This is a genomic window from Phenylobacterium sp. Root700 (assembly GCF_001429025.1).
Lineage (GTDB): Bacteria > Pseudomonadota > Alphaproteobacteria > Caulobacterales > Caulobacteraceae > Phenylobacterium.
In genome coordinates this window covers 120,305-175,422 of sequence record NZ_LMHT01000004.1, presented here as the reverse complement: position 1 = coordinate 175,422, position 55,118 = coordinate 120,305, and the positions used below count along the sequence as shown (strand labels likewise).

Annotated in this window: 56 protein-coding genes (2 of these 56 running past the window's edge); 23 read left to right on the top strand and 33 right to left on the bottom strand. The window is 66.3% G+C overall.

What is annotated here, in order from left to right; all coding sequences use genetic code 11:
- Positions 1-234, top strand: the final stretch of a protein-coding gene (locus ASE02_RS01475; RefSeq protein ID WP_082601806.1) for an alpha/beta hydrolase. It extends 807 nt beyond the left edge of the window; only the last 234 of its 1,041 coding nucleotides appear in the window; the start codon falls outside the window, past its left edge; its stop codon occupies positions 232-234.
- Positions 235-396: 162 nt separating this feature from the next.
- On the opposite strand, the gene ASE02_RS01470 is transcribed toward ASE02_RS01475, so the two are convergent.
- Complete coding sequence (locus ASE02_RS01470) at positions 397-732, bottom strand: heme-binding protein (RefSeq protein ID WP_082601816.1); 336 nt, start codon at positions 730-732, stop codon at positions 397-399.
- Between the two features lie 263 nt (positions 733-995).
- Here ASE02_RS01470 and ASE02_RS01465 point away from each other — a divergent pair, with 263 nt between their 5' ends.
- Positions 996-1,907 (top strand): alpha/beta hydrolase, encoded by a 912-nt coding sequence (locus ASE02_RS01465; protein ID WP_162257123.1) that lies wholly within the window; start codon positions 996-998, stop codon positions 1,905-1,907.
- Positions 1,907-3,040, top strand: a complete 1,134-nt coding sequence (locus tag ASE02_RS01460) for a M20 family metallopeptidase (protein WP_056730437.1) — start codon at positions 1,907-1,909, stop codon at positions 3,038-3,040. Before ASE02_RS01465 ends, ASE02_RS01460 begins: the two co-directional genes overlap by 1 nt.
- A gap of 44 nt (positions 3,041-3,084) precedes the next feature.
- Here the strand turns inward: ASE02_RS01460 and ASE02_RS23260 are convergent, their stop codons facing one another.
- The gene (locus ASE02_RS23260; RefSeq protein WP_082601805.1) at positions 3,085-3,672 is read right to left on the bottom strand and encodes an NADPH-dependent FMN reductase; all 588 of its coding nucleotides are present in this window, start codon (positions 3,670-3,672) and stop codon (positions 3,085-3,087) included.
- Between the two features lie 502 nt (positions 3,673-4,174).
- Between ASE02_RS23260 and ASE02_RS01455 the strand changes: the two genes are divergently transcribed.
- Both ASE02_RS01455 and ASE02_RS01450 read left to right on the top strand, forming a co-directional pair.
- Positions 4,175-4,534, top strand: coding sequence for an EthD family reductase (locus ASE02_RS01455; RefSeq protein ID WP_056730436.1), 360 nt, complete (start codon positions 4,175-4,177; stop codon positions 4,532-4,534).
- Positions 4,527-5,954, top strand: a complete 1,428-nt coding sequence (locus tag ASE02_RS01450; RefSeq protein ID WP_056730434.1) for an aldehyde dehydrogenase family protein — start codon at positions 4,527-4,529, stop codon at positions 5,952-5,954. The genes ASE02_RS01455 and ASE02_RS01450 overlap by 8 nt, the downstream gene beginning before the upstream one ends.
- A gap of 16 nt (positions 5,955-5,970) precedes the next feature.
- Here ASE02_RS01450 and ASE02_RS23255 read toward each other — a convergent pair whose 3' ends face one another.
- The 3 genes from ASE02_RS23255 to ASE02_RS01435 all read right to left on the bottom strand — a co-directional run bounded on the left by ASE02_RS23255 (position 5,971) and on the right by ASE02_RS01435 (position 9,416).
- Positions 5,971-6,222 (bottom strand): SDR family NAD(P)-dependent oxidoreductase, encoded by a 252-nt coding sequence (locus ASE02_RS23255; RefSeq protein WP_369818502.1) that lies wholly within the window; start codon positions 6,220-6,222, stop codon positions 5,971-5,973.
- 79 nt (positions 6,223-6,301) lie between these two features.
- The gene (locus ASE02_RS01440) at positions 6,302-8,047 is read right to left on the bottom strand and encodes an NAD(P)/FAD-dependent oxidoreductase (protein ID WP_235536558.1); all 1,746 of its coding nucleotides are present in this window, start codon (positions 8,045-8,047) and stop codon (positions 6,302-6,304) included.
- A gap of 175 nt (positions 8,048-8,222) precedes the next feature.
- A complete protein-coding gene (locus ASE02_RS01435; protein WP_056730428.1) occupies positions 8,223-9,416 on the bottom strand; it encodes a TetR/AcrR family transcriptional regulator in 1,194 nt (397 codons plus the stop codon).
- Between the two features lie 227 nt (positions 9,417-9,643).
- Between ASE02_RS01435 and ASE02_RS01430 the strand changes: the two genes are divergently transcribed.
- The 3 genes from ASE02_RS01430 to ASE02_RS01420 all read left to right on the top strand — a co-directional run bounded on the left by ASE02_RS01430 (position 9,644) and on the right by ASE02_RS01420 (position 13,655).
- Complete coding sequence (locus ASE02_RS01430) at positions 9,644-11,818, top strand: TonB-dependent receptor (protein WP_056730426.1); 2,175 nt, start codon at positions 9,644-9,646, stop codon at positions 11,816-11,818.
- Positions 11,819-11,837: 19 nt separating this feature from the next.
- Positions 11,838-12,989, top strand: coding sequence for a serine hydrolase (locus tag ASE02_RS01425; RefSeq protein ID WP_056730417.1), 1,152 nt, complete (start codon positions 11,838-11,840; stop codon positions 12,987-12,989).
- Positions 12,990-13,085: 96 nt separating this feature from the next.
- Positions 13,086-13,655 carry a hypothetical protein gene (locus ASE02_RS01420; RefSeq protein ID WP_056730415.1) on the top strand — a complete coding sequence of 190 codons (570 nt, stop codon included), beginning with the start codon at positions 13,086-13,088 and terminating at the stop codon, positions 13,653-13,655.
- A 109-nt stretch (positions 13,656-13,764) separates the two neighbouring features.
- On the opposite strand, the gene ASE02_RS01415 is transcribed toward ASE02_RS01420, so the two are convergent.
- From ASE02_RS01415 to ASE02_RS01345, 17 genes are all read right to left on the bottom strand, one after another.
- Positions 13,765-14,271 (bottom strand): prepilin peptidase, encoded by a 507-nt coding sequence (locus ASE02_RS01415; RefSeq protein ID WP_056730414.1) that lies wholly within the window; start codon positions 14,269-14,271, stop codon positions 13,765-13,767.
- Positions 14,268-15,200 (bottom strand): tetratricopeptide repeat protein, encoded by a 933-nt coding sequence (locus ASE02_RS01410; protein WP_056730413.1) that lies wholly within the window; start codon positions 15,198-15,200, stop codon positions 14,268-14,270. The genes ASE02_RS01415 and ASE02_RS01410 overlap by 4 nt, the downstream gene beginning before the upstream one ends.
- Positions 15,200-16,078: a LytR C-terminal domain-containing protein gene (locus ASE02_RS01405; RefSeq protein WP_056730411.1), complete on the bottom strand. Its 879-nt coding sequence runs from the start codon at positions 16,076-16,078 to the stop codon at positions 15,200-15,202. Before ASE02_RS01405 ends, ASE02_RS01410 begins: the two co-directional genes overlap by 1 nt.
- A gap of 1 nt (position 16,079) precedes the next feature.
- The gene (locus tag ASE02_RS01400; RefSeq protein ID WP_056730410.1) at positions 16,080-17,024 is read right to left on the bottom strand and encodes a type II secretion system F family protein; all 945 of its coding nucleotides are present in this window, start codon (positions 17,022-17,024) and stop codon (positions 16,080-16,082) included.
- Between the two features lie 9 nt (positions 17,025-17,033).
- Positions 17,034-18,029 (bottom strand): type II secretion system F family protein, encoded by a 996-nt coding sequence (locus ASE02_RS01395; RefSeq protein WP_056730408.1) that lies wholly within the window; start codon positions 18,027-18,029, stop codon positions 17,034-17,036.
- Positions 18,030-18,032: 3 nt separating this feature from the next.
- Positions 18,033-19,367 carry a CpaF family protein gene (locus tag ASE02_RS01390; RefSeq protein WP_056730407.1) on the bottom strand — a complete coding sequence of 445 codons (1,335 nt, stop codon included), beginning with the start codon at positions 19,365-19,367 and terminating at the stop codon, positions 18,033-18,035.
- 2 nt (positions 19,368-19,369) lie between these two features.
- Positions 19,370-20,590, bottom strand: coding sequence for an AAA family ATPase (locus tag ASE02_RS01385; protein ID WP_056730406.1), 1,221 nt, complete (start codon positions 20,588-20,590; stop codon positions 19,370-19,372).
- Entirely contained in the window at positions 20,587-21,165 is a 579-nt protein-coding gene (locus tag ASE02_RS01380; protein ID WP_056730404.1) for a TadE/TadG family type IV pilus assembly protein, read from the bottom strand. Before ASE02_RS01380 ends, ASE02_RS01385 begins: the two co-directional genes overlap by 4 nt.
- Positions 21,162-21,635 carry a TadE/TadG family type IV pilus assembly protein gene (locus ASE02_RS01375; protein ID WP_056730402.1) on the bottom strand — a complete coding sequence of 158 codons (474 nt, stop codon included), beginning with the start codon at positions 21,633-21,635 and terminating at the stop codon, positions 21,162-21,164. The genes ASE02_RS01380 and ASE02_RS01375 overlap by 4 nt, the downstream gene beginning before the upstream one ends.
- 13 nt (positions 21,636-21,648) lie before the next feature.
- Positions 21,649-23,124, bottom strand: a complete 1,476-nt coding sequence (locus tag ASE02_RS01370; protein ID WP_056730400.1) for a pilus assembly protein TadG-related protein — start codon at positions 23,122-23,124, stop codon at positions 21,649-21,651.
- Positions 23,125-23,134: 10 nt separating this feature from the next.
- Positions 23,135-23,449 (bottom strand): hypothetical protein, encoded by a 315-nt coding sequence (locus ASE02_RS01365; RefSeq protein ID WP_056730398.1) that lies wholly within the window; start codon positions 23,447-23,449, stop codon positions 23,135-23,137.
- A gap of 10 nt (positions 23,450-23,459) precedes the next feature.
- Entirely contained in the window at positions 23,460-24,926 is a 1,467-nt protein-coding gene (locus ASE02_RS01360) for a type II and III secretion system protein family protein (RefSeq protein WP_082601801.1), read from the bottom strand.
- On the bottom strand, positions 24,923-25,801 hold the full coding sequence (gene cpaB / locus ASE02_RS01355; RefSeq protein ID WP_082601800.1) for a Flp pilus assembly protein CpaB: 879 nt from the start codon (positions 25,799-25,801) through the stop codon (positions 24,923-24,925). The genes ASE02_RS01360 and cpaB overlap by 4 nt, the downstream gene beginning before the upstream one ends.
- 139 nt (positions 25,802-25,940) lie before the next feature.
- Complete coding sequence (locus tag ASE02_RS21900; protein WP_082601799.1) at positions 25,941-26,114, bottom strand: Flp family type IVb pilin; 174 nt, start codon at positions 26,112-26,114, stop codon at positions 25,941-25,943.
- A 52-nt stretch (positions 26,115-26,166) separates the two neighbouring features.
- Positions 26,167-26,340, bottom strand: a complete 174-nt coding sequence (locus ASE02_RS21895; protein WP_082601798.1) for a Flp family type IVb pilin — start codon at positions 26,338-26,340, stop codon at positions 26,167-26,169.
- Positions 26,341-26,886: 546 nt separating this feature from the next.
- Positions 26,887-28,218, bottom strand: a complete 1,332-nt coding sequence (locus ASE02_RS01350; protein ID WP_056730391.1) for a hypothetical protein — start codon at positions 28,216-28,218, stop codon at positions 26,887-26,889.
- Positions 28,215-29,723 carry a hypothetical protein gene (locus tag ASE02_RS01345; protein ID WP_056730389.1) on the bottom strand — a complete coding sequence of 503 codons (1,509 nt, stop codon included), beginning with the start codon at positions 29,721-29,723 and terminating at the stop codon, positions 28,215-28,217. Before ASE02_RS01345 ends, ASE02_RS01350 begins: the two co-directional genes overlap by 4 nt.
- Before the next feature lie 95 nt (positions 29,724-29,818).
- Between ASE02_RS01345 and ASE02_RS01340 the strand changes: the two genes are divergently transcribed.
- Complete coding sequence (locus ASE02_RS01340; RefSeq protein ID WP_056730387.1) at positions 29,819-30,946, top strand: glycosyltransferase family 87 protein; 1,128 nt, start codon at positions 29,819-29,821, stop codon at positions 30,944-30,946.
- On the opposite strand, the gene ASE02_RS01335 is transcribed toward ASE02_RS01340, so the two are convergent.
- The 5 genes from ASE02_RS01335 to ASE02_RS01315 form a co-directional block, all read right to left on the bottom strand.
- Positions 30,930-31,322, bottom strand: a complete 393-nt coding sequence (locus tag ASE02_RS01335; protein ID WP_056730385.1) for a GtrA family protein — start codon at positions 31,320-31,322, stop codon at positions 30,930-30,932. The genes ASE02_RS01340 and ASE02_RS01335 overlap by 17 nt on opposite strands.
- Positions 31,319-32,047, bottom strand: a complete 729-nt coding sequence (locus ASE02_RS01330; RefSeq protein ID WP_056730383.1) for a bifunctional 2-polyprenyl-6-hydroxyphenol methylase/3-demethylubiquinol 3-O-methyltransferase UbiG — start codon at positions 32,045-32,047, stop codon at positions 31,319-31,321. The genes ASE02_RS01335 and ASE02_RS01330 overlap by 4 nt, the downstream gene beginning before the upstream one ends.
- Before the next feature lies 1 nt (position 32,048).
- Positions 32,049-33,044, bottom strand: coding sequence for a glycosyltransferase family 2 protein (locus ASE02_RS01325; protein WP_255354002.1), 996 nt, complete (start codon positions 33,042-33,044; stop codon positions 32,049-32,051).
- A 90-nt stretch (positions 33,045-33,134) separates the two neighbouring features.
- Positions 33,135-34,352, bottom strand: a complete 1,218-nt coding sequence (locus ASE02_RS01320) for an ABC transporter permease (RefSeq protein ID WP_056730379.1) — start codon at positions 34,350-34,352, stop codon at positions 33,135-33,137.
- Positions 34,352-35,305 (bottom strand): ABC transporter ATP-binding protein, encoded by a 954-nt coding sequence (locus ASE02_RS01315; RefSeq protein ID WP_056730377.1) that lies wholly within the window; start codon positions 35,303-35,305, stop codon positions 34,352-34,354. Before ASE02_RS01315 ends, ASE02_RS01320 begins: the two co-directional genes overlap by 1 nt.
- Positions 35,306-35,545: 240 nt before the next feature.
- Here ASE02_RS01315 and ASE02_RS22545 point away from each other — a divergent pair, with 240 nt between their 5' ends.
- The gene (locus ASE02_RS22545; protein ID WP_162257121.1) at positions 35,546-35,737 is read left to right on the top strand and encodes a hypothetical protein; all 192 of its coding nucleotides are present in this window, start codon (positions 35,546-35,548) and stop codon (positions 35,735-35,737) included.
- Here ASE02_RS22545 and ASE02_RS01310 read toward each other — a convergent pair.
- A complete protein-coding gene (locus ASE02_RS01310; RefSeq protein WP_056730375.1) occupies positions 35,722-36,705 on the bottom strand; it encodes a CPBP family intramembrane glutamic endopeptidase in 984 nt (327 codons plus the stop codon). The two genes, ASE02_RS22545 and ASE02_RS01310, sit on opposite strands and share 16 nt — an antisense overlap.
- A 202-nt stretch (positions 36,706-36,907) precedes the next feature.
- Between ASE02_RS01310 and ASE02_RS01305 the strand changes: the two genes are divergently transcribed.
- The 6 genes from ASE02_RS01305 (at position 36,908) to ASE02_RS01275 (ending at position 45,923) form a co-directional block, all read left to right on the top strand.
- Positions 36,908-37,498, top strand: a complete 591-nt coding sequence (locus ASE02_RS01305) for an isoprenylcysteine carboxylmethyltransferase family protein (RefSeq protein ID WP_082601797.1) — start codon at positions 36,908-36,910, stop codon at positions 37,496-37,498.
- A 67-nt stretch (positions 37,499-37,565) separates the two neighbouring features.
- On the top strand, positions 37,566-38,294 hold the full coding sequence (locus ASE02_RS01300; protein ID WP_056730372.1) for a sterol desaturase family protein: 729 nt from the start codon (positions 37,566-37,568) through the stop codon (positions 38,292-38,294).
- Positions 38,295-38,529: 235 nt separating this feature from the next.
- On the top strand, positions 38,530-39,585 hold the full coding sequence (locus tag ASE02_RS01295) for an efflux RND transporter periplasmic adaptor subunit (protein ID WP_056730370.1): 1,056 nt from the start codon (positions 38,530-38,532) through the stop codon (positions 39,583-39,585).
- 18 nt (positions 39,586-39,603) lie between these two features.
- Positions 39,604-42,771 carry an efflux RND transporter permease subunit gene (locus ASE02_RS01290; RefSeq protein WP_056730368.1) on the top strand — a complete coding sequence of 1,056 codons (3,168 nt, stop codon included), beginning with the start codon at positions 39,604-39,606 and terminating at the stop codon, positions 42,769-42,771.
- The gene (locus ASE02_RS01285; protein ID WP_056730366.1) at positions 42,764-44,158 is read left to right on the top strand and encodes an efflux transporter outer membrane subunit; all 1,395 of its coding nucleotides are present in this window, start codon (positions 42,764-42,766) and stop codon (positions 44,156-44,158) included. The genes ASE02_RS01290 and ASE02_RS01285 overlap by 8 nt, the downstream gene beginning before the upstream one ends.
- A gap of 583 nt (positions 44,159-44,741) precedes the next feature.
- Positions 44,742-45,923, top strand: coding sequence for an amidohydrolase family protein (locus ASE02_RS01275; RefSeq protein ID WP_056730363.1), 1,182 nt, complete (start codon positions 44,742-44,744; stop codon positions 45,921-45,923).
- 437 nt (positions 45,924-46,360) lie between these two features.
- Here the strand turns inward: ASE02_RS01275 and ASE02_RS01270 are convergent, their stop codons facing one another.
- From ASE02_RS01270 to ASE02_RS01260, 3 genes are all read right to left on the bottom strand, one after another.
- Entirely contained in the window at positions 46,361-47,602 is a 1,242-nt protein-coding gene (locus tag ASE02_RS01270; protein WP_056730361.1) for a type II toxin-antitoxin system HipA family toxin, read from the bottom strand.
- Between the two features lies 1 nt (position 47,603).
- Positions 47,604-47,933 (bottom strand): helix-turn-helix transcriptional regulator, encoded by a 330-nt coding sequence (locus ASE02_RS01265; RefSeq protein ID WP_056730359.1) that lies wholly within the window; start codon positions 47,931-47,933, stop codon positions 47,604-47,606.
- 204 nt (positions 47,934-48,137) lie between these two features.
- Positions 48,138-48,518, bottom strand: a complete 381-nt coding sequence (locus ASE02_RS01260; protein ID WP_056730357.1) for a hypothetical protein — start codon at positions 48,516-48,518, stop codon at positions 48,138-48,140.
- A gap of 278 nt (positions 48,519-48,796) precedes the next feature.
- Here ASE02_RS01260 and ASE02_RS01255 point away from each other — a divergent pair, with 278 nt between their 5' ends.
- The 4 genes from ASE02_RS01255 (at position 48,797) to ASE02_RS01240 (ending at position 50,713) form a co-directional block, all read left to right on the top strand.
- Positions 48,797-49,228 (top strand): nuclease, encoded by a 432-nt coding sequence (locus tag ASE02_RS01255; protein WP_235536556.1) that lies wholly within the window; start codon positions 48,797-48,799, stop codon positions 49,226-49,228.
- Between the two features lie 42 nt (positions 49,229-49,270).
- Entirely contained in the window at positions 49,271-49,495 is a 225-nt protein-coding gene (locus tag ASE02_RS01250; RefSeq protein ID WP_056730356.1) for a helix-turn-helix domain-containing protein, read from the top strand.
- Between the two features lie 82 nt (positions 49,496-49,577).
- Entirely contained in the window at positions 49,578-49,991 is a 414-nt protein-coding gene (locus tag ASE02_RS01245; RefSeq protein ID WP_056730354.1) for an MbcA/ParS/Xre antitoxin family protein, read from the top strand.
- Positions 49,988-50,713, top strand: coding sequence for an RES family NAD+ phosphorylase (locus ASE02_RS01240; protein WP_056730465.1), 726 nt, complete (start codon positions 49,988-49,990; stop codon positions 50,711-50,713). Before ASE02_RS01245 ends, ASE02_RS01240 begins: the two co-directional genes overlap by 4 nt.
- A 54-nt stretch (positions 50,714-50,767) precedes the next feature.
- Here the strand turns inward: ASE02_RS01240 and ASE02_RS01235 are convergent, their stop codons facing one another.
- Positions 50,768-50,941: a hypothetical protein gene (locus tag ASE02_RS01235; protein ID WP_156405872.1), complete on the bottom strand. Its 174-nt coding sequence runs from the start codon at positions 50,939-50,941 to the stop codon at positions 50,768-50,770.
- A gap of 63 nt (positions 50,942-51,004) precedes the next feature.
- On the opposite strand from ASE02_RS01235, the gene ASE02_RS01230 reads away from it, so the two are divergent.
- Positions 51,005-51,676, top strand: a complete 672-nt coding sequence (locus ASE02_RS01230) for a S24 family peptidase (protein ID WP_056730350.1) — start codon at positions 51,005-51,007, stop codon at positions 51,674-51,676.
- Positions 51,677-51,744: 68 nt separating this feature from the next.
- On the opposite strand, the gene ASE02_RS01225 is transcribed toward ASE02_RS01230, so the two are convergent.
- Positions 51,745-53,058 (bottom strand): DUF1254 domain-containing protein, encoded by a 1,314-nt coding sequence (locus tag ASE02_RS01225; protein ID WP_056730348.1) that lies wholly within the window; start codon positions 53,056-53,058, stop codon positions 51,745-51,747.
- A 139-nt stretch (positions 53,059-53,197) separates the two neighbouring features.
- Here ASE02_RS01225 and ASE02_RS01220 point away from each other — a divergent pair, with 139 nt between their 5' ends.
- Positions 53,198-53,914: a GntR family transcriptional regulator gene (locus tag ASE02_RS01220; protein ID WP_056730347.1), complete on the top strand. Its 717-nt coding sequence runs from the start codon at positions 53,198-53,200 to the stop codon at positions 53,912-53,914.
- 101 nt (positions 53,915-54,015) lie between these two features.
- Positions 54,016-55,118: the 5' portion of a TonB-dependent receptor gene (locus ASE02_RS01215; RefSeq protein WP_056730345.1), read on the top strand. The gene runs 1,318 nt beyond the window's last position; 1,103 of the gene's 2,421 nt are visible here — the first part of the coding sequence; the start codon lies at positions 54,016-54,018; its stop codon lies beyond the right edge, outside the window.

The window sequence follows — 55,118 nt, the reverse complement described above, 5'->3', positions numbered from 1 at the left end:
CAGACGGACTATCACGGACTTCCGCCCGCCTTCATCGTGTCGGCGGAGTATGAGATCATGCGCGATGACATCGAAGAGTACGGAGCTCGGCTGCGTGCGGCGGGGGTGACGACCGAAATTCACCGCTATGCGGGGACGGTGCACCCGTTCCTCAGCATGGCCGGCGTCATCGACGCCGGGCGTGAGGCAATCGACGAGTGTGCGACCAAGCTCCGGGAAGCGCTCGGCGCCTAAGCGGTGTTCTACGGCGCCAGCGTGGCATATTCCCCGCTGGCGCGAGCTTGACCGTCCCACCTATCGCAGGCGCCTGCATTCGTTCAGTGCAGCGTGGGCGCAGGCCTCGTCTTCGTCTGGCGAGCGCCGGTAACACCGAGCGCGCCCGCGACACCGCCGCCGTCAGCCAACAACACCAGCACCCCCCCCTGCCGAGGGGGTGAAATTCTCCGTCATGGCCGCCAGGGCTGACACAAAAACGGGGCGCTCCAGCGCCATCTCCGCGACGACGCGCGACGACGTCCCAAGCGCCAGCGCGGCATAGGCTTTGCCGATCGCCATGCGGGGCCGCAGGATGGACGCGCCGTCTTCCCGATCCAAGGTGATCGGATGCCCCCCGGCATCCAACACGGCCACAGTCATCGGGGGCAGCTGCGTGGCGCGAGCGTGTTCAAGTACGCTCGCCGCCAGGCGCCTGGCCAGCCCGAACGAGAGACCCAAAGCGGTTGCTTCGATCATGCTCACGACATCCTCCTGTTTGATCCGGCTAGATGGGCGACGCTGGTTCGACGCCGCCCCACCCTTTTGGAGGGGCCCGTGGGTTGCTCGGGGAGGCGCGTAGCGGGCTTTTTGCAGGCCATACTTTTGGGCGGTGCAGATAGCGACGCCTTCGCTACCGTTGTCTCAATCGCCAGCAGGCCATGAGGAAGATCGTCGTGAATTCTGACCTAGCACTCGATGCGAGCACACGAGCGTCCGAGCTCGAGGCACAGACCCGAAGCATGCTCGAAAAGCTGTACGCGGATCCGTTTCTGGATCCTGTCAACATGACACCTCTCCAGATGCGCGAGGCCTTTGACGTCTTCTACGCCGACCTGGGCGTTCCATGGGCTCAAGCCGACGTCCAAGAGGCGCAATTCGACGTCGATGGAGGGGTGGTGCGGCTACGCATCTACCGACCGCCCGAGGCGCCGGGGGAACTCCCCATAATCCTGTTCTATCTCGGCGGCGGGCTCGTGATGGGCAGCCACAATTCCTACGACACGATGTGTCGGCGTCTCTGCTTGGCCTCCCAAGCTGTGGTGGTGAGCGTTGCCTATCGGCGGCCTCCCGAGCACCCGTTCCCCGCCGCCGTCGACGACAGCTACGCTGCATTGCTGTGGGCCCGCGACAACGCCAAACGCTTCGGCGGCGACGCCGGACGGATGGCCGTCGCCGGCGAATCGGGCGGAGGCATGCTGGCAGCCGTGGTCGCCCATTTGGCGAAGGATCAAGGCGGTCCGAAGCTCGCGCTGCAGTTACTGATGTATCCGGCTGTCGGCACCCGAGGACAAAGTCAGTCGATGCAGACGTTCGCCGAGGGTTACTGGTTTGAACCCGGGCAGCTTGACTGGCTCTACAGCATTTACGCTCCCGACGCCGACGTGACCAATCCCTTGATCTCGCCCACCTTCCGGCGGGATTTCTCAGACCTGCCGCCCGCCTATGTGATCGTGGCGGAACAGGACATTTTGCGGGACGACGTGATGGCCTACGCGGAGGATCTGCGACGGGCCGGCGTTGCGGTCCAACTCACATCCTACGACACCATCCACGGCTTCATCTGCATGGGAGCGGTGATAGACGCCGCGAGCGAGGCTCTCGACCGCGCCGGTGAAGCCTTGGTCGCGGCCTTCTCTGAGGCTTCGGAGTGATGGACGCCGTTGAGCTCACCCGAGCCCTGATTGGCTACAACACCACAAACCCGCCGGGGCGTGAAGCAAGCTGCGTGCTCTTCGTCGCAGGTCTTTTGGAGGCGGGCGGATTTGCTGTGGAGGTTCAGCACTTCGAAAGCGACCGGGCCAATCTTATCGCGCGCTGGCCAGGCGCAGACGCGGATGCAGCTCCCCTGGTGCTAACGGGGCATGTGGATACGGTGCCGCTTGGCGTGGCCCCATGGTCTGTCGACCCGTTCGAGGGGCCGATCCAGAACGGAAAACTCTACGGACGCGGTGCTTCGGACATGAAGTCTGGTGTCGCGGCGATGGTGGTCGCAGCTTTGCGACATACCTCGTCAGGCCCGCGCCTGCGACGTGGTCTCACGCTAATTTTCACGAGCGGCGAGGAGACCGGCTGCGCCGGCGCGCTCCGGTTGCTTGAGCCCGGAGCCCCCGATCTCGGTCCGGCGAGCGCGATGATTGTCGGGGAACCGACGGGCAATCGTATTTCCACGGGCCACAAGGGGTGCATGGCGGTCAGGGTTCATACCGCGGGGGTCACGGCTCACTCCTCCATGCCCCACAAGGGGACCAATGCGATTTATCGTGCGGCGCACGGTGTCAGCGTCATTGAGCGCCACCACCTGGTTGCCGATTCCGACCCACTTCTGGGGTCGCCCACCATCAACGTTGGCATGATCCAGGGTGGTATGAACTATAACTCTGTGCCGGACGCCGCAGAGTTTACTGTCGATGTCCGAACCACGCCGGCCATGGTGCACGATCAACTGCAGGCGAGCCTGCACCTAGCCCTTGGCGCCGACGTTTCTCTTGAGCGATTCGTCGATATGCCGCCTGTCCGCACCGATGAGGCTGACCCGTTCGTTCGCATGGCCTTCGCGGTCTCCAATCAGGTCCTCGGACGCGACGCCAACCCCACCCCTCTTGGCATCCCGTTTTTTTCGGACGCATCGGTCCTGACGCCAAAACTAGGATGCCCTACGATCATCCTCGGACCGGGAGAGCCCGACATGGCGCATCAGACAGATGAGTACTGTCGGGTCGATCGCCTGCTCGCCGCTGTCGAACTCTACGAGGCAATGATCGAAGCCTGGTGCGGGCCGCATTGATCGACGGAACGACGTTTCGACCGGCATAGGCGCGGGCCAGGCGATCACTTCCCTGACCTGGGCGGATGTTCCTGTGTCGAACGGCGTTGTAGTCCGGCTGTCTCCAGGGCCCGAAGCGCATTGAGGATCCGGAGGGCGAGTGGAGAATCGTCTGCCCGGATCGGGCGATCGGACACTGGTCCAACGATCGGCAGGGTTATGCACGCGTCAGCAACAAGGTGAGCAGACATCGTATTTAGGACGAGTTTCAGGGACTCCTGCGCCGCCGTGGCGCGCGGAGAGGCGTTGAATAGGGCGACCGGCGTACCCGAAAACAATGGATCGCCGACAAGCCAATCAAGTGCGTTCTTCAAGCCGCCCGGTATGCCGGATGCATATTCGGGGGACGAAATTAGGAGGGCGTCTGCATCGCTGACGATGCGACGCCACACCGCTACCACGTCTGGCAGAGGATCTTGATCCAGGTCGGGATTGAAGTGAGGGAGGGCGGCCAACCCCTCGTAGATCTGAACGTTGACAGACGAGGGCGCGAGCCGCGCGGCTAGATCGAGCAGCGCGGCATTGGTCGAGCCGTGCCTCAAACTACCTGCGACGGCGACTATCCGAACAGATATCTGTTGCCCAGTCGACATCGTCGATCTCCAAAACCGTGGTCGCGGGACTTTGATCAAGGCGAGCCGTGAACCGCCCCACACGAAAGTAGGGGGCGGTTTTCAGACGGTGGAGACCGCCCATTTTGGGCCGCTGAACTACGGAAGCCTCAACGCGCAGCCTTGCGTGTCGCCGCAGCGGTCGTCCTTACGCTTCACTGGCACACTCGAACGTCTGGTCGCCCCACGCCGAAAAGCTTCTGGGAGCCTCCCGACGCTAGCAGTTCCAGCCACCCGCTGCCACCGGTGTGCAACTCGCCCAGACAGGCCAGGCTTCAAGCGCGAGCGCGTGGTGGCGCGGCGGATAGTGGGGCATGGGGCTGCTGCGGGGCAGGGCGACCGGGGGAATGGAGCGTCACGGGAGCCTGTAGTCCCCGTACCATTGGCTGCCAGGTTCCTGGCGCGCGCCATACTTTTGAATGGCGGCGGACCCAATGAAAGCGACGGATGGTGCCTACATCAACTGCATGGACGCCTGAACCTGATGATCAAGGTCACCATTCTCTACCCCAACACTCCGGGATCGAAATTCGACTTCGACTACTATCTGAGCGTCCACATGCCGCTGTCGATCGCTCGCCTAGGGGCGGCGATGACCTCGATCACTGTGGAGCGCGTTGTCGATCCGGGCGCGCCGTGGCCCTCACCCCAGTACACCGCCATCTGCAGCTTTATCTGCGAGTCGCGAGCGGCCTACGAGGCGGCCTTCTTCCCTCACATGGCCGAGTTGCAGGCCGATATCCCGAACTACACTGACACGGAGCAGGTGGTCCTGGTCAGCGAGATCGCGATTGATCATTGTACCCCGGCCACGCCTGCAGATTGGACGATCGCCCATGCGTGACGTGCTTCAATTCTACATCGGCGGATCATGGGTTGATCCGCTCACATCCAACATCATTCCAGTCGTCGATCCCGCGACTGAGGGCGTGGTCGGGCACGTCAGCCTTGGCTCAGCTGCAGATGTTGACCTGGCGGTCAGGGCGGCGCGAGGCGCGTTTTCGAGCTGGAGCCGGGTGAGCTGGTCTGAGCGTCTTTTCCTTCTTGAGGCGATCTCGGAAGAATTTCGCCGACGCTATGACGACGTGGCCGACGCCATCCTCTCCGAGATGGGAGCGCCGCTCAGCCTGGCGAAGGGTGCGCAAACGGCCATCGGCCTCCATCACTTGGAAGCGACGATCGCGGCGCTGCGGGCATATCGGTTCAGCGAGCTTCGCCGCGACACCCTGATTGTTCGAGAACCGATCGGGGTGTGCGCGCTCATCACTCCTTGGAACTGGCCTATCAACCAGATCGCTTGCAAGGTCGCGCCAGCCATCGCCGCTGGCTGTACTATGGTGCTGAAGCCATCTGAAATCGCGCCATTCTCGGCTGTTGTCTGGACCGAGATCATGCATGCCGCCGGGGTGCCCGCGGGCGTTTTCAACCTCGTAAACGGGGAGGGGAGTGTAGTCGGCGAGGCCTTGGCAAGCCATCCGGGGGTGGCCATGGTCAGCTTCACCGGTTCAACTGGAGCCGGAGTCCAGGTCGCACAAATCGCCGCCAGGACCGTCAAGCGTGTCCACCAGGAACTTGGCGGGAAATCTCCGCACATCATATTGGACGACGAGAGCCTTCCGGCGGCCGTGGTCAGAAGCGTGGATGGTATCGCGCTGAACGCCGGTCAAAACTGCAACGCGCCTACCCGGATGCTGGTGCCCCGCGCACGCCTTGCCGAAGCGCTGCTTGTCGCCAAGCAACGAGCCGAGGCGTTGACGGTTGGAGCACCTCGATCCGATCCGGACGTTGGTCCTGTCATCAGCGGCGCTCACTGGGGCCGCATTCAGGAGTTGATACTCGGGGCGATCCAAGATGGCGCTACGGTTGTGACCGGAGGGCCCGGCAAACCCGAGAATTTTGACCGGGGCTACTTCGTAAAGCCCACCATTTTCGCTGGCGTGACCAATGAGATGACCATCGCACGTGAAGAAGTCTTTGGCCCTGTTCTGGTGGTCGTCGCCTATGACGACCTCGACGACGCCGTACAGATCGCCAACGATACGCCGTTCGGCCTTGCGGCGTACGTCTCAGGTGAAGATACGGACACCATCCGATTTATCGCGGCCCAACTGCAGGCCGGCCAGGTTAATCTCAACGGAGCTCCGGTTGACTACACGGCGCCTTTCGGAGGGTTCAAACAGTCTGGAAACGGCCGCGAATGGGGCGACCACGCCATCGCGGAATTTCTTGAAACCAAGGCGGTGCTCGGCTTTGCCACCCCTTAGCCAGCGCAGCGGGGCGTCACGGGATGTTGTGCTCGCCGTCGAAGAGCGTGGGGCCGCTCACCTGACGATCCTTGGTGCCCACGCGGGGCGGTGGGGGCTTCGCGTCTTGAATGTCGGCGGCGATGATGCGCGCGCCCTCTGCAAGGAAGAGCTCGACGCTCTCCAGTCCAATCCCCGACGCGGCGCCCGTGATCAGCGCGACCTTGCCGTCCAATCGACCCGACATGCGGCGTTCTCCGTCTTCTCGTGAAAAAGGCAGGCCGCGCACGCGCGGCCTCAAGTTGGGGGAAGTTCAGTGGCGGCGGCCCGATCCGCACGGGGGAAGGGGCCCGCCGCCGACGCCCGCGTCAGGCCGTTACAGCGACACCGGCGCGAGCCAGATCGAGCCCTTCGAACCGCCCGTCAGAAACCCAATCGTCCATGAGACGGATGAACGCCGCCGCCCCCTCGGGGTAGAAGCTGTTCAGCCCCTCGAACTCCGCCGGCTTGCCCTCGTTGTTGTAGTAGCCGGGCGTGCACTCCAGATCGTAGCGCGTCCGCGCGCCGGCCATGGCCCGGAGCCGATCTGTCCAGGCGATCTCGGCTTGCGTCGTGGCGTCGAAAGCCTTCACGCCGTTGCTGAGGCCGTATCGGACCATCTGCGCGAAAATCTTCCCGGCCTCTCCCAGCCCATGGGTGACATTGCTGGTCAGGCCCGCCTGGGTGGCCGTCTGATTGAAGAGGTTCGGGAAGCCATGGTTGAAATAGCCGAACAGCGTCGTCATTCCCCCGGCCCACTTGTCGGTGAGGCCGCGGCCGCCCCGCCCGTAAACTTCAAAGCGGTTGCGCTGGGCCAGGTTGCCGCCCTGGAAGTCGAAGCCGCTGGCGTAGATGAGGCAGTCCAGTTCGTAGGCCTGTCCCCCGGCCCACACCGTCCGGCCTTCGATGCGCTCAATGCCTAGGCCGTTGGTGTCGACCAAACTCACGTTCGGCTGGTTGAATACCGGCAGATACTGGTCGTGGAAGCAGGGCCGCTTGCACATGATGTTGAACCAGGGCTTCAGCGCCTCGGCCGTCGCAGGATCACGGACAACTTCGTCGACCCGCTGCCTGACCTTTTCCATGTACGCGAAGTCCGCGAGCTGACGGTCTGGGGAAGCATCGTTCACGCCTTGGAGGTCCACGCTGATCCGACCCAACACTTCCGTCCAGCCATCGGCGACGAGATCGTCCTCTTGCGGGACGCCGCAGATGAGGTTGTTGAAGTTCTCAATGCGGTGCTTGTGCCACCCCGGCGCGAGGGACTCCGCCCACGCGCGATCCGTCGGACGATTGTCTCGCACGGGTACGGCGGCCGGCGTGCGCTGGAAGACATAGAGGTGCTTCGCCGCGGCGCCGAGGTGCGGAATGCACTGCACCGCCGTGGCGCCGGTTCCGACGATCCCGACCCGCTTGTCGCCAAGGCCGTCCAGGCCGCCCGTCGGGTCACCTCCGGTGTAGGCGTAGTCCCAGCGCGAAGTGTGGAAGCTGTGCCCCTCGAACGACTCTATGCCTGGGATGGCCGGCAGCCTGACGCTCTGTAAGACCCCCGTCCCCAGGCACACGAAACGCGCGCTGATCAGGTCGCCGCGATCTGTGCGAATTCGCCAGCGCCCGGCCGTTTCGTCCCAGCGAAGTTCCTCGACCTGGGTGCTGAGCAGCGCGCGCCGGTAGAGGTCGAACCGTTCCGCGATGCTTTGGGCGTAGCGAAAGATCTCGGGACCGCGGGTGTATTTCTCCGTCGGCACGTAGCCCATCTCTTCGAGCAGCGGCATGTAGACATAGGATTCGATGTCGCATGACGCGCCGGGATAGCGGTTCCAATACCAGACCCCGCCAACGTCGCCGGCCTTGTCGATGATCTTGAAATTGTCGACGCCGAGCTTGGCCAGGTGAACGGCCGTTTGCAGACCGCCGAAGCCGGCGCCGATCAGGGCGGCGTCCACTTCCTCGACCACCGCGGGCCGCGCGGCGCCCTGGACATACGGATCTTCAAGATAGCGAGCGAGCGCGCCCTCGGGAGAGACATATCCAGCGGCGCGATCGACCGTCAGCCTCTTGTCGCGCTCGGCCAAATACTTGCGACGAAGCGTTTCCGGGTCGAGCCCGCTTACCTGAGTCGTGTCACCCATCGTCGCGTTTCCCTAATTTTCAGGGCTTCTATGGCCCCAATTGATTGACAATTGAGTGCATAATAATCCGCGTTTGAAATGTTGAGTCAAGATGCGCGTCGGAAAACGCGTCTTGCGGTTATGCCGGGAGGAGGCCGAGCCGGTTGAGGTCGGCGAGTTCAAGGGGCGCCAGCGCCCGTTCAGCCGGCGAGAGAGTGTCGTACCATTTGGGCAGCCACTGGAACGTGCCGGGGTTCACCGCGATGATCGCCCGGGGATTCAAAGGCCGTATCGACCCCTCCCGCTGGCCCTGCTCGTACATCTCGATGAAGGAGTCCATCAACCGAACAGTCGACGCGTTGACCTCGTCCTGCAGCGCGGCGGGCAGGGCGCCGAACCCGGTGACGGGGGTGTAGGTGGCGATGTCCTCGCGAAGGCCGGCCTCAGCATAGGCGTAGACCGACGCCGCGATCGCCGCGATGCGGGGACCCGGAAGCGCTTCGCACTGGCGCGCGACACTTTCGTACAGCCGGAACGAGCGGCTGTAGCAGGCGGCGATCAGCGTCTCCTTGTCGCCGAGGTTATGATAAATCACTCGCTTGGTCGCGCCGACGCTGGCGGCGATCTCGTCCAGCGACGTCGCATCGACGCCCTTGAGATTGAACAGCCACGAGGCGGCGGCCAGGAGCGATTCCTGCTTGGCTACGGCCAAGGCGTCGGTGTCGAAGACCTTCAGTCTTTGGCCGTCGTCGAGCGTCAGCGGCAGCGGCTTGAAAGCGACTTCACCTTGCCGGTCAGCGGCGATCCCCTGGCGAAGCATGGTCTTGATGGCGTCGACCAGCTCAACGTGGGTCAGGTTGTCGATGCTGCGCCACATCTTGGCGATGGGCAGCCAAAGCGTCAGGCTAAGGATCGCGGGCGAGACCACGCTCACCGTACAGTTGCGGATCTCACCGCGGGCGATGCCGAGCGCCAGGATCTCGGCGAGTCGCGATTTCACCGCATTGAAAGCGGCGTGGACGGTCGCCTGCCGCTCGGCGTTCAAATACGCCATGTCGCTAAGCGCCGCGAGTTCCGGGTTCGAGGGCGCCAGCGCCACATCGATGAAGCGCTCAACGATCTCCAGCGCCGTCCCGCCACCGCCTTCGGCTGTGGCCAGGTATTCCGAGAGGGCGTCGCAGGATCTGAGATAGCTCTGGAAGACCAGGTCCTCCTGGTCCTCGACATAGTAGTAGATCGCAGCCCGCGACACGCCGAGCTGCTCGGCGATCAGCGGCAGCGAGGCTTTGGAAACCCCGTACCGGTTCAGCGTACGCGCCGCCTCGGCGATCACACGGTCGCGCTTCGCCCCCCGGGTGGATCGTTCTGGCTTGGCGGGTCTTGTCACAACCTCCGGTCCCATGCGCACGCATGCGCGTCAAGCTGCAACTCCGATCATCGACGCACCCCATTGTCAGTTTCCGTTTGACTCATTTTCACAAACGGCGGACTTTCATGCACGCAAATGACAAAACCGCGGTGGGCGACAAGCGTCATCAGCGGGAAATTGGGAGGGATCTGATGAAGACGACCACGCGACTCATCTTGCTGGCTTCGGCTGCGGCGGCCGTTCCGTTCATAGCGCCGTCGGCGTTGGCCCAGACCAGCAGCACGGCCCCCGCCTCGGTCGAAGAGATCGTGGTCACCGCGCTCCGGCGCGAACAAACCCTCCAGGATGTGCCGGCCGCGATCTCCGCCCTCAGCGGCGCGGCGCTCAGCGACCGCGGCGTCTCGCGCGTCGATGACCTGCAGTTCCTGGCGCCCAGCATGGCGTCCGGGAAATTGCTCGGTCAGACCGCCATCTCGATCCGTGGGGTGGGCCTCAATCCCGGCGCGCCGGGCGTCGCCGTCGCGGTGCACGTCGATGGCGTGTTCCAGCCCACGGCGGCCATGGGCGACCTTAGTCAGATCGACCTGGCCCGCGTCGAGGTGCTCCGCGGGCCGCAGGGCACCCTCTACGGGCGGAACGCCAACGGCGGCGCCGTCAACTTCATCACAATGGCCCCAACCGACCGCTTCGAAGGCTACGTGCTCGGAAGCTACGCGACCTACAACGAGAGCAAGCTCCAGACGGTCCTGAACATGCCCGTGACGGACGCCCTCCGCTCGCGGCTGGTGTTGGATTGGACGAAGCGCCGGGACGGCTTCGTGAAGAACGTCCTCCCGGGCGGCCAGGACGTGGACAAGGGCGAGACCCTGTCGGGCCGGCTTCGCGTCACCGCCGATCTTGCATCCAACCTCACGCTCGACCTCACCGGCGCGTTCGTGCAGGGCGACGGCCCCACGCAGTATTTCGTCCTGAACGCTCTCCCCACGCCGGCGACGATCCGGAACAATCCGATCCTGGCGACGGCGACCTATTCCTTCGAGCCTTGGCGGACCGCCGCCAACAGCCCCATGAGTTCGGAGCGGGATCTATGGCAGGGCTCGGCCATCCTGACCTGGAAGCTCGGCGACGCCACGATCAAGTCCACCACCGGCTACTCCCATCTGGTGGACAAATATCGGAACGATGACGACGGTATCAACGTCTCGATCTTCCCCGTTCACCGTTACTACCGGACGAACAGCTTCTCGCAGGAGCTCAACGGCAGCTACACGGTCGGCCGTTTCGATCTCATTGCCGGGCTCTACTACCTGAACAACGACCTCAAGCACGTCCTCGATTACGACATCCTCGACGGCTCGTTCCCCCTGCCGCCCAACAGCGACCTCGTCTTCCGAATCCCGAAATACAAGACCGAGGCTTCTGCGGGCTACGTCGACGCCACGGCGCACATCACCGACCGCCTGAGCGTGTTCGGGGGCGTCCGGGTGTCGTCGGAAAAGCAGACCTTCACGCAGAAGAACATCCTGTCCTTCGGACCGACGCCGCCCATCACGACCTGCCCGATGCAGACCAATGATCGCACGTTCAAGTCGACGACGCCTCGCCTTGGGGCCTCATATGAGGCCAACGAAGGCCTGAATTTCTACGCCACCTTCTCCAAGGGCTACAAGGCGGGCGGCTTCAACCTCTACGGCTGCAACAACTCCTTCGCACCGGAGAAGCTCACCGCCTACGAAGGCGGGGTGAAGGGCCGCTTCCTCGACGGGGCCGTGACGATCAACGCCGCCGCCTTCTTCTACGACTACACCAATCTGCAGGTCAGCCAGGTCATCGGGCTCGCCCGGTTCATCACCAACGCCGGGGCGGCCGAGGTGAAGGGGCTGGAGTTGGAGGGCGGTATTCACCCGGACTCGCATTGGTCGATCGACGCCAACGTCACTCTGCTGGACGCGCAGTACACGCGGTTCACCAACATCGACGGGCTCAACCCCGCCGCGGGGCAGCAGGATCTCGATGGCAATCGACTGAACCGCTCGCCCAAGGTCTCGAGCAATGTCGGCGTGTCGTACAAGACTGACGCGACCGATCGCGGCCGGGTCATCGCCCGGCTCGATGCGAGCTACCGCTCGAAGTCCTTCTACCGCGAGTTCAACACCCCGCTGGACGCGCAGAAGGGCTACGTCCTGCTGAACGCCAACCTCATCTGGGAAAGCCCGGACGAGAAATACCGGGTCCGGCTCTACGGCTCCAATCTGACCAAGAAGGCCTACATCGCGGCCCTGGACTCCAGCGACACGTTCGGGTCCCGCTTCATCACCTGGGGCGCGCCACGGCAGGTCGGCGTCGAGGTCAAGCGCAGCTTCTAGGCGCAGCGGAGCATCAGCCATGGTCAGCAACAATTCGCCCGCGTTTGGCGGCGTGACGGACCCCGCCTTCGCGCCCGTAAAGGACGCCTTCGCGGCGAACTTCGACGCCAACGCGCCGTTTCCAGAGCTCGGCGCCGCGGTAAGCGTCTTCCTGGACGGCCGCTGCGTCGTGGATCTTTGGGGTGGCGTCGCGGACGCCGCGACCTCGCGGCCCTGGGCGCCCGACACCCTGGTCAACGTGTGGTCGACGACGAAGGGCGTCATGGCGCTGGCCCTCGCGCGGCTCGTCGGTGACGGGCTGCTCTCCTATGACGCGCCGGTGGCCCGCTACTGGCCTGAGTTCGCCGCGGCGGGCAAAGGCGAGGCCACGGTGGGCCAAGCGCTCTCCCACCAGATTGGTCTGAACGGGTTCGCCGAAGAGACCACAGTCGAAGACTTCGGCGACTGGGATCTCGTCACCGGCCGCCTGGCGCGTCAGGCGCCGTTCTGGCCGCCGGGGACGGACACCTCCTACCACGCCATGACCTATGGCTTCCTGGCCGGCGAGATCGCGCGTCGCGTCACGGGATCGACGCCCCGAGACCTGATCGCGGACCTCTTCGCAGGCCCCCTCGATCTGGACCTGCAGATCGGCGTCATGGAGGCGCATTGGTCGCGTATCGCGCCGTTGACGCCGCCACCGGAGTCCGGCGCCGACGTCCAGATCGACTCCATCGCGCTCAAAGGCGTGCTGAACCCCGCTCTCGCCGGCGATACGGCCAACCGCGCGGACTGGCGACGGGCGCAGATTCCGGCCGGAAACGGACATGCGACCGCACGCAGCCTCGCCAAGCTATGGGGCGCGGTCGCAAACGGTGGGGAACTCGACGGCGTCCGCGTCCTATCGCCCGAATCCATCAACGCGATGCAAGTCGTTCGGAGCGACCGGCCCGATCGTCTGCTTGGTGCTGGAGACTGGGGCGCGGGCGTCATGATCAATCGTGACAGCCTCTTCGGTCCGGGTCCCCGCGCCTTCGGTCATTGTGGCTGGGGCGGCTCGTTCGGCTACGCGGACCCCGATCTCCGCATCGGCGTCGGCTACACGCCCAACCGGATGTTCGGCAGCATCCTGCATGATCCGCGTGGCGTCGCCTTGGGTCAGGTCATTTCGGACTGCGCCCGTCGGGTTTGAGCCTGAGCACCGCACCGCATTGCGCTCGCTTCGCCGGCGAAATCCCGCGTAAGCCTGCAATGGCGGCGCGTCGGCGGGGGGTGTTACAATCGGCCTATGCAGCGCTCCGCCGACCAACGGGTCTCAGCCGCATCTATTTCCCAGCTGTTCGGCGGACTTCGGCTGTGGCCGGAGGCGCCAGGAACGGCCGCCCGCGCCGTAGTGGCCGGCATGTTGCTGGTGACCGCGGTGATCGTCGTCGCGGACGGGTTCTTGTTCCGAGAGACGCTCTCGCCGGCCTATGTCGCCTTTTTCAGCGGACCCAACTTGGCCGGACGCATAGCGGTGCTCATGGCGAGCGCTGCGGGCGAGGAGTTCACTTACCGCCTTGTGGCGATGTCCGGGCTGGTCGCCGGGCTTGTGCTGCTTTGGCGGGCGCAGGGCGGGCGCCTGCCTCCATCTGGGTTCCTGGCTGTGATCGTGATCGTTCAAGCCATCAACATTGTTCCGAAGATGCAGCCACCCTCCGATCTCGCCGACCTCACCTATGACCTGATGAGATACCTGTTCCCCGGTCTGATCTGGGGGTGGCTGTTTTGGCGTCACGGTTGGGTTTCGGCGCTCGCCGGGCACGTTGGAACTCATCTGTTCCTAGCGCCGCTGCTGTTGGTTCTGTTGCCGGCCTAGCCGTCAGGCCCGCCATCTTTCATCCGCTGTGGCCCCATGCCAAGCATGGTGATAGCGCCCCCCCCGGGGCCACACGTGGTCGGTAAGTCGCGTCCGGGAACCCGCGAATTCAGATCAAACTAGGGAAGAAGCCCTGGATGGCCATGGCCGTGCCTATGCCGCCCAAGGCTATGGCCACGCCGTAGGGTATGCCTCGCCCGGCGCCTTCGGCGCGCCCCCGGCTGGTGAGGCCGCGTAGCGCCCGTTTCGGCCGTAGGATAATCGAGCCCAACGCCAGCGCTCCACCGGCCAGCGTGGTCAGGACGGCGACCGCCAGCAGGTGGTTCGCACCGGCGAACAGCGCGACGGCGGTGAACAGCTTGGTGTCGCCGGCGCCCAGGAAGCCGAAGTGATAGAGCGGATAGGTCACCCCAAAGGCGATCGCCGCGGCGGCCAGCGCCGAGGGCCAGGTACTGGGGGCCAGGCCTAGCGCCAGCGCCGCGAGATAGGTCGCGATCAGACCGATCACGGTCCAGTTGGGAATTTTGCGGCGAACCGCATCAACCCCTGCGGCGATCAGCAGGAACCCCCCGAACAGCGCCGCTGGTCCCCACGCCACGACCTCGGAGAGGCTCACGGGGCCCTCGCCGCCAGTTGAGCATTGGAGGCCTGTAGGGCCTTGACCATCTGGAGGTTTTCGATCGCGCGGCCATAGGAGCTTCCGCGCACGTCGATGGCCTGTTTGAACAGCCCTTCGGCTGCGTTGAGGTCGCCACGGAGAACCGCGGCGAAGCCGGCGTTGTTCAGCACCGAGGCCCGATCCTCGGTCCCGCTCACCGAGGTCGCGCGCTGATAGTCGCCCTGCAGCGCCAGCGACAGCCGCAGATTGGTGCGTGCGCCGCTCAGTCCAGGGTCCTTCTGCAAGGCCAGCACGAAGTCATTGGAGGCCTCCCGATACTTCTCCTGGAGCAGCAGCGAGTATCCACGGTTGTTCAAGACGATCGCACTGGCGTCGGGGGCTTTCAGCGCATGCTCATAGGCGTCGGCCGCGCCCGCCCAGTCATGTCGCCGATCCCTCTCGACGCCCAGAGAGTTCCAGGCTCTCCATAGGCTCGGATCCAGCCGCACGGCTTCTTCCAGCACCGGAACGGCGTCGGCTGGCCGGCCGCGTTTTGACAGGGCCAGGCCTCGCCCCTGCATGGCCCGCGCCTTCAGCGGGGCGGACGCCTCGGCCTGGCTGAAGGTGACGATCGCCTCGTCATATCGCTCCCGGGCGAGCTGGAGCTCTCCGGAGCACAGTAGCAGTCGAGGATCCACGGCGCCCGCGGCGTAGGCTGAATCGAGTATCCGACCGGCGTCGACGAGCCGGCCCTCCGCCAACGCCTGGTTCACGGCGTCCAGCACCGGCTCGATTTGCTGCTCGGCGGCCGCGGACTTGGCGCGGCCGAACCCGAAGAGGCCATCGGCCTGGGCCGGCGCGCCAGCCAGCACAGCCAGCGATGCGCCCAGGACCACGGCGCTGCGAAGCGCTGTGTTCAGTCTGTGTCTCTTGAACGTGGAAACCATCAAGACGCCCCTCTTATCGCACCGTATGGACCCGCCACCTTGGCGTTCGCTCCGACAATCAGTTCCAATCCTGAGCAGCCGTTTGCACAGGCCAAGAGCGATGCTCGGAAGGGCAGGGTTCTCGCCAGCGCTTCGGCGAGATCGCGGTGCCGCTCGGCGAAGCGCACTTCGGAGGTCGCCTGCAAGGGGCGGATCTCGAGCCTTGTCCTGACGGTCCAACCCGCCGAAGCCAGATATTGGCGCACAGGCTCCTGAGCGCCGGTCCGGCCGCTGGCGTTCACCACGATCAACGGGCCGCCGGAGAGGCCGGAGGTGACCTTGCGAGGCGGCGCGGCGGCTTGGGCGAGGGTCAATGTCATGGCGGGAGGCGGTGCGACGAGCGCGAGCGAACGTGTCAGCGCGACGGCCGCGACCGGCGCCGTCGGAATGCTCGCCTGCTCGGTCAGGGCCACGCTCTCGGTCCTGAGAACCGATGAGTAGCGCAGATTGGCGGTTACGATGGGCGATGTGGGGTCGGCGGCCGCGGCGAGGTGATAGTAGCGATCGCTGAGGTCGAAGCGGCCGAGCTTGTCATAGACGACGCCCAGTGCGTTCAGCACGCGGACGTCGTCTGGTGTCCGTTGCTTGGCCAGCTGCAGGATCTCCAGGGCCGTTCCATAGTCGCGTTTGTGGATGGCGATCGACGCACCGGCGTAGAGACGATCGGCGGACGAAGGCGTCTGGACGATGTCGTCGCCCTGGCTGGCTGCCCGTAGTTCCAACGCCGGGGCAGGGCGCCACCCGGCCAGCCGCAGGAATTTGGACGAGACCGTGCCGCACCCCGACAGTCCGAGACTCAAGACAACTGTACCGGCCGTCACCATGGCCTTGGCGTGCATATCAGCCTCCCTTGAGAGCCGGTACGAGGATCCGAATTACAGAAATGACCGCCGGCAGCAGCAGCGCCGAAATGATGACCGGGAGGATGCAGGCGACCAGCGGTATGGTCATCAGGACCGGAATGCGCAGGGCCTTTTCTTCTCCACGTAGGAACCGGTGCTCGCGCATCTCCTGGGAGTAGGTGCGCAACGTCTGCGCGATGCTGGTGCCCAGGGCGTCGGTCTGGATCAGAAGCGCGGCGAAGGACCGAAGCGCGGGTACATCTGTTCGCTCACCTAGATTGCGCAGCGCCTCGGCGCGCGCCCGCCCGGCCCGGAGTTCATCCGAGACCAGCGAAAATTCGTGGGCGATCCGCGGGTGGGACTCTGTGACTTCGAGCCCGACACGCACGAAGGCCGCCTCCAATCCGAGGCCGGCCTCGACGCAGATCACCATCAGGTCCAGGGCGTCTGGGAATTGGTCCTCGAGCGCGCTCTTCCGGCTTGCGGCGATCCGATCGATCACCGCCCGGGGGGCGATGAAACCCAGGGCGCAAAGTGCGAGGGCGCCGAAGATCAGCGGCAGGCCTGTGGCCGGCCGCTCGGACAGGCTCTGGCTGAACAGGAAGATCAACGGCACGCCGATGGCGAGCGCGAACCGGATGATCACGAACCATACCGGGGCCGATGCGTTTTCGAGGCCGATCTGCTGTAGGACGCGCTTGAGCTGCGTGGGTTCGGTGTTGTCGCCTGACGCCGTCGCCGTCTGCACCCATGCCAGGACGGGATTGGTGACGTTCAATTTCTTGAGGACGGCCTGCGGGCCGGCATGCTCCATGGACGACGCGTTGTTCTGCAGCCTCCGCCGGACCTGTAGCGAACCCTGTAGATGTTGAGCGCCCCAGATCGTCACGCTGACGACCGCCAGGAAGATCGAGGCGAGTAATGCGATCTGCAAAATCCCCACGATCTTCTCCTAATATTTGAAGTTCACGATGCGGCGCATCATGAGTTGCCCGAGCCCGTAAATGACCAGGATCACCGTTACGGTCGGCCAGAAGATCGGATCCGAGAATTTGCTGGTGTAAAACTGTGGCTGGGTCAGCGCGATCGAGCCGATGAGGAAGATCGGGAGGCCGCTGAGGATGATCGCGGACATCCGGCCCTCGCTCGCGAGCGCCTTGATGCGCTTGCCAAGCGTGATCCGGCTGCGAACGACCATGGCGAGGTTGTGGAGGATTTCGGCGAGGTTGCCGCCGGTCTCTGTCTGGATGGCGACGCTGACCGCGAAGAAGTGGGCGTCTTCGGACCCGGTCCGGCGCGCGAAGTTCGCGAGCGCCTCGCGCAGCTCAAAGCCGTAGGTCGTCTCATCGACGATCAGGCCGAATTCGCTGCCGATCGGATCGCCCATCTCTTCCGTCACTAACTGCAACGCCGAGACGACCGGATGCCCCGCGTGCAGGGAGCGGACCACGATGTCCAGGGCCAGCGGCATCTGTTCTTCGAGGATCTTGGCTCGCTTCTGACGCCGTCCGGACACCCAGATCCAGAACGCCAGGCCCGTCAGGACGAAAGCGCCCGCGACCGACATGACGGTTTCAGGCAGGTGGCCGCCGACGCCCAACAGCCGCATGACGAGATTGGCGGCCAGGGCCAAGCCCAGTCCGACGGCGGCCACGGTTCCGACCATGGCCAGCGGCGACATGGACAAGCCGGCCTGGCGCAGGAAACCGGCCGCCTTGTCATAGGCGCGGAGGAAGAAGAGGCTATGGAATTGCGGCGCCTTGGGCCTGCGGACCAGGGTCTCATAGACCTCCTTGTGGCCCATGCCCGACTCAAGAAGCGTCAGGCGTCTATTGACGCGCTGCGTCCGGGATCTGCGGGCCAGCAAGATGTTGGCGAGCGCCTGCGCAAGCGTTGCAACCGCCACAAAGGCCAGGACAAAGGTGAGGGGAAGCAGGAACTGGTTCATGGCTCAGACCGACCGGCGGCCGTGAATGAACATGTCCAGCGGCAGGTTGATGCCGCGTGAGACGAGGTGTTCGATGAATTTGGGGCGCACGCCCGTGGTTTCAAACTGTCCGAGGACGTCGCCGTCCGGACCTCGGCCCGTGCGCTTGAACCGGAAAATTTCCTGCAGGGTGATGACGTCCTGTTCCATCCCCACGAGCTCGGCGATCGAGATCACCCGACGGCGGCCGTCCTCCTGGCGTTCGGTTTGCACCACCACGTGGATCGCCGAGGCGATCTGGCCACGAATGGAGCGTATCGGAATGTCGAACCCGGCCATGCCGATCATCTGCTCGATACGCGAGAGCGCGTCGCGGCCGGTGTTGGCGTGGACCGTGGTCATCGAACCATCATGGCCGGTGTTCATGGCCTGGAGCATGTCGAACGCCTCGCCGGCGCGCACCTCCCCGACGATGATCCGGTCGGGCCGCATCCGCAGGGCGTTCTTGACCAGTTCGCGCTGATTGACCTCGCCCTTGCCTTCGATGTTCGAGGGGCGCGTCTCCAATCGGCCGACATGGGGCTGTTGCAGTTGCAACTCGGCGGAATCCTCGATCGTTACGATGCGCTCGTGGCCGTCAATGAAGGCCGACAACGCATTGAGCAGGGTGGTCTTTCCAGAGCCCGTGCCGCCCGAGATCAGGACGTTGCGTCGCGCCGCCACCAGGGCCTGCAACACCGTCGCCATCTCACCGGTGATGCTTCCGATCTCCACGAGCTTGCCCATGTTGATCGGAATCTTGGCGAACTTCCGAATGGAGACCAGGGGGCCGTCCACGGCGAGCGGCGGGATGATCGCGTTGACACGGGACCCGTCGGCGAGGCGGGCGTCCACCATCGGGGATGACTCATCCACCCGGCGGCCGACGGCCGAGACGATCTTGTTGATGATGCGCAGGAGGTGGCGTGAATCCTGGAAGCGCAGGCCCGACAGCTGCAGCCGGCCGCCGCGCTCGATGTAGACCCTCTCATGGGTGTTGATCAGGATGTCGGTGATGGTGTCGTCTTTGAGCAGGGGCTCCAACGGGCCGAGCCCCAGCAACTCATCAAGGAGTTCCTCGACGAGCTGATCGCTCTGCGTCGGAGACAGGAGGCGCTTTTCTTCGGCCAGCAGGCTGCTCACCGTGCGGCGTATCTCCAAGGCCAACGTTTCTCGAGAGGTCTTCTCGAGGGCTGAGAGGTTGAGCATGTCCAGCAGCCGCAGGTGCAACCGCGCCTTGAGAGCCAGGCCGTCGTCCAGGGCCGCCGAAGGGGCGACTCCGTCGTTGGCGGCCAGCGACTTTTCGTTCCAGAACACCATGGTCAATTGCCTCGGTTTGGCTTGGCGGTCGCCGCCTTCGGTGCAATCAGCTCCCCTAGTTGCACCAAGGCTTTTTCAAGCTTCGAACCACGCCGGAGCGTGCTGAGCGCCACCCCTTGGTTGATGGCTTCGTTCATCAACTTGCGTTCGTCTGGAACGGTGACATCGAAAGGACGGCCGACCGCGCCTGCGACGGACCGGAGCGAGACCCCGGTCGGGTTGTCGCCGCCGCACCGGTTGCAGACCAGGGTGATGGGGATGTCCTCAAGCCGTTGGGTCTCGATCAGATTGAGCTGGCGCCTGATCAGATGGGCGTGCGGGACCGTGAGCTGGCTCACCAGCACGATCCGTGTGGATTGGCGCAGCGCCCGATAGGTCCAGGCGGTCCAGGCCGTCGGGAGGTCGAGCAGTATGATGTCGAAATCGCGCTTCAGCGCCGAGACGAGGGCGTCGACCACGTTCGGCGTCAGCGCGTCGAGCGGCACGAACTCCGCCGGGGCTCCCAGGATGCGGGCGCCGCTGGCATGCGGCCGAAGCGCCGAGGCGAACCCCATCTCGCTCAGCTCGCCGTGAGTGGACAGCACCTGGCCGATGGTGATGGAGTCTTGCACATCCAGGTACATCGCCGCCGATCCGAACTGGACATCCAGATCGACGACGCACACGCGCGGTCCACGACCATTGTCCGCCAGGATCGCCGCCACTTGCACCGCGAGCGCTGTCGAGCCGACACCGCCGCCCGCCTTGAGGAATGACACGACCTGGCCGCTCGCGGCGGGCAGGGGGGCCGCGGTCTCCAACCGGCCGACGATACGTTCGAGCGTCGCCGCCAGGGCCGGTTCCGAAACAGGCGCCGGCAGCACGTCGGCGGCGCCCTCGCGGATCAGCCGACGCGTCGTGGCGAGATCGGCGTTGGTGAGGCAAATGACGACCTGATCTGCTCGGCCGCTCTCCCGCAGATTGATGCACAGGCCGTCGACGTCGACCGGCGAGGCGCCGTCCACCGCAACGAGCAGGACGTCGGCGCCCTTTAGCGAACCCGATGTCCACGCCCCGCCCAGGGACGAGAATTGCAGCTGCGGAAACTGCCCTCGCAGCGCCTGCGACGGCGCGCCGTCGGCGAAGGCGACGGGATCGAACGCAAGATGGCGCGTCCCCGGCGTCGGGAAGGAAAGCTCTTCGGCCACGGCATTGCGACTGAACCGGAACGGCGCACGCATCATAAGGTCATGTCCTCGCCGACCAGGGTCGTTTCCACCGTCGGGATGGGAAGCGTGACGCCGAAGACCTGCAGGGCGATCGGCTGGAACGTCAGGCCTGTGATGCTCACGGTCACCAGTGGTTCGATATCCGAACCCATTGGACTGCCGGCCACGCCGAGCCCACGTTGGCTGTACTGGACCCTGACATTGGAGGCCTGCAGGCGCCCGTAGTACTGCTGCATCTGCGTCACGATCGGTGTGAAGTTGGCGCTCACCAAGGTGCCGCCGGCCGTGCATGCGCTGGACGTGCATGAATAGTCGGTGCTGCCCGGGTTGCAGGTTTGGGGAATGGCCGAGCCGCCACCCAGCGAGCAGCTCGTCACCGCGTCAAAGTTGACGAGCTCGGAGACCACAGGCGGGATGACGATGGCCAGGCGGGCGCCGGCCCGGGCCGCGGCCTTGGCCGAATTGATCTCCCAGGCGTATCTGGCCATGTCGATCACGCCCAGCATCATGCTGACGAAGATCAACGAGACCAGCGCGAACTCGACCGCGGCTGCGCCGTCTTGGCGCCGAAGGAAACCGGAGCGGATCATTGGGTCCAGACCTCCGCGTGACTGACGCTGATGGTTCCGAGATTTAGGCCCGGCAGCAGGGACAGGAACGAGGTCTGGAAGGGGGCGGCGGCCGTGACCTCCACGCGGGGAATCTGCGCGGCCCCTTCATAGATACCGAGATATGTCCCGGAGGCGTTGCTGACGCAGGAGATGTTGACGGCCACCGAGGCGTTGTTGGTCCAGTTTTGGATCACCGGCGTCCCGCCGACGTCGATGGTCCCCGTGCGGGCGAGACGCTGGGTGTTGGCGGTGTCGGCGCCATTGGCGAAACCGCCGCAGTTCATGTCGACACGGGCGGCGTAGCGCGCCGCGTCGCGCACCGACGCCGAGACGATGTTGTAGGTCCAGAACATCCGTCCGACCTCGAACAACCCAAACAGCAGCAGGATGAGCAACGGCAGGATGAGCGCGAACTCGACCGCCGAGGCACCATGCTCGCTATGGAGCAATCTGGACCAGCCCCTATTCATAGAGCCGCACCCAGTTGCGCTGGGTCGTTTGACCGACGGCGCTGGAGGACGACGTCGCCGAGATGAATTCGCCATAGATGGTGGCGCTGTCAGCCGGGGCGGTGAGGAAGAAGTCCACCCTGGAGATGACGGCGACCGTCGAACGCCCATGGATCGGTCCGCAGTCCACGACGACCGCCGAGATCGTGCGTCGATCAGGCGAGGCCTGGGTCGGATTGGTGGTGTTACAAGATGGGCGGGCGTGGTCGTAATTGCCCGATGGCGGATTGTCGTCCTGGCTGTCGGAGAAGGCGCCGGGCGGTTTGCTGATCGCCCCCGAGAGCATGGCCAGCTCCCAGTTGTAGACCTGGTAACGGGTCGGGCTTGTCGCGCCGGCGACGGGCGGCGGGCCGTAGGCGTCCCAGCCGTTTCCCGGGAAGCCCGGGCTGCCGGGCGGGCTCGGAACGTATGTGCCGGGATTTAGTCCGCTGTGGTTGGTGGCGAAGTACTTCTGGACGTTCCACTGGCCGCTGCCGATGTAGGCTGAACCTTGGCTGCAGTCCTTGGGGAAGCCGTAACCGTTGGGAGCAGCGGCGACGTTCGAACAGTCGTCCGGGGGCGCGGTCGTGCTGGGCGTGCAGGAACTGGCGCCTGCGTTGCTCTTGACCCCGGTCATGGTGTTGAGGGCCGGGGCGAAGGCCGGATCGGTCTTATTGCCGCTGGCCGAGGCGCGATAGATGTCGAAGCGGGTGTTGAACCAGTCGTCGGCCGATTGGATGTTGCCAGGCTCGGTCGTGACCATGCTTCCGAAGCATTCGGTCAGGGGCGGATTGCGGCCCATCGCATCCTTGACGGCGGTTGCGCCGTTGCCGACCTGGAGGAAGCCGAAGTTTCCGGGGGCCATGCTCTGGCCAGGTGGCGAGGTGAGGATCAAGGCTCGGCCGGTGTAGCTGTCGCCGTCGAACGAGCCGGACCCATTGGGATTGCAGATCATCAACGGCGGCACCAGGCAGAGCGCCGAGCCATAGCCGGCCACGGCGTGCGCCGTGACGTTGAAGCTGATCGTGGAGACCAAGGCTCCAGTGACCAGGCCGAGGTTGCGCGGCGTAAGATTGATTTGGATGAAGTGGGCGTCGGCGTCGTTGCCCGCCGCGGCGCGGGTCGTGAGATCCACCAGGAAGGTGATGTCGGCGCTGGCGATGCTGACGTTGCTTTCGCCGGCGTTGGCGAGCCGTTGGGCGTTCTGGACGAGCGCTCCCTGCGCCGCCGAGGTCGCTCGCGTCATGGCTCCGGCGCCGCCGTCGAGCTGGCCGGCGCCGGCCAAGGCCGCGGCATCGACCGCAGCGTCGAGTTCGGCGCGCAGAGCGTAGGCGCGGCTGACGTCCCAGGCCAGCGCGCCCATGCCGATGAGGGCTGTCAGTCCAACGGCGAAGAGCGGGGCGACGGCGCCTCGCTCTGCGTGGAGAAACTTCCCGACGGCGCGTAGCATCTCACGGCCCTCACTTCCCTGCCGGCGGCGCTGCTGGCGGCCCGCCGGCCCCGCCGCTGCTGATCGTTGTCGTGTTCTGAGCGCCCGGTGAGATCACGGCGCCTTTGACGTAGCGTTCCTGCGCGATGGCCGCGCGCGAACCGCTGGCCGCCGGCGACTCCTCACGGATGTAGCGGGCTTCGGGGTTGGCGATCTGGGCGGCGATATTCTGCCGCAAGGCCACGCCGTAGTCCGCGGCCAGCGGGAGCTGCGGCGAGACGCAGCCACCAAGGGCGAATGTCGCGGCGGCTGCGGCCAGCATCCCGATCCTGGTCGAACGGCGCATCGTGATCTCCCTAGTACAGCAGGTGGCCATAGCCGCCCTCCAATCCGCCCTTGGCCGGGTCGACCGACATCAGGGCGCGGTCCTCAGGACTGGTCAGCAGGGGCGTGGCCTGCCGGGCGCCGAACAGGAAGAGCTCGAAGTCCGACGGGGGCACGAAGCGGTCGGCCGGAGTGGCTTGGCGGCCCGATGTCGGAACCGCCAGATGCGGCGTCACCACCAGCACCAGCTCGGTCTGGTTCTTCTGATAGCCGGTCGAGCGGAACAGGGCCCCGATCACCGGCAGGTCGCCGATGAAGGGGTATTGCCGGATCTCGTTGCGATACTCGTCGCGCAGCAGGCCGGCGATGGTGAAGGATTCCCCGTCTCTCAGCTCAATCGTAGTGCGCGCGCGGCGCACCTTGATCCCAGGAATGCTCAGCCCCCCGGTGTTCACCGACACGGTCGGGTCGATGCTCGACACCTCCGGGGCGACCACGAGGTTGATGACGCCGTCGTCCAGGACCGTTGGCGTGAAGGCCAGGGCGATGCCGAACTGCTTGAACTCGACCGTGATCCGCGTGATCCCGTCCTGGGGATCGCTGGCGATCGGGATCGGGAATTCGCCGCCGGCCAGGAAGTTGGCGGTGTCGCCCGACATCGCCACCAGCGTCGGCTCGGCCAGGGTCTTGACGACGCCCTTGGTCTCTAACGCGTCGAGCAGGATGTCCAGGTTGGCGTCGCCGGCCCGCAGCACGGTCTGGATCGCGCCGAAACTCGAAAGACCGATCGAGGCGTTGACGTTGGTGTCGCCGGTGAAGAGGAACGGATGGTGCGGCCTCATGTTGGGCGACTGGGTGTTGACGCGCAGATCCTTGGCGATCCGGCGTTCCATCTCCACGAAGCGCACCGACAGCATCACTTGCTGGACGCCCTGCACGGACATCATGTTGACCACCTTGCCAGGCGCGTAGCTCTCGGCCAGGGCGATGATCCGTTGCAGGCGAGGCGCGCTGCTGACCCGGCCCGACAGCACGATGGATTCGTTGGCGGCCGAAATCTTGACCCCGTCCTCCTCCGGCATCACGTCGTGCAGTCGCGCCTTCATGCCGCCGACGTCGGCCGAGACCACGACATTGACCGAGCTGAGCAGCCGCTTGCCAGGTCCGTAGATGCTGAGCGCGGTGGAGCCCATCTTCTTGCCCACCACATAGACCGAGTGGGTCGAGAGCGGCAGGACGTCGGCGATGTCCGGATTGGCCACCATCAGGTCGGTGTAGCTGGCGGGCGTCTCGAGCACCTCGGCCTTGCCGGTCGGGATCACCAGTTCGTATCGGCCGTCGCTATCCTGGGCCAGACCGTGGGTCGGCGCGACGACAGCGAGCGCGATGAGCAGATTGCGAAGCGTCTTCGCCATATGCTCGGGTCTCATACCGATCGACTTCATGCGTAACACCCCCGTGCCCGATTGAACCGTGTCGACGGCGAGGCGCGTGCTCATCGCGCCACCGTGTAGCTCTTGGTCTCGACGCCCCGTGTCACCTTCACCTCCGGGCCTGACGGCGCGCGCGGCGCCGCGGCCCGCGAGGCGTAGGCCCGTGGCGAGTAAGAGACCGGTGTCGTCGCAAAGGAGCGATATCCGCCGAGATCGGCCACGGTGGTGACCTGCCGGGTCACGGGCTCTTCATCGGCGACTTGGCGCAGGGCCAGAGAGACATTGCCGACCGCCTGAGCCAGCGAGATCGCCTGGGCCTGATCGGGCGTCATCTCCAGAGTGATGGCCTTGGCCACCACAGGGGCTTCGGCGGTGTCGTCCGACACCTGGTCGACGCCCAGCACCTTGATGTTTTCCGCCAATACTTGGGTCACGACATTCATCTTGCCGGCGTCGGTCCCAGCCGGACCGCCGACGTCGCGCGTCAGCAGGACGTCCACCCGGTCGCCCGGCAGGACAAAGCCCGCTACGCCGGCCACGTCGTTGGAGCGGAACGTCACGCCGCGCATGCCTTGCGTCATGGCGGCTGACAGGTTCACCCGGCCGCCCGGGACAGTGATCTTGCCTGGTAGGACGGGTTCGTTGGAGGCCAGGGGGCGCAGGACCAGGCGCTGCCCGCCGACCGTAGCCTGCTCGATGCTGCTCATCGCGCCAGGCGGTACGGAACCCTGCGGATAGCGGACTACCTTCAATAACGCCGGGGTTAGCGCCATGCCTCGGCCTATCGGCTGGGAGGCGACAACCACAGGGACGGTGCCGGCTAGGGCCGCTGATTGCTGGTCGGCTTGCCGTTGACGGCCAAGCCAGAACTGCGCTGCAAGCACAGCGATCAGGCCAAGTAGAATCGCGACAGATAAGGTTGCAATGGTACGGATAGGCATACAACACACCTCCCGGATGCACAGGCATCCTCAGGTGAGGAGGTTGTGTGCAACCTTAGCTTTGCGCCCGATTAGTTAATGATTACTAAGCCGTCATGGTGAGTAAGGCGCGACTTCGCATGAAGTCGCGCCTCATTGTCTAAGCCGACGGCGTCGCGATCGTGGTGCCGGCGGTGTTGATGGCGTTCGAGATCGTGCCGCCCAGGAAGAGGGCGGCGCCGGCGATGCCCGCGCCCACGATGGCGAGGATTAGAGCGTATTCGGCGGCCGAGGCGCCGGACTCATCTTTCAGAAACGAGACAAACTTGGACATGGAACGTCTCCATTTGAAGACGGTTGGGCGTGCGTTAGCGGCGCGCCAACCCTTATGCCGCCGGTGTCGCGATCGTATTGCCGGTCTTGTTGATAGCGTTCGAGATCGTGCCGCCCAGGAAGAGGGCGGCGCCGGCGATACCGGCCCCGACGATGGCGAGGATCAAAGCGTACTCGGCGGCCGAGGCGCCGGACTCGTCTTTCAAGAATGAAACAAACTTGGACATTGGGTAGCCCCTCATTTGTTGCTGATAAGCCACATGGCAGATCAGGGAAGGTAGACGGGGTTACCTAGAGGCCCCCCGCCATCCATTGGGGCCAAGCTAATATGACAATTAAAATTCTGTAAACAAAAATCAGGCGTAACCATAACTTTTACTGCTCTTCAAAATCATGTGAATACTGGAAACGCGAATATGAACCATATGCCCGTCTGCTCGATTTGGTAATCAAGGGGTCCAACTTGTAGTTGCTCTTGCGAATTCGGCGCGACGGTTAAGATGCCGCCAATCGCCAAGGCGGGAACGCCATCTGAAATTGCGCCGCAACTTATTGTAGGTCCTCGCCGCGAAGGTCTTGGTCTCCTGTTTTCGACATCGGAAGGCTGAAAACTCAACGTGCGAGCGATTCGGAAGATGGAGCTCTTGCTCGGGAGTTTCTCCTTCCAAATCGGGCGTGATCGACGGGAATAGGGCCTGGCGTCGACCTCTAGGCGGGCGGCGGCCCAGCTCCAGGCGCTCGTGGGGAGCTTCCTCCACCGTGGCGACGGGTGGTCAGCCTGCGCGAGAGCGCTTGACCCTGGCCCTGGGGCGCAGGCGAGGCCCACATATCGCCGCCAACAGCGCGAGGAAGAGTCCCGAGATCCAGGCACCCCATCTGGTCTGTGCGACAGGGCGGTCGCTTAATGTCGGCGTGGCCGCCTTGTTCAGGTCGGGTACGCGGTTGCTTGCCGTGAGACCGCTGAGATCGGAGCCGGCCGGCAAGTACTCAGGCGCGTCGGGAAGGTCGCGCTCAGTGTCGGCGGCGTATCTCAAATGCAAGGCTTGCGAGGAAACCTCGAACAGCCGCGCGTAGGGGACGGCGCTGAGCGCCAGGGCCAAGGCGGCGAAGACAAGCCGTGGCGGCCCCAGCGCCGCGGCCGTCACCGCCGCGAACTCGACGACGACCAGCATCCGCCATGGAAACTGCACCCGGTCGAGCCCAGGCAGGCTCCAGACCATCGGAATGACAGCCAGGCTCATCGCCGCCCCGAAGACGACCACGCCCAACCAGAACCAGCGACGGCCGCCCGCGGCGAGAGCCACGGGCGCCAGGGCGAAAGGCGCCACCCACAGCGCCGCATACGGTCCCCAGGGCGCCCAGTTCGCTGGTCGATATATGCCCGAGGTCATGGCCGCGGTGGAGATGTGATGCTGCAGGGTGAGCGCGGGCAGCAGGTAGATGGCGCTCAACCCCAGCCCTAGAAATCCGGCGAAGGCGTAGGCCGCAAGGTGCTCGCGCCGTCGCACGACCATCGGCGCGATCAGGCCGACACTGGTCAGCAGCGCGGCGGGCAGATGGGTCATGACCAGTCCGGCGAACGAGATCGCCAGCAGCGGTGTGGCCCACCGGCGAGGCTGGGCGTCCAGGGCCAGAGCGACCAGGGGCAGCCAGGCGAAGGCGGAGAACTCCGCCAACCCGGCACGCCCGTACCAGTCGTAGAGGTGGTAGGGCGCGGCCATGTAAAGCAGCGCCCACAGGGGATTGGCGCCTTTGAAGCGGAGCCAGGCCGACATGGTTACGCCTGAGGCGAACATGGCCAGCAAGGCCGCGCCGTTGATGGCCTGCAGCGTCGTTAGGCCCGCCAGGTCCAGCAGTCCCGACACATAGAACGCCAACGGCGGGTAGAAGTAGAAGGCGGGACTTCCCAGGCCGCCCCAAGAGTGAGGCAACCAGCGGGGATAGAGCACGCCCTGGCCGAGCAACTCACCGAATTGCTTGGTCCAGACGTAGTTGTAGATGGCCGAGTCCGCGGCTCCTGGTCCCCACAACAGGCTCGGCGTCATCAGCACGAGCGCCGCGACGGCGACGACGGCGATCTGCCTGGGCCAGGACCGGCGGGTCACGGGCCGGCGGGGCTAGATGCGCGGCGGACATGCACCACCGCGAACTTGTCGGCCCAGAGCCGGCGCCAATTTGGAAGCTCATCGAGGGTGGCGACCGCCGGGTTGCCGGCGGCCAGTATGGTCCAGGCAATCTTGTGCTTGTCGAGGGTCGCCGCCAGCGCGGCCGGGCGGGCGAGGGTGGCGGCTTCATAGGCTCGCACGAAGTCGTCGCCGTACATGTCGGCGCGGCCGTCGATGAATGGCTGCACCCCCTCGAACACAAGGTAGCCGCCGAAGCTGTACTCGTTGAACACCGGCGCGCGCCTCAGGTCCTGGGGCGTCTTGGCCAGGGCCGAGACCGGCGAGACGATCCCGTCGCCGCGCTCGGTCGGAACCGACAGTCGTATGGTGATGGCGGCGAGGATCGCCAGCCCAAGCGCGGCGAGCGTAGGTCCCACCGGCCCCCAGTCGCCGGACCGCCGTGGCGCGGCGGCCCCCGCTTCAAGCTTCGCACGAGCCAGCGGCTCGGCCAGCAGCAGGGCGGCGATGAGCGCGAAGACGGCCTGGTGCCGGACATGCTGCAGCGCCATGTGGAACAGGCCGAGCATCAACAGGAGCCGGATCGCCGGAATCTTCACGCCGCGCCACAGGCAGAAGAACAGCGCCTCCAGGATCGCCACCTCGAAGACGGTCATCTTTGAAAAGTCGGCGCCGCGCCATTCGACGATCGCCGGAAGGCTTTGCATGCCCATGAGTTTGAAGGGAAAAATCAGGCCTTCGACCCCGTGTGGCGTGAGCAGGGTCATGGCGAGCGCGGCGACGCCAAACAGGCCCCAAGACCGGATGACTGGCCATGGACGGCGCCAGGTCTCGGTCAGCGCCTCCAGGGCGAACGGCGCGATCAGCGCCAGACCGAGGACGAACCCGCCATGCAGATTGGCCCATATCGCCATCAAAGGCAGCAGCCATAAGCTTGGCGCCCGTCCGGCGTCACGGGCGCTCATCAATCCCACGACCCAGGCCGCGAGCACCGGCAGCGCCAGGATGTGGGGGCGGGCCAGCAGGCTGGGCGCGCCGCAGGCCAGGGCGAAGCCCAGGAGTAGGAGCAGCGGACCCGGCGCCAGCCAGCGGCGCAGGTACGCCCCCAGGATGGCGGCGGTCGCGCCGAAGGCCAGGGCGACAAGCACCCGCAATCCGTTCCAGCCGGCGGCTTTGTAGGCCAGCGTCATGACCACTTCCGACAGCCATTCGTGAGCCTGCCAGGGGGCGCCGGCGAAGGTGTAGGAGAACGGGTCGGTGGTGGGGACCGCGCGGTGATCCAGGATCCATTGGCCGGTGGCCAGGTGCCAGTAGGTGTCGCCGTCGTTGAAGATCGTATCGACCGGCAGCAAGATCGCGAAGGCTGCGAACGCCGCGACGGCGACGACGAGGATTCCGGCGCGGCCCGCGAAAACCCAATCGGCCACGGGCTCCAGCCAGCCGTTGGCCGGTTTGGAGGTCTCGATCCTCGATTGCGCCTCGGTCATCTCAAACCTTCAGAACCGCGAGGCCCGCGCCCGGGCGAGGCCCTGTCCTGTGCATAATTCGTGCCGAGTATGCGCGAACGCGGCACTATCGCGGGATGGATTCGACTCTGCGTGTCCGAAGACTGGCCCTGCTCGCGGTGGTCGCGACCTTTCTGGTCGCCGACATCGGCCTGGCGCGCGAGATATTCCACGTTCAACCCCTTGGCATCGATTTCGCGCCGATCTGGAGCGGGGTGCGTATCGCGCTGGAGCGTCCTAGCGAGATGTACGACTTCGCCGCCGTGACGCGCGACCAGGACTGGCTGCTGGGGGCGTTCGGCAAGGTGCGCCCATTCGTCTATCCGCCGAGTTCCGCGCCCATCTTCCTGCCGTTCGCGCTGATGGGCTTCTGGGTCGCGTACCCGGCCTTCATGCTGACGACGGGCGGGCTCCTGCTCTGGTCGACCTGGCGGCTTTCGCACCGGGTGACGGCCTTGCTGCTGGTGCTCATGCTGCCGCCGGTCTGGTGGTCGGTTCTGGTCGGGCAGGTGACTTTCCTGGTCGGCGGTCTGGTGCTCATGGCCCTGAGCCTGCGCTCGCGTCCGATTCTGGCCGGCGTGTTGTTGGGGGTGGCCGCGGCGGTGAAGCCGCAGCTGTTGGTGCTGTTCCCCCTGGCGCTGGCGCTCGAGGGGCGCTGGCGGATGCTGGCCGCGGCCACGGGGGCGGGCGGCGCGCTCTGCGCCCTGTCGCTGGCCATGCTGGGCGTAGGGCCCTGGCTGGACTGGTTGGCCGCCCTGCCGCGGTTCAGCGCCTTGATCGGCGATGATCCGCTGCTGCTGGCCGGGGTCATCACCCCGACCGGCGCGCTGGTCAGGCTGGGCGTCGCTGGGCCGGCGCTGGTGGCCGCCCAGGTGCTGTTCTGGGCCGCCGGGGCCGCCGTGGTCTGGTGGGCCTTCACGCGCGCCACCAGCCCGCTTCAGCGGCTGACCGCGCTTGTCGGCGGCAGTCTGCTGCTTGCCCCCTACGCCATGGGTTATGAGTTCGCGATCCTCGCGCCAGCCGCGGCTGTTCCGGCCGCGAACCTGGAGGTTCCGCGCTGGCCGATCCATCTGGTCGCCTTGCTGCTGCTGAACCTGGCGCTGCCAGGCGCTGTCGCCTTGATCGGTCTGTTGATCCTGGTGCTGCAGCCGTGGCGTCCGGTGGAGCCTGAGGCCGCCGCCGCGCCGGTCAGCGTGACGACCTGAACGCCCAAAGCTTGGAGAGCACGAAGCTGAGGGCCGGGACGATCACCACGACCGGACCCAGGGCCAGCCAGAAGGGCCAGCCGGCCTTCTCCACCAGCAGGTAGACCAGCGTCTGGTTGAGCGCCAGGGCGGCCAGCGACACCGCCAGAAAGCGGCCGAATTGAGCGCGATTGCGGGTCGGCCTGCGGAAGGTCAGGCGCGCATTGCCGAGGTACGAGACGCCCACCGCCGCGCAATACCCCGCCAGGTTGGCGCTCAGCGGCGAAAGCCCCAGGCCCTCACGGGCCGCGAGGGCCAGCGCCACATGGACGAGCGTGGCGACGCCGCCGACCACGGCGAAGGTCCCGCCTTGCCGGGTGATCTCCGCGGGCGTCACGTGGGGCGGCGCGCTGTCAGCAGGATCGAGACGCCGAACGGCAGGTCGAAGCGGCTCAGCAACGCCTTTTCCGAGGCGAACAGTTTGCGTAGGGCGGCGTTGGCGGCGGCCGACGGCATGGCGTCGTCGTCACCTTTCTGGTTGCGCGTCAGATGTTTCAACAGCCGCACCGCGCTGATCGCCGGGAACAGAAGCATGTTGAAATAGCTTGCCTTTTCCACGATCAAGCCGGCGTCGTCGAATAGCTGGCGGAACCCCGCCAGGTCATAGCGCCGCTTGTGATGATGCAGCACGTCATGCTGGCTCCACATCCACGCGTTGGCCGGCACGGTGGCCATCAGCCTGCCGCCGGGCGCCAGCAAGGCCGCCAGCGCGGCGACCGAAGCTGCGTCTTCGTCCACGTGCTCGATGACGTCGAACGCCACAACCAGATCAAAGGGCTGCTCGTAGGCGGGCAGGGCGCCTGGCAGCAGGCCGCCACGCACCTCGATCCCACCCTGCGCGGCATAGGCCCGCGACGCCTCGTCCGGCTCGATCGCGCGCACCTTGCCGAACTGGGCCAACATTTCCAGGTTGCCGCCGGCGCCGCACCCGGCCTCGAGGATCTCCGCGCCGGCGGGCAGGGCCAGCCGGGCGATCTGGTCGGCGAGGATCTCGCGCCTGGCGGCGAACCACCAGTGATCGCGCTGGACCTCCCGCATCCTGTCGTAGATTACCCGGTCCATCTCAGGTCTCGAAACCGACGCGCTCCCGGACGAGGTAGAGGGGGCGCCCCTTCACCTCCTCATACAGCCGGCCGATATACTCGCCCAGGATCCCGAACGCGATCATCTGCACGGCGAACCCGAACAGCACCACGACCATCAGCGAGGCGTAGCCAGGCACGTCGCGGCCGACCACCAGGACCCGGATGATCAGCGCCAGGGCCGCTGTCATCGCCACCGCGGCGGCGGCCAGCCCGACGATCGTCCAGACGCGGAGCGGCGCCGTGCTGAAGGAGGTGATCCCGTCGAGGGCGAACCGCCATAGCTGGAAGTAGCGCCAGGATGTCTCGCCGGCCACCCGCGCCGGGCGCGTGTAGGCCACGCCGACCTGGCGGAAACCGACCCAGGCGAACAGGCCCTTCATGAACCGGTTGCGCTCGGGCAGGCGCTTCAGCGCCTCTACGACCTGGCGATCCATCAGCCGGAAGTCGCCGGTGCTGGGCGGGATGGGGCTCGCCGACATCGAATTGAACACGCCGTAGAAAACCCCGGCGGTCACCTGCTTGAGCCAGCTGTCGCTGCGGCGGTCGGCCCGAACGCCGTAGACCACGTCGTAGCCCTGTTCCCACAGGCCTACGAACTCGCCGATCAGCTCAGGAGGGTCCTGCAGGTCGGCGTCGATCGGCACCACCATGTCGCCGGTTGCGACATCGATCCCCGCGGTCAGGGCGGCTTCCTTGCCGAAGTTCCGCGACAGGGCGATCACCCTGATCCGCGGATCGGCCAGCGCCCTGGCTCGCAGCAGCTCCAACGTGGCGTCGCGGCTGCCGTCGTCGATGCAGATGATCTCGGCGGCGACGCCCAGCTCGGAGATCACGGCGTCCAGGCGCTCAAACAGCGAGGCGAGGACGGGCGCCTCGTTGTGCATCGGAATGATCAGCGACAGGGTCCGGCGGACCCGCGATCGCGCGCCGAGCTTCACCGCGTCCGTCTGTGAGTGTGTCTCGACAGCCTTCACGATAGCCCACCCGTGGTTCGCACCGCGTGGCTCGCCGATCGGCGAGACCGGGCGGATCCCGGCTGGGACCCTTCCGGCAAGTTTTAGATACTACGGATATCTTAACCTTGAGTTCGCGGAGGCGTCGCGACGTTTCCTTCGCAATCTCAACGGCGTCTCGGTCAGCGCCATCGAGGCGGCGCCGGCGATGACGACGGTGGTGGCCAGCATCAGGACGAGGGCCGCGACAACCTCGCCGACGGGCGTCGCGCCAGGCGGGCTCATCAGGATCGCGAACGGGGTGAAGGGCGGGAGCCAGATCAGCCAGGGCATGGGCCCGACCGCGCCGGTCATCTGGGTCAGGGCGACGAAGAACACCAGCAGCAGCACCCCGAAGATCGGGCGCGAGAGGTTTTGCGCGGCGGGAAGGTCCTTGGCCACGGCCCCGAGGCCGATCAGGGCCGAACCGTACATGGCGAAGGCGACAAGGTAGACCGCGCCGGCCTGGATCAAGGTGGACGGGTTTGTGAACGCGCCCAGCAATAGCGCTTCCAGCCCAGGTGGCGCGGCGCCGAACCGACTGACAGCGATCGCCGCGCCGGCGCCTAGCCATGCGGCCAGCACGACGACGGACAGGATTCCGACGCCCAGCAGCTTTCCGAAAATGATCTCCGTCGAGCGCGCCGAGGCGAGCAGGCTGTCCAGCGCGCGGTTGGCCCGCTCTCTCACAATAGCCTGCAACAGCATGCCCAGCGCGCCGACCAGGTTCATCCAAAGCAGCATGACGATCGCGAAGCGGCTGATCTGCTCGGCGGCGCCGGGCGATATTTTCCGGACGGGCGCCTTGGCCGTGACGACCTGCACGTGGACGGCGTCCGCGGCGTCGAGCGCCTGTTGGGAGGCGCCGGCTTCGCGCAACGCCTGTCGGCGAAGCCCCGTCAGCAGTTCCTTTTCCAGCTGCGCTGCGGCCATCGGCGGGATCGGCCGCCCTTGCGCCAGGACCTCAAGCGCCGAGCCCGGCTTCGAACTCACCACCAGGACCGTATCGGGTGTCGCGGCCTGTCCTGGCGTCAGAACCCGAAGCTGGGGCGGCGCGCGCCGGTTGGCGTCGGCGATCGCCGCGATCACGGCCGAGCCCAGCGCCGGATCGGCGGCCCGGATCAGCACGGTCTGCGCCACTGCGGGCGCCTCGGTCCGCGACGCGCCATAGGCGCCGATGAGCCCGGTCAGCAGCATCAGCACCGGTCCCAGCAGCAGGGCGATCCAGAAGCTCGGCAGGGATCCGTAGGCGGCCATCTCCCGCCGGGCGATGAGCCACAGGCGTCGCATCAGGCCGCGGCCCGTTGACCGGCGAGGGTCCAGAACGCCCCCTCCAGATCGGCCTGGATCGGTTCAAATCCATGGACCGCCAGTTCGCGTTCGGCCAGGGCGCGCATGAGGGCGGGGACGGGGACGGTCCTCGGCAGCAGGACCCGCCAGCGCAGGGCGTCGCTCATCTTGCTGGGGAACGGCTGGGCCTCGCCGCCCAGCGCCTGCACGATCTCGAGAAGGGCGGCGTCGTCATTGATGGTGACATAGACGCCGTACGGGGCGTGAGTGGTGGCCTCGGCGACGGCGCCTTCGAAGGCGGTGCGCCCGTCGGATATGATCACCACGTGGTCGCACAGCCGTTCGGCGACCACCATGGAGTGGGTCGAGAACAGGATCGCGCCGCCTTGCGAGCGGAATTCGCTGAACAGCGACTGGACCTCGGCTTGGGCGATGGGGTCCAGGCCGGAGAACGGTTCGTCCAGGATGAGCAGCGCCGGGTCATGGGCGATGGCGCAGAGGATCTGCACGCGCTGCGCGTTGCCCTTCGACAATTCGCCGATCCGAGCACGGGCGCGGCCGGAAAGCCCGATCCGTTCCAGCAGCGCATCGGCGCGGCGGTAGGCGGCTTCTCGTGACATGCCTTTCAGCTGGGCATGGAAGGCGATGGCGTCGCGCGCGCGCTCGCGCGGGGCCAATCCGCGCTCCTCGGGCAGGAAGCCCAGCCGGCTCCGCGCCGCGAACGAAGCGGGTCGCCCAAACAGCTCTATGACGCCGCTGTCGGGCGCGATCAGCCCGACGATGGCCTTGAGGGTGGTGCTCTTGCCCGCGCCGTTGACACCGATGAAGCCGGTGATGCTTCCGCGCGTCACGGAGAAGCTCACGTCGCTGACGCCGCGACCGCCGCCATAGGTCTTCGCCAGGTTCGCGACCCGGAGCGGAGTCAGCGTGGAGGGCGCAGCGACCGCGAGCATGTCCGAAGAGTCCGCGCCTATTGGTTTAGGTTGAGATAACGCGGCGCGATCGGCGGCAGGCCGGTCACCCCCGCGTCCTTGATCAAGTTCGCACGACACGGCTCACCCTGGTGGGAGTTCAAAAGCGTCTGCGCGCCTCACAACCTAAGCGTGGTGGATGGCGCCCCCTCAACGTACAAGGATAGGGTTAACGCGGCCGGGTCGAAAGAGGGCCGATCGCCGCAAGGAAAGAGAGAGCCGGTGTCACGGATCAAGCGTCTCGCACCTTTCCTGCTCTTAGGTCCGATTAGCGGCCCGCTGGTGGCCGGCGTCGTCTTCAATCTACGTGAGGGACGTCCGGTGCTGGCCAGCCTCTATGCGATGGCCCTGGCCGAGTTCACCTTCCTGCTGCCGGTGGTGACCGCGCATCTCGGCCTTCAACTCGTCTCCTGAGAGCTTTGCCGTCGGGCGGACAGGTCGGGCAGGGACCGGGATCTGATCAGGGCCTCCACGATGACGACCATGAGGGCCAGGCTCGCGACCTGGACCGCAAGTTCGCGGTAGTCGATCGGCTGTCTCACCACGGGCGCGAAAGTGACTGGCTTGATGAACAGGCTGACCATCAGGTTGTTGGCCAGGTGGGCGCCCAGCGCGAACTCAAGGCCTCCAGTTCGCAGAACAACCCAGGACCAGGCTGCTCCCATCGCGGCGCGGATGAGGAACGGGCCAGGGCTGGGATCGAAATGGACGGCCGAGAAGAGCAGGCCGTTGATCGTCAAGAGCAAGGCGACATTGCGAACGAAGGCGTAGGTCTGCTGCAGAAGCCAGCCGCGGAACAGGATCTCCTCGGCCAGGGCCGCAAGGCACAGGAAGCCGCAGGCCGCCGCGACATAGACGGCGCCCGCCCACCAGGCCGCGCCGGGTGAGAAGATCGGAGCCGCCTGCGGCGCGTCGGCGCCCAGATAGTCCAAGACCACCGAACCGCCGACGATCGGCAGGGAAATCGCCAGTCCAAGCAGCACCAGGCGCCAGCGGAAATGGGCGGCCGAGGTGAGGAAGGTCCGGAGCGGGCGCTGATAGAGACGTGCGGCGACCAGTACAAAGGCGAGCGCCGCGGCGATGGAGCTCATCCCGACCGAGGCCAGTTCGTAGCTGTAGCCTTGCAGCGTCCGCCCCGTGCGGCCTGTATCGGAGAGCCTGCCGACGGCGTCGACGACGGAAACCTCACCGCCGCTCGCGGCCCAGGTGATCAGCGCGGCCAGGCCGAGCACGAGGAGCATCACCGCGCCGAGCGCGATCAGGGCCAGGGCTCCGCCTGCCGCCAGGACCCCCGCCAGCCGCCGCCAGCTTCGTTCGCGGGAGCCGACGCATGCCAGGAAGCTGGGACGCTCGCCAAGGTCTCCCCAAGGATCAGCGGCCATGACCTCTCTCGCGCCCCCTCTTCGCAACAGGATGCGGCGCCAGAAGCCGCAGTTTCGCCGAGTTGAAACCTAGAATTGCAGCATGTGCCGGTTTGGACGACTGCATGTTTCCGGGTCGAACGAAATAGTTCCCCTGTCTGTGTTGTCGCTTGCTCGCCAGCTGGCGCTGGCCAATGCTTTCGTCTCGTGACACTCTGTGTTTATGGGCCGCATTCTCGACATATCCGAGCGAATTATCTTGGTGTTGCTCTTCGCCGGGTTCGCCTGGGCGAACTGGCGGTCCGAACACTTGGCCAATCTGCTTGTTCTGGCGACTGAAGCCATGACGGTGTTCTTCATCCTCATCAGGCGTCAGGCGTTCAGCATCAGCGCCCAGCCGGTAGATTGGCTTCTTGCCCTGGGCGGGACGATGCTGCCGCTCGTCGCGCGGCCGGGCGGTCAATCGTTTGCGCCGGAGGTGGTCGGCATCGTCGCGATGATCGGCGGCGCGGTGGTCAGCGCCGCGGCGAAGCTGAGCCTGAACCGGCGCTTCGGTATCGCGCCCGCCAACCGTGGCGTGCAACGCAACTGGGCCTACTCGATCGTCCGGCACCCGATGTACGTCGGATATTTCATGGCCCAGTTCGGCTATCTGCTGATCAATCCCAGCCCGTGGAATATCGGGCTGTACCTGGCGGCCTGGAGCTTGCAGTTCGGCCGCATCCTTCGGGAGGAACGCTGGCTTCTGACCGATCCCGAGTATCAGGCCTATGCGGCCTCGGTGCGCTTCCGGCTCGTGCCGGGAGTCTTCTAGGCGGACGCGGTCCGATGCGCAGACCTCTCGGCGCTCGAAACCTGTCAGGTCAGGCGACAGGTGCAGGATGATCTTTCTGCTCTCCAGCATCGGTGGGGTCATGCTGCTCACCGCCATCGAGTTGCGGTGGCCGGCCAGCACCGAGCCCAGCACGCGCCTGGTCAACGCCAAGGTCTGGGCGCTGTACGCCGCCGTCACCTACGCGCTTGTGCCGATCGTTGGATCGCTGGCGACCAGGGGGGTGAACTGGCTGGGCGGCGGCGTGTTCGACCTGGCGTCGTGGCCTATCGTCCTTGGGGTTCTGGCCTTCGCGTTCGCGATGGATTTCGGGGAGTTCCTGTTTCACCGCGCGCAGCACGCGATCCCGTTTCTCTGGCGCATGCACTCGCTGCACCATTCCGATCCGAACATGAACGCCACGACGGCGGCCCGGCACTTCTGGGCTGATCCGCTCATCAAGGCGGTGACCGTCTGGCCCGCCGTCGGGCTGTTGTTCAAGCCGACGCCGTTGATCCTGGTGATCTATGCGAGCCTGAGCCTCTATCACTATTTCGCCCATGCAAACCTGCGGGTGAACTTTGGTCGCCTCTCCTGGGTGTTGAACGCGCCGGCCTATCATCGCCTGCACCACTCGGCGGACCCTCAGGACTACGGAACGAATTTCGCCGGCCTGTTCCCCATCTTCGATCTCATATTTGGAAGCTATCGGCGGCCGACGCGGTTCGTTCAAACCGGACTGGCGGAACGCCCGCGCGGGCTCCTCGACGCCATTGTCTGGCCGGCCAAGGCGCGGTGAGCAGCGCAGGCGGCGCCTGCCCAGATCATCAGGCGCCCTCCCATCGCGAGTGAAACTGTTCGGCTAGTTCCGCGTTGAGGAACAAGCTGAACGGTACGCGGGGCTTCGAGCCATGGTCGCTAGTCATCCCTCAAGGGGCGTTCGGGCGGCTGTGTTAAGCGCCTGCGCGACGGCCGCGCTGCTGACGGCGTGCGACCGCGGCGCCCCATCCAAAGGCGAGGCGTCTCCGTTCCAGGTGGAGGCCGTCACTCTCACGCCCCGGTCGGTCGATGAAGTCGTCGAACTGCCGGGCCGCGTTGCGGCGGTGCGCACGGCTGAGGTCCGGGCGCGGGTGGACGGCATCGTCGAGCGGCGGCTCTATTCCGAAGGCACCGACGTTCGCGAAGGCGCGCCGCTGTTCGCCATCGATCCCCGCGAGAAGCGGGCCAGCACCGCCAGCGCCCGCGCGGCGCTTGAACGCGCCCAGGTCACCCTGGTCAACGCCCGCAAGGACCTGGCCCGCTACACCCCGCTGGTCGCGCGCAAGGCGATCAGCGCCCAGGAGTTCGACGCAGCCCAGGCCGCCGTCAGCCGCGGGCAGGCCGACGTCGCCTCCGCCCAGGCCGCCCTGGACAAGGCGCAGCTTGATCTCAGCTACACCACCGTCACCGCGCCGATCAGCGGGCGGGTCGGGCGCGCGGAGGTCACCGAGGGCGCCCTGGTCAGCGCGTCCCAAGCCACGCTCCTGACCCGGGTCGAACAGCTCAGCCCGATCTATGTGCGCTTCTCGCTGCCCAACGCGGAGATCTTGCAGCTGCGCCGGCGCGCGGCCGCCGGCCAGTTCGCCATTCCGCGCCTCGACCGGGTCGAGGTCAGTCTCGTGCTCGAGGACGGGACGCCCTACGGCGCCGTCGGCCACCTGAACTTCCTGGACCAGGCGGTCGATCCCTCGACCGGCGGGCTCTCGCTGCGCGCGGAGTTTCCCAATCCCGAACGGGAGCTGCTCCCGGGCCAGTTTGTCCGCGCGCTGCTGTCCGGCGCGCCGAACCCCAACGCGCTCACCGTGCCCCAGGCGGCGGTGCAGATGTCGGGCGAGAAGGCCAGCGTCCTGGTGGTCGGCGCCGACGGCGTGGTCGCCGCGCGCCCGATCGTGCTGGGGGCCATGATGGGCGATCAGTTTGTCGTCAGTTCGGGATTGAAGGCGGGCGAGCGCGTCATCACCAGCGGCGTTCAGAAGGTCCGCCCCGGCCAAAAGGTCACCATCGCTCCGCCGAAGGCGCCCACCCCGCCGCCCAAGACCGGGCAGCGGTAGCGGCGGGGAACCAGGGCCATGAACAGCAGCTTCTTCGCCCACCGACCGGTCTTCGCCTGGGTGATCGCCCTGGGGATCTTGCTGGCGGGCGTCATCGCCCTGCGCTCGCTGGCGATCGAGCAGTATCCGACCGTCGCCCCGCCATCCTTGAGCTTGTCGGTGAGCTATCCGGGCGCGGACGCCGCCACCCTCGACCAGAACGTGACCTCGGTCATCGAGAAGGAGATGAACGGGGTCCCTGGCTTCCTCTACATGGAATCGACCAGCCGCTCGAACGGCACGGCCGGCATCACCGTGACGTTCAAGTCCGGCGCAGACATCAACATCGCCCAGATGGAGGTGCAGAACCGCCTCAGCCGCGTCGAGCCGCGCCTGCCCGAAGAGGTTCGGCGCCAAGGCGTACAGGTCAACGCCGCCAATTCGGGCTTCCTGATGCTCGCGGCCCTGACCTCCAAGAGCGGCGGCACGAGCGCCCTGGAACTGGGCGACTTCGCCTCCAACAACGTCGTCGACGAGCTGCGGCGCGTGCCGGGCGTAGGCGATGTGCGCATGTTCGGCACCGAGTACGCCATGCGGATCTGGCTCGATCCGCAGAAGCTGGCCGGCTACGACCTCTCGGCCTCCGAAGTCCTGGCCGCGGTGCGCGAGCAGAACAGCCAGACCGCTGGCGGCAGCCTGGGCGACCAGCCGACAGCGGACAAAAGCCAGCTCAACGCCACGGTCGTCACCCAGAACCGCTTCACGACGCCCGAGCAGTTCCGTCAGATCATCCTGCGCGCCAATCCGGACGGCTCGGCGATCCATCTGGGGGATGTCGCTCGCGTCGAGCTCGGCGCCGAAAGCTACCTGACCGGCTCCACCCTGAACGGCCAGACCATGGCCGGGATGGGCATCCAGCTCACCGCCGGCGCGAACGCCCTGGCCACGGCCGAAGGCGTCAGGGCCCGGCTCGAGGAGCTCGCTCCGTCGTTCCCGGCCGACATCGCCTGGTCGACGCCCTACGACACGACCCCGTTCATCAGCGCCTCGGTCGAGGAGGTGGTGAAGACCCTGGTCGAGGCCATGGTGCTAGTCTTCATCGTCATGTTCCTGTTCCTGCAGAACTGGCGCGCGACGCTCATCCCCACCATCGTCGTCCCGGTGGCCCTGGCGGGGGCCTGCTTTGGCCTGCTGATCTTCGGCTATTCCATCAACATCCTGTCGCTGTTCGGCATGGTGGTGGCGATCGGGATCCTCGTGGACGACGCCATCGTCGTCGTCGAAAACGTCGAACGCATCATGGCCGAGGAGGGGCTTCCCCCTCGCGAGGCGACGGTGAAGGCCATGAATCAAATCACCTCGGCCATCATCGGCATCACCCTGGTGCTGATCACCGTCTTCCTGCCGATGGCCTTTTTCCCGGGTACGTCGGGCGGGATCTATCGGCAGTTCTCGGTGACGCTGGCGGTCTCTATCGGCTTCTCGGCCGTGCTCGCCCTGACCCTCACCCCGGCGCTATGCGCGACCCTGCTGAAGCCGCATCGCGCGCACGAACCTGATCGCCCGCGCCACCCGCTGCTGGCCTTCGCCGACCGATTCCTCGGCGGCTTCAATCGAGGCTTCGACCAGATGGCCGACGGCTATCAGAACGGCGTCGGCAGGTTGCTGTCGGCGCCGCTCCGCTGGCTCGCGGTGTTCGTGGTCGCGGTCCTGCTGACCGGCTTGCTCTACACTCGGCTGCCCGGCGGTTTCCTGCCCTCCGAAGACCAGGGCGTCCTGCTGGTGACGATCGACGCGCCCCCAGGCGCCACCGCCGACCGCACCCAAATTGCTGTCGACCAGGCCGCGGCCTTCTTCAAGGAGCAGCCCGAGGTCCGCGACGTGGTGATGATCAACGGCTTCAACTTCTTCGGCCAGGGCCAGAACGCCGCCATGGGCTTCATCTCCCTGCGGCCGTGGAAGGAACGGGTGGGCGCCGAGCACGGCGTGGAAGCCCTGAGCGCGCGCGCCATGGCCGCGCTGTCGCAGGTCAAGAGCGCCAATATCTTCGCGCTCAACCCGCCGCCGATCCCATCGCTCGGCACTTCCAGCGGCTTCAGCATGAAGGTCCAGAACCGGAGTGGGGCCGACGCCGCGGCCCTGGCGGGCGTCCGCGATCAAATCCTCGCCGAGGCCGCCAAGAACCCCCTGCTGATCGGGGTCCGCGCCGAAGGTCAGCCTGACGCCCCGCAGCTCTATCTCGACATCGACCGCGTGCGGGCGCGGGCGCTCGGCCTCAGCATCGGCGATATCAACGCGACGCTCTCCATCGCCCTGGCCTCGTCCTACGCCAACGACTTCACCTACAACGGCAATATCTCGCGCGTGCTGATCCAGGCCACCGCCAGCCAGCGGATGACGCCTGACGACATCCTCAATCTCCAGGTCCGCAACAGCGGCGGGGACATGGTGCCGTTCTCAGCCTTCAGCCGCGCCGAGTGGACGGCCGGGCCGCCCCAACTCCAGCGCTACAACGGCTATCCCGCCCTGACCATTTCGGGCGCGGCCGCGCCGGGCCAATCCAGCGGCGCGGCGTTGAGCGAGATGGAGAAGATCGCTGGGCGCGTGTTGCCCGCGGGCTTTGGGTATGAGTGGACCGGCATCGCCTTCGAGGAGAAGCAGGCCGGCGCGCAGGTCGTCATGCTGCTCGCCCTGTCGATGCTGATCGTCTTCCTGGTCCTGGCCGCCCTCTACGAAAGCTGGCCGATCCCGCTTTCGGTGCTGCTGGGTGTGCCGATCGGGGTGTTGGGCGCGGTCATTTTCACGCTGCTGCGCGGGCTGTCGGCGGACATCTACTTCAACGTCGGTCTGATCACGATCATCGGCCTGTCCGCCAAGAACGCCATTCTGATCGTGGAGTTCGCGATCGAGCAGGAAGCGGAAGGCAAGAGCGCCACCGAGGCTATCCTACAGGCCGCACGTCTGCGTCTGCGGCCGATCGTCATGACCTCCCTGGCCTTCATCCTCGGCATGATCCCGCTGTTCATCGCGTCGGGCGCCGGCGCGGCCAGTCGTCAGGCGGTCGGCACCGGGGTCATCGGCGGGATGATCGCGGTCACCCTGCTGGGCGTCTTCTTCACCCCGGTCTTCTACCTCTCGGCCAGACGATGGCTGACACGCCGCAAACCCCCTGGGCCACAGGTGAGCGAGGAGCCGCCCCATGCGTAGCTGGCCCGTCCTGCTCGCCGCGGCGGCCCTCGGCGGCTGCTCGCTCGCCCCGACCTATGTGCGGCCGACCCCGCCGGTGGCCGCGACCTTCCCGCTCAGCGAGCCGCTCCCCGGCGCACGCCCCGCTGTCCAGGTCTCCTGGCGCGACTTCTTCGATGATCCGCGCCTGGAAATCGTGATCTCCAAGGCGCTCGCCAACAATCGCGACCTCGCGGTCTCTGTGGCGCAGGTCGAGCAGGCCAGGGCCCAGTACCGCATCCAGCGCTCCGCCCAACTTCCGAACGTCGATCTAGGCGCATCGGGGGGCCGGGCCCGGCAGTCGGTGGGCGTCACGGGAACGGGCCTTGCGGCGACAGCCGATTCCTACGACCTCGACCTGGGCATATCGGCCTTCGAGCTCGATTTCTGGGGCCGCGTCCGCAACCTCTCCACCGCCGCGCGGTACAGTTACCTGGCGAGCGTCGACGGCCAGCGTGCGTTCCGCCTCTCCCTGATCCGCCAGGTCGCCGTGGCCTATATGACCCTGCGCGAGAACGAGGAGCGGATCGCCCTGGCGCAGCGAACGCTCGCCTCTCGCCGGGAAGGCCTGGAGATCGCGCGGCTGAGGCTTGAGGCCGGCGTCACCTCTTCAGCCGACTACGATCAGTCCGTCTCGCTGCTGACCGACGCACAGACCCAGCTCGCCGAGCTGCGGCGAACCGAAGCCACCGCGGTCAACCTGCTCACCGTTCTCGTCGGCGGGCCAGTGGACACCGCCGCGCTGCCCCCGCCCTTGCCGTTGGCGCAGCAGCAGATGTTCGACCGGCTCGACGCCGGCCTGCCGTCCGACCTGCTCGTCAACCGGCCCGACATCATGCAGGCCGAGGCCCAGCTTCGTGCGGCCAACGCTAATATCGGCGCCGCCCGCGCGGCCTTCCTGCCAAGGATCTCCCTCACCGGGGCGAGCGGCTACGCCTCGCGTGAGCTTGGAGACCTGGTCGGAGGCGATGGCCGGGCCTGGAACTATGGGGCGGGCGCAGCCCTGCCGATCCTCGATTGGGGCGCACGGCGCGGCCAGCTCGACTCGGCGCGCGCCCAGCGCGACATCGCCGCGGCCACCTACCAGCGCACTATCCAAACCGCGTTCCAGGAAGTCGCCGACGCCCTGGCCGGCCGCCGCTACATCGCCGACCAGATCCTGGCCCAGGAACGCGCCGTCGCCGCGCAGGAGCGCCTGGCCGAGACGGCGCATCTTCGCTACTCCAACGGCATCGCCATTTATCTGGAAGTGCTCGACGCTGAACGGAGCCTGTTCTCGGCCCAGCAGGCGCTGCTGCAGCTTCGCGGGACCAATCTGCGCAATCAGGTCGCCTTGTACGCGGCCCTAGGAGGCGGCCAGACTGATTGATCTTAGTTTCGGCGACGGCGCCCCTGGAAGCTGACGACGAGCGCCGTGTCTCAGCCGAACTCATCGCGCCCGTGGTCCAAGCCTGCCGCGCTTTGATCCTAGCGGCGATCTGGCTGGCGGGCTTGCGAGCTCGCGCAGCGCCAAAGTCTCTGAGGACGGCTTTCGGCGGCGTCTAAATTGGCGCCCTCGCACGTCGAAGACATCCAGCTGCCGGGCGTGCTCGGCGGGGGTGAGCGGGTGGGCATCCAGTTGCGCTGACGTGGCGTCGCCGCTTCTGGTGCGCTCGGATCGTGTGGCCGAGGCGATCGTTCGACAATGTCCGCCACGAGGTAGAATGAGCCCACGAATACGCTCGCGGATGTCATCCAGCGAGCCCCTGCTAGCGGACGTCGAGATTCGTCCACGTCACGGCTGGGAGCCGATGTCTGAAAGCGGTCGCTACGTGCTGCTCACGTCTCGACGCCGGCTATGGGAACCTGAATGGCCCCGAGGGGGCATCATACCGCTCGCCCTGCGCGCGGCAGCCAACTAGGCTCAGCGTCGAAGCTCGCCCGGGACAGGCGCGGGCGTGCAGGAGGATGCCATGACCTATGCGCCCGCGACTCGCGCGTTCTATGATGCTGACAGCCACATCATGGAACTGCCGGACTTCCTGAAGAAGTACGCCGACCCGGGTCTGCGGGACGAGATCCCGGAGGTGAGCTACTCGGCCTCGGTCGTCACCGACGAGGAGGTGGCGGTGATCGTGGGCCAGGGCAACCGGCATAGCGACGCGCACCGCACCGAGCAGATCGCCATGGGCGATGAGCTGATCGCCAAATCCAAGGAGATCCAGGCCTTGGGCGCCTTCGACAGCGCCGACCGCTCCAAGGCGCTGGACCTGCTGGGGTTCACCAAGCAACTGGTGTTCGCCACCCACAGCCTGCGGATGCCGTTTTCCCCCAGTTCGAAGCTGGAGCCGCGGCTGCGCTATGGCGCGACCCGGGCGCACAACCGGCACATGGCCGACTTCTGCAAGACCGATAGTCGGATGATCGGTGTGGCGGCGATCCCATTGGACGAGCCGGAGCTGGCGCTGGCCGAGCTGGATTGGGTGCTCGCCCAGGGCCTGGGCGCGGTCTGGGTGCCGCACCGCGCGCCGCTGGGGCGCTCACCCGGGCATGTCGATTTCGAACCCTTCTGGGCGCGCCTGGCCGAGGCGCGGGTTCCGTTCCTGATGCATGTGGGCGGCGCGCCGCTGCAGCTGGCCCAGGCCTGGGGCAACAACGGCCGGGCGCCGGTGAAGGACTGGCTGGGCGGCGGCGAGAACGTGCGCACCAAGGACGCGGCCCTGCAGCACCAGGTGCCCGAGGCCTTCATCAGCATGATGGTGCTGGACGGCGTACTGGACCGTCACCCGAACCTGCGCGGCGCGGCGATCGAGCTGGGGGCCGGTTGGGTTCCGGAAATGCTGCGGCGGCTGGACTGGGTGGCGCGCACCTGGGGGCGCAACGACGCCAATCTGCAAGTCCAAACGCGCAGTCCCACTCAGCAGATCGTCGAGCAGATGGCGTTCACGCCTTTCCCGCTGGAGGACCTGGGTTCGATGCTCGATCAGTCGAGCGCCGATCTCTACCTGTTCTCCAGCGACTACCCCCACATCGAGGGCGGCCGCGACCCGATCGGCAAGTTCGAACGCCACCTGGAGGGCCGCAGCGAGGCGGTGAAGACCAAGTTCTACGAGGAGAACTTCCTTCGCGTGGCGCCGAACGCAGCCGAAGTGTGATCGTTAGGCGGCGCGAGGTGCGTGAAGCTCGGGCCCGCTGCCGGTCTAGCGGGCGGACGCGGGACGCGGTCTCCCACTCCAAGGCCGCTTGGTTCTGGAAGCTGCGCCGGCGATCGCCGCGCGGTTGGCGGTCTGCTCGTTCAGGGCCCCAGGCGGGCGCGAAGCTTGCTGCGCTAGACGTCCTGGCTAGTTCTGCTGCTGGCCAGTTCGCTCCGGCGCGCCGTGGCGATAGTCTTCCTGAGGGGGCATGTACTCACCGCAGAAGTAGGTCGCCAGGTTGACCCGCGGCCCAGGCGTCTTGCGCGGGAGCGAGCCGTGCCAAGTGTTGCGGTGCCAGACAGCGGCCGAGCCGGCGGGACCTCGATCGGGATCAGGTACTCATAGCGTTGATCGCCGTCCAGGCCCTGTTCCCACCTGTTCGGCCTCGGCATCGGCCTCTAGACGCGGGCGGCGGCGAGGTCGTTGGTTTCGAAAGCGCTGGCCATCCGATCAATCTGATTGGCGGTGAGGCTGTGCTGAGCTGCGACGTCGCGCCAGGCGGCCACCACGTCGCCGACCTCTCTGGCGATGGCGCGGGCCTCGGCCATGCCGAGCCGGAAATGGCCGGCCACGCCGAGCACGGTGTCGAGCGAGGCGTCCTGGTCGGTCTCGTTGAGGGCGAGGGCGTGGATCCTGGGCTTCACATCGGCGGGCATGGGGTTGAGGTCGTAGGCCGGCGAGAGCCGCCATCCGTCCGGTTCGCGCAGGAAGCCGTGGTTGCGCAGATGGTCGTCATTGTTGGAGATCAGGATGTTGAACACCATCCGCCGCCAGAGCTGGGCCGCGTCTCCCGGGGCGTCCGCGCCGTCCTGGCGCAGGAAATCGACCAGCTCCATATAGCTGCGGGTCTCGCCATCGGCGGCGCCGAGCGCGGTAAGGGCCGAGCAGAACGGCCGGCGACCGCCGTCGGGCGTGCGGTCGAAGCGGGACATCATGAACACCGGCCGCCTGGCCGCTTGACGCAGCTGAAAGGCCGGGACGATGACGCCGGCCAGCTTGGCCAGGGTCATGGCCACCGATTCCCAGGTCGGGATCGGCCAGTCGTCGGTCTGGCTGGGGAATTTGGCCATCAGCAGCCGGCCGTCCGCGCCGAGCACCGAGGCCTTCGGGCGGGCGCCGCCGAGCGAACTGCCGGGCGCTAGCAACAGACGCAGGTCCTCGTCGGTTTCCGTGTCGTCGAGAATGCGACGCGCCGCCCCCAACAGCTTGGGCAGGGCGACCAGCGGCGGCACGGGACGAGCGTCGGCCGCCTGGAAGGCCTGAGCGCCCATATCGCGGAAGCGCAGGGCGCCCAGGCGGGTCTGATCCTCCACCAGCATCAGGAAGTCGGCCTCCAGGAGGGTGCGGGGCGCCCGGCCTTCATGCTTGGCTTGGTGGCGCTCACGACGGCCCATCAGGTTGCGGCCCCAACGGTCGGGCGCCGGGTCGCTGAAGGCGTTGAACAGGCCGCCGTCCCAGTGGACATCTCCGCGCACCAGGGGGAGGTTCGGATCGAGGGCGAATGCGCCCGTCAGGCCCAGCCAGGTCGGGGCGTAGGCGAAGGAGCAGGTCTGGCGCGCGCCCTTGGCGCGGGCCCAGAGCCGGCCGACCGGCCGGGTCGCGCCGTTCCAGTCGATATGGACTTCGATCTCCCGCTCCATGTCAGTGGGCGGCCGCCGGTGCGCGCACGCGTTTTGGCAGCTGCTCCTCGGCCAAGGTCAGGCCGACCTGATCCGTGGCGGGATCGGCCAGGGCGCCCAGTCGGTCGGCCAAGCCCAGCACGAACAGGACCGTTGCGTAGATGCCCAGGGCCACGCCGGGGTCGCCGCGTTCGACGCGGGTGATGGTGTTGCGGCCGACGAAGGCCCGCTCGGCCAGGGTGGCGATGGTCATGCTGCGGCGGCGGCGTGCGGTGGAGATGTCGCGGCCAAGGTTGGCCAGGGCGCGGCGAACCGCCAAGGGGAGGGCCGACTGTGCTTTCGAGGCCTTCATGGTGCACCAGAATTGGGGATCTAACGACGATAATGCACAAGTTATGGTGCGGATGGGGCTTCTGCAAGTCCAATATTGCGGGAGTGCATCAGAAATGGGGCGTATGACGAGATAGGGCACCATTTATGGTGCGTTCTGAAATTGCATGAATGAGAAAATGCTGAGGCGTCGCCGGGCCATCGCGCTTGGGTGATTGTTCCGGGTTCAGATCTCGCGGCGGCCGCCCGCGACAAGCGGAAGCAGATCGGTTTCGGCGGCGCGATCCTCGCCGAGAAACGTCACCTTCGCATCGCGATGCCAGGTCACGGTCTCCCAGTCCAAGGGGGCGTCTTCGGGAAGGGGAGCGGGCTGTCCGAAGCCATGGACGAGCAGGGTGTTCATGCCCTCGCCGAGTGCCCAGGCCCAACGGTGGTGAGCGGGGCCGGCGTCGCGATCGATCGCCTCGGTCATTTCAAGATGCAGGACCTGATGGACGCCGCTCGCCTCGCGCCGCGCGAAGGCGAAAAGGCCAGGCGTCCGCACGAAACGACCGTCGCGATGTGAGAGCGCCAGGAACGGGACGCCGCCGATGAGGATGTCGCTCATGTTCAGATCTCCAGTGAGAACATAAGCAGAACATTTAGGTTTTGTGGAGTCTGGATTAGAGGCGGACGTCGCCAGGGTTCGCGGCCGCAGGGACCTGGCGACGGCTGCTATGGGGGGCGTGCTGAGCGCCGGGTGTGGTGCGAGCAGGCCCCCGCAGATGGCTAGGGCGCCTTTTCGGCGCGCGTATCGCCAGCGGACATCACGCATAGAATAACGATGGCCGTCGCCGTGAATCTCATCACTCTTCCCCCCATTCCTCTTTGTCCTGGAGCTCAACCTTGTTGAGAAAGGCGCTGCAACTCATCGTCGTGCTGGCGACTTCGGCCGTCGCCCTTCCGGCGTCGGCCGATCCCTGCAAGGCCATCCCAGATCGTGGCCCGACGCCGGCCTATCTGGCGAAGGGCAAGGCCTTCAGCGGCCCGATCACCTATGTCGGCGATGGCGACAGCCTGTGCGTCGCCGTGGGCGGCCGAGCTCCGGAAAACCTCGTCGAGGTCCGCGTCGCCGACTTCTACGCGCCCGAGTTGAACGCGCCTGGCGGCCGTCAGGCGAAGGCGACCCTGGAGCGTCTGGCCAAGGGCAAGCGCGCGGTGTGCTCGGCGCGGCATCGCAGCCATGACCGGGTGGTCGCCGTCTGCGCGATCGGCGGGGCGCCCATCGGCGATCTGATGCGCGGCGCCGGCGTTCAGGAGGGCGGGAACGGCCGATGATCATCCATGCCAGCGAGGCGCGCGATGCCTAGACCGACGCCCATGACGCAAGATCCCATCGACGTCGTCATCGGTGAAGCGGTCCGCGCGCGCCGCATCGAGATTGGCGTCAGCCAGAACGCCCTCGCCAAGGCGCTGGGCCTGAGTTTCCAGCAGATTCAGAAGTACGAGCTGGGGGGGAACCGGATCGCAACGTCGCGGCTGATCCACATCGCCCGCGTGCTCCAATGCAAGATCACCGACTTCATTCCTGAGGACGACCGCTGACGGCGTCGCCGTCCTCGCCCGATGCCGTCGTTCTTGCCATTTGGCCGAATTTTGCGTATATGTGGCCAAATGGAGATGCGACATGATGCTTGTGTTGCCGATCGACACCGCCGTTCACGCCTTCCGGCCCGATCCGATTTCGGACGAAGAGGCAGCAGCGATGTTCCGCGCCGTGGTCAATCTGTTCGCGCGTTGGGACCTGACCGATGAGCAGGCCGCGACCTTGCTCGACATGCCGGCGCGCTCCTATCGTCGCTGGAAGGGCGGCGAGCAGGGCCGGATCGACCGGGACGCCAAGGCGCGGCTGTCCAACCTGATGGGCGTGCACAAGGCGCTGCGGATCGTCTTTCGCGAGCCGCAGCGCGGCTACGCCTGGATCAAGGCCCCCAACGACGCCTTCGGGGGCCGCTCGGCGCTGGAGATCATGCTGGGCGGCGAGCTGACCGACCTGATGCGGGTTCGGCGCTATCTGGACGCCGAGCGCAGCGGTTGGTGATCGACTTAGGCGAGGTTCCGAAGTCGCGGGTTTCCTGGCGCGGCGCGGTGCGGATCATCCGCAGCGTCTATCCGCCGATCGACCTGTTCGAGGATATCGCCGATCCGGCCGACTGGGCGCTGCTGCTCTCGGCCGAGCAGAAGACCAATCCACGGCTGATGGAGACCATAGGCAATCTCGATCTCGTGCCTCCGGAGCGCCGGGTCGGCGGGCCGGGCGCCAGCTATTTGATGGCGCCCTTCACCCATGTCAGTCCAGATCGCCCCAGCCGGTTCAGCGACGGAAGCTTTGGGGCGCTCTATACGGGCTCCGGTTTTGACGTCGCGCTGCTGGAGACCATCCACCACCACGGCCTGTTCATGGCCAGGACCCGCGAGCCGGCCGGCTGGACCTCGCAGTTCCGCGAGATCGTGCTGTCGGTCGACGCCGAGCTTCACGACCTGAGGGGCGGGGGAGCGGCGTTCGCCGCGGCTCTGAATCCTGACGACTATCGCGACAGCCGCGCCCTCGGGCGTGGTCTGCATGGCGCGGGTTCTGGCGGGGTGGTCTATCCCAGTGTCCGCCGCCCAGGCGGCGACTGCGTCGGGCTCTTCTATCCCGACTTGGCGGGAAGCGCCGTCCAGGGCCGTCATCTGGACTATCACTGGGACGGCGAGCGGGTCGATCTCTACCGCGAGCCGGCCAATGGCGCGGTGTTCCGGATCGTCGACCAGGCCGCGTGAGCGTTCGTCGTCCATAGCCGATCAAGGCGGGCGGCGTGCCCATGGTCGCCGGCCTTATCCACCCATCGTCAGCCAGAACTGCGCTAGGCCGAGCGCGCCCAGGGCGACCAAGATGACCCCGATGACAATCACCCCGCCGCCGGTGGCGTTGGCCTTGAACCAGCCGCCAAGCTCGACGGAGAGGGAGTCCTTGGCGGGAGATCCGGAGGGTTTGGGGCGGGTGCTCATAGTTCGAAACGTATGAAACATACTGATCTTTCGCAAGACAAAAACGTATGATAAATACATCATATGTCAGCTGAAGATCGCGCCGCTCGCCTTAAGAGCGCCCGTCAGGGCGCCGGCTTCTCCACGGCCGCGGCTGCGGTCGCAAAGTTCAAGTGGAACCGTAACACCTACGCTTCCAACGAGAACGGCAACGCGACCTATTCCTATGCTCGCGCCAAGGAATATGCTGAGGCCTTCGGGGTGCGGTCCGACTGGCTATATGACGGGATAGGTACGACAGAACCGGACGCCGATCCGGCCAAAAGGCCTGAGCCGGTCCTGGTGCCGATCATCGGCCGGGTGGGGGCCGATAGCGAAGGGGTGGTGCTGTTCGCCACGGGGCAGGAGGCTGGCGATCTGGCGCCGCTTCCGCCAGGCGGAACGAACCGGGCGGTGGCCCTGCGGATCGCCGGGCATTCGATGCGGGGCGTGGCCGATGATGGCGGTCTGATCTATTTCGAGGACCAGCGAACGCCGCCGACGCCGGACATGCTGGGGCACGTCGTCGTCGTGGAGACTGACGCCGACGAGGTGCTGGTCAAACGCCTGCTGCGCGGCTCGAAGGCCGGGCGCTACGATTTGGAAAGCGTGGTCGGCCCGACCAAGGAGAACTGCAAAATCCGCTGGGCCGCCCACATCACCGCGATTATCCCACCGCACCAAGCTCGGCGTATCATCCGGTCGGGCGACTTCTAGGGAGCAGGCCATTGGCCAGGGCGGCTGAACCGGAGGCGACGCGCTGGGCGGCCCAGTACCTGCGCGGCTTAGGGGAGGGCGATCACCGGTGGGGCGCGATACTGTCCGGTCAACAGGCTTGCGCGGGGCATGAAGGCGCGCAGGCTCAGCATAAAGGGGCCCTGAGGCGTCGGGAGCCAGTTAGAGCGGCGTTCAGCGCCAGGATCCTCGCGTGAGATCCATAGGTCCAGGGAGCCGTCCTTGTTGTAGGTGAGGCCTGGTGTGCGGTCCCCGATCGACCAGCGGTCGATCGGGTTGGGTGCGAAGAAGAACTGACCGTCCGGCATGGCGCGATAGACGGTCAACGACCAGAACCCATCGACTGGAAGCAGCTGGCCCTGCGGGAAGGTCAAGCGATAGCGGTCGCCTCGGAACAGTCCCTGACCGCCGTCGCCGACCGAGCGGGTGTACATCGCCTCGGCCAAGGGCAGGGCGAACAGGCCGGTCAGGGCGATCTGGCCTCGGAACAGATAGTCCTGCTCGAAGGTCCCGAGATTGGACTGCGGGTAGGTCCAGCCGCCGGCCTCGTATGTGCCGCCGTTGGGTAGGCTCGCCAGGGCGGTGGCCTGGGCCACGCCGCTGGCGATCTCGGCCTCTTGAGCCGGCGAGAAGGCCGGAGGACTGAAGCCCTTCGGTGTCAGGCCCAAGGCCCTGACCGCATGGAAGAATCCGGCGTCTGTGGCAGGTGGGATCGTTTCGGCCAGCAGCGCGCCGAGGCCTGCGAAATAGTCGCGCCATGGGGCGGTTCGCGCGGGGGGCGTGGCCGGAGTTGGTGCGGGGCCAGGCGGCGGGTCCAGCAACAGGCGGTCCTGAACCGTGCGGGCCTGGTCAATGTCCTGCGGGCCGTCGACCAGGGTGCGTCCCAGCACGAACACCCAATTGGACGGCGCGCGAACGGCGCCGGCCGGCGCGGGGCCGCTCGGGCCGGCGATCGTGAAGCGGCCGCCCTCGGGCCCCGTGGTGCGCGTGCCCAGGACGGCGAAATTGTTGGTGAACATGTCCATCAGCGCCACGGAGAAGTAGCGTTCGCCCGTCGCCGGCAGGGTCAGCGTCACCGGACCTCGGCTCAGCTCCAGGAAGCCCCGACTGTAGAGCGTGTCGTTGTTGGGCGAGGTCACCTTCTGGGTGGCGGGGGTGGTCAGGTCGCGCTGATGGTGGAGGCGATTGGGCGGTCCCAACGCCAGTGTCCGGCGTCTGACCTCCGCCACCTCGATGAGCGGCAGGCCGTAGAGCCAGGCCAGCTTGGCGGCGTCCGCCAGCGACAATGAGGCCGCGTTCGCCGCAGAAGCCTTCGCGGCGCCGGCCAGGGCCATCGCGCCGCCGAGAAACAGGCGTCGGTCCATCATCGCTCTCCCGTGGATATTTCGCGTCTGCATTTTCCAGCAATCTACGCGGGCGGCCCAAGAATGCAAATTGTCTGACATTTTACTTTTTTGGGCGACACGCGCCATACTCCGCGGGCGTGAGGATCAAGGATAGGCGATGGACGAACCCGAACCAGAGGTGAAGGCACGGCGCAAGAGCGACCAGACGCTCGACACGCGCCTGTCTGAGACCTTGATCCGCGAGGTTATCGACGGCCGATACCCGCCGGGCGCCTGGCTGCGCGAGCAGGAGATTTCGACCCGTCACGGGGTCAGTCGCGCTTCGGTGCGTGAGGCTCTGCGCAGTGTCGCCCGGGCCGGATTCGTCGAGATGCGACCCTGGCGCGGGGCTCAGGTCACCAATGTGGGCGCGGGTGAGCTGCTCGACATCTTCAGTCTGTTGGAGGAAATGTACGCCCAGTGCGCGCGGCTCGCGGCGACGCAGTTTCCCGAGCGAATGTTTGGCCGGCTGGATGCGATGATGGCCGCTATGGAGGTCGCCGCGACCACGGGCGCGGAGCGCGGGCAGCTCTACACAATGTCCTTCGCGCTTGGGCAAGTCATCGGCCGTCAGTCGGGCAGTCAGCTTGCCTATCGAATGCTGACCCAGGTCGGAAATCTGGCGCTCTGGCAGCAGCGCATCTTGCAGCCGGGCAGCTTTCAATCCGAACAGCAGTCGCTGTCGGCGCATCGCATCCTCGTCGCAGCGATCAAGGACCGGCACCCGGAGATCGCCGCCGCCGCCGCGCGCATGGTCGTGATGATCACTCGTCGCTCGCTCGCCGCCGACCTGAAGTTCGAGGCGGCGCTCGACCGCGCTGATTTGCTCACCTAAAAATTGTTTGACAATTTATCGAGCCAGTCGCATCTCGCCGCCAGCAACAGAAATTGGCGGGGAGAGACGCGATGCTGCGGTTTATTGGAAGAGGCGGAGCCATGTCCGCCATCGGTCTGGTCTTGGCGATGGCCCCGGGCCTGGCCGCCGCACAGGCGGCTGACGATCAGTCCCTCGGCGAGGTGGACGAAATCGTGGTCACCGCGCGCAAGCGGACTGAAACCCTGACGGAAGTCCCGGCCGCGATCTCCGCCATCACCGCCGCCGATCGCAAGGTCCTCGTGCTCGACGCGATGAAGGACTATCTGCGCCAGGCTCCCAGCGCGACGCTGGTGACCTCCGGCCCGGAATACTTGCAGGACATCACCATTCGCGGCCAGGGCAGCGGCCGCCTGGGCTTCTCCGAGGCGGCCACCGGCCTCTTCAAGGACGGCCTCTACAACGCCGGCGGCGGGTTCGGCGGGCGCTCGTTGAGCCGGCTCGATTTCCTGGACTCCCAGCATATTGAAATCCTGCGGGGTCCGCAGGGCGCGCTCTACGGGCGCAACTCGGTCGGCGGCGCGGTCAACGTCGTCAGCCAGACGCCGACGGAGATTCTCGGCGGCAGTCTCACGGCGCGCTACAGCGATCCGGGGCGGTCGGGGGTGGAGGGCGTGTTCAACCTGCCGCTGATCGAGGACAAGCTCGGCCTGCGGATCGCCGCGCTCTATGACGACCAACGCGGCGGCTTCATCAAGAACCTGACGACCGGCAACGATCTGGACGCCCAGACCGTTAAGGGCCTGCGGGCCATCATGCGTTGGACGCCCGGCGACCTCACTGACGTCAACCTGACCTATGAGCGCTACGACAGCGACATCCCCGCGTTCGGCAGCCTGGGTCGCCGCGTGACGCGTTCGGACGGCTCGGCGCTGGATCCCTCGCCCTGGACGCGCGCCGACATGGACCGCGAAGGCCGCGCCTCGATCGTCGAGGACTCAGTCTACCTCTCGGTCGAGCATGACCTTGGCTTCGCCGATCTGACCTTCAAGGCGGGCTGGAAGGGCCGTGACGCTGGGCGCACGAACGAGGACGGCGACCACTTCGCCGGCCAGTCGGGAATCGACGTCGCGCCGGGCGCCGCCGTGCTGACCCCAGACTATACGGTCGGCCAGTTCGAGGACTACAGCCGCACCGTCGCTCAGGTCTATCTGTCCTCGAAGGA

What these genes read in the sequence shown, in the direction of transcription:
- ASE02_RS01405 (WP_056730411.1), bottom strand. Translation starts at nt 16,078, where the DNA reads ATGCACGCCAAGGCCATGGTGACGGCCGGTACAGTTGTCTTGAGTCTC.
- ASE02_RS01345 (WP_056730389.1), bottom strand. Translation starts at nt 29,723, where the DNA reads ATGACCGAGGCGCAATCGAGGATCGAGACCTCCAAACCGGCCAACGGC.
- ASE02_RS01370 (WP_056730400.1), bottom strand. Translation starts at nt 23,124, where the DNA reads ATGCTACGCGCCGTCGGGAAGTTTCTCCACGCAGAGCGAGGCGCCGTC.
- ASE02_RS01315 (WP_056730377.1), bottom strand. Translation starts at nt 35,305, where the DNA reads ATGCTCGCGGTCGCTGCGCCCTCCACGCTGACTCCGCTCCGGGTCGCG.
- ASE02_RS01470 (WP_082601816.1), bottom strand. Translation starts at nt 732, where the DNA reads ATGATCGAAGCAACCGCTTTGGGTCTCTCGTTCGGGCTGGCCAGGCGC.
- ASE02_RS01425 (WP_056730417.1), top strand. Translation starts at nt 11,838, where the DNA reads ATGGTCAGCAACAATTCGCCCGCGTTTGGCGGCGTGACGGACCCCGCC.
- ASE02_RS01250 (WP_056730356.1), top strand. Translation starts at nt 49,271, where the DNA reads ATGACGCAAGATCCCATCGACGTCGTCATCGGTGAAGCGGTCCGCGCG.
- ASE02_RS01235 (WP_156405872.1), bottom strand. Translation starts at nt 50,941, where the DNA reads ATGAGCACCCGCCCCAAACCCTCCGGATCTCCCGCCAAGGACTCCCTC.
- ASE02_RS01230 (WP_056730350.1), top strand. Translation starts at nt 51,005, where the DNA reads ATGTCAGCTGAAGATCGCGCCGCTCGCCTTAAGAGCGCCCGTCAGGGC.
- ASE02_RS01270 (WP_056730361.1), bottom strand. Translation starts at nt 47,602, where the DNA reads ATGGAGCGGGAGATCGAAGTCCATATCGACTGGAACGGCGCGACCCGG.
- ASE02_RS01245 (WP_056730354.1), top strand. Translation starts at nt 49,578, where the DNA reads ATGATGCTTGTGTTGCCGATCGACACCGCCGTTCACGCCTTCCGGCCC.
- ASE02_RS01420 (WP_056730415.1), top strand. Translation starts at nt 13,086, where the DNA reads ATGCAGCGCTCCGCCGACCAACGGGTCTCAGCCGCATCTATTTCCCAG.
- ASE02_RS01340 (WP_056730387.1), top strand. Translation starts at nt 29,819, where the DNA reads ATGGATTCGACTCTGCGTGTCCGAAGACTGGCCCTGCTCGCGGTGGTC.
- ASE02_RS01455 (WP_056730436.1), top strand. Translation starts at nt 4,175, where the DNA reads ATGATCAAGGTCACCATTCTCTACCCCAACACTCCGGGATCGAAATTC.
- ASE02_RS01275 (WP_056730363.1), top strand. Translation starts at nt 44,742, where the DNA reads ATGACCTATGCGCCCGCGACTCGCGCGTTCTATGATGCTGACAGCCAC.
- ASE02_RS01450 (WP_056730434.1), top strand. Translation starts at nt 4,527, where the DNA reads ATGCGTGACGTGCTTCAATTCTACATCGGCGGATCATGGGTTGATCCG.
- ASE02_RS01460 (WP_056730437.1), top strand. Translation starts at nt 1,907, where the DNA reads ATGGACGCCGTTGAGCTCACCCGAGCCCTGATTGGCTACAACACCACA.
- ASE02_RS01310 (WP_056730375.1), bottom strand. Translation starts at nt 36,705, where the DNA reads ATGGCCGCTGATCCTTGGGGAGACCTTGGCGAGCGTCCCAGCTTCCTG.
- ASE02_RS01225 (WP_056730348.1), bottom strand. Translation starts at nt 53,058, where the DNA reads ATGGACCGACGCCTGTTTCTCGGCGGCGCGATGGCCCTGGCCGGCGCC.
- ASE02_RS01260 (WP_056730357.1), bottom strand. Translation starts at nt 48,518, where the DNA reads ATGAGCGACATCCTCATCGGCGGCGTCCCGTTCCTGGCGCTCTCACAT.
- ASE02_RS01395 (WP_056730408.1), bottom strand. Translation starts at nt 18,029, where the DNA reads ATGAACCAGTTCCTGCTTCCCCTCACCTTTGTCCTGGCCTTTGTGGCG.
- ASE02_RS01300 (WP_056730372.1), top strand. Translation starts at nt 37,566, where the DNA reads ATGATCTTTCTGCTCTCCAGCATCGGTGGGGTCATGCTGCTCACCGCC.
- ASE02_RS01220 (WP_056730347.1), top strand. Translation starts at nt 53,198, where the DNA reads ATGGACGAACCCGAACCAGAGGTGAAGGCACGGCGCAAGAGCGACCAG.
- cpaB (WP_082601800.1), bottom strand. Translation starts at nt 25,801, where the DNA reads ATGCCTATCCGTACCATTGCAACCTTATCTGTCGCGATTCTACTTGGC.
- ASE02_RS01320 (WP_056730379.1), bottom strand. Translation starts at nt 34,352, where the DNA reads ATGCGACGCCTGTGGCTCATCGCCCGGCGGGAGATGGCCGCCTACGGA.
- ASE02_RS01305 (WP_082601797.1), top strand. Translation starts at nt 36,908, where the DNA reads ATGGGCCGCATTCTCGACATATCCGAGCGAATTATCTTGGTGTTGCTC.
- ASE02_RS21900 (WP_082601799.1), bottom strand. Translation starts at nt 26,114, where the DNA reads ATGTCCAAGTTTGTCTCGTTTCTGAAAGATGAGTCCGGCGCCTCGGCC.
- ASE02_RS01290 (WP_056730368.1), top strand. Translation starts at nt 39,604, where the DNA reads ATGAACAGCAGCTTCTTCGCCCACCGACCGGTCTTCGCCTGGGTGATC.
- ASE02_RS01365 (WP_056730398.1), bottom strand. Translation starts at nt 23,449, where the DNA reads ATGCGCCGTTCGACCAGGATCGGGATGCTGGCCGCAGCCGCCGCGACA.
- ASE02_RS23260 (WP_082601805.1), bottom strand. Translation starts at nt 3,672, where the DNA reads ATGTCGACTGGGCAACAGATATCTGTTCGGATAGTCGCCGTCGCAGGT.
- ASE02_RS01465 (WP_162257123.1), top strand. Translation starts at nt 996, where the DNA reads ATGCTCGAAAAGCTGTACGCGGATCCGTTTCTGGATCCTGTCAACATG.
- ASE02_RS01380 (WP_056730404.1), bottom strand. Translation starts at nt 21,165, where the DNA reads ATGATCCGCTCCGGTTTCCTTCGGCGCCAAGACGGCGCAGCCGCGGTC.
- ASE02_RS01390 (WP_056730407.1), bottom strand. Translation starts at nt 19,367, where the DNA reads ATGGTGTTCTGGAACGAAAAGTCGCTGGCCGCCAACGACGGAGTCGCC.
- ASE02_RS01285 (WP_056730366.1), top strand. Translation starts at nt 42,764, where the DNA reads ATGCGTAGCTGGCCCGTCCTGCTCGCCGCGGCGGCCCTCGGCGGCTGC.
- ASE02_RS01430 (WP_056730426.1), top strand. Translation starts at nt 9,644, where the DNA reads ATGAAGACGACCACGCGACTCATCTTGCTGGCTTCGGCTGCGGCGGCC.
- ASE02_RS01410 (WP_056730413.1), bottom strand. Translation starts at nt 15,200, where the DNA reads ATGGTTTCCACGTTCAAGAGACACAGACTGAACACAGCGCTTCGCAGC.
- ASE02_RS21895 (WP_082601798.1), bottom strand. Translation starts at nt 26,340, where the DNA reads ATGTCCAAGTTTGTTTCATTCTTGAAAGACGAGTCCGGCGCCTCGGCC.
- ASE02_RS01360 (WP_082601801.1), bottom strand. Translation starts at nt 24,926, where the DNA reads ATGAGCACGCGCCTCGCCGTCGACACGGTTCAATCGGGCACGGGGGTG.
- ASE02_RS01330 (WP_056730383.1), bottom strand. Translation starts at nt 32,047, where the DNA reads ATGGACCGGGTAATCTACGACAGGATGCGGGAGGTCCAGCGCGATCAC.
- ASE02_RS01265 (WP_056730359.1), bottom strand. Translation starts at nt 47,933, where the DNA reads ATGAAGGCCTCGAAAGCACAGTCGGCCCTCCCCTTGGCGGTTCGCCGC.
- ASE02_RS01385 (WP_056730406.1), bottom strand. Translation starts at nt 20,590, where the DNA reads ATGATGCGTGCGCCGTTCCGGTTCAGTCGCAATGCCGTGGCCGAAGAG.